We start from the raw sequence: 57,671 nt of genomic DNA on the forward strand, positions 1-57,671 counted from the left end.
AGCGCGTCGGTTTCCGCGAGCGCCTTGTCCATCAGCGCTTCCTTGTGGAACGCATAGGCGCGGGCAAGGTGTGCGGGCGCGTCCTGCATCCATTCGGGGTAGGCGGCCAGCGTGGCGGCAGGCTCCGCCAGATAGCCCACCAGCTTTGCTTTCACCCGCAGGAACCGCGCCTGCAGCGCGGGATCGGGCGGCGCATTCCATGCCGGATCCTGCGAGAAGCTGTCCTGCATCGTCGTCAGGCGGTCTGCCGTCATCGGGTGGGTCGAATAGAACTCCGCATCGGCATCGCGCTTGAAGCCATAGCGGAACTCCATGTTCTGCAGTTTCTTGAAGAAATCGACCGAGCCCTTGCCCGAAATCCCGGCCTTTGAGAGGAAGCCCACGCTTGCCGCGTCGGCCGAGGATTCCTGTGCGCGGCTGAAGGCGAGGTACTTGCCCAGCGCCGCCTGCTGGCCGGCCATCATGATGCCGATGCCCGCGTCCCCGGAACCGGCCGCCGCCGCCGCCGCGCCCAGCAGCAGGCTGAGGATGGTGATGCCCGTGGCAGGCTTGCCGCCCTCGTCGCCCCGGATCACGTGGCCGCCGGTGATGTGGCCGAGCTCGTGCGCGAAGACGCCTTGCACTTCCTGCGCGTTGTCCGCTGCGCTGATCAGTCCCGAATGGATGTAGACCGCCTGCCCGCCCGCCACGAAGGCGTTGATCGAGGGATCGTTGAGCAGCACGAGATCGATCGCACGCGGATTGAAGCCCGCCGCCGCCACGATCGGCGCGGCCATGTCCTGAAAGAAGGCCTCGGTCTCGGCATCGCGCAGCATCGATTGCGCGGCGGCTGGCGTCGGCGCGAGCAGGAGCGCGATGGAGGCCGCCAGGGCCTGCCCTAAACGGCGGGGGAGGGACCGTGTCACGATGCGCGCAGCTTATCCGCCATGCGCCTGAACCGCCGGTGAAGCGGTCACCTTGGCCAGGAACGGCAGCACGGCGTCAAGGCTTCGCGGATCGTGCGAGAAGGGCCGCGCGAACATCATGATCAGGCCCTCGTGGGTTACGCCGTCCAGCAGCACGGCCCGCGTCGGCGCGCCGGCGCGGGTCATCGTGCGGGCAAGCTCGACCGAATTGCGCGGGCGCACGCGGGTATCGGCGGTGCCATGGACAAGCAGCAGCGGCGGCCCTCCGGCGCGGGCGTGGACCACCGGCTGGGTCTCTTCGGGATCGGGTGCCTTGCCGAAGCTGAGCTTGGTGGCGTCGGAATCGAAGGGATAGAAATCATAGGGACCGGCAAGCCCGACCACCCCGCGCAGGGCATCCGCCGAAAGGCCGCGGGCCGCCAGCCAGCGCTTGTCGAGCCCGAGCATGACCGCGTTGTAGGCCCCGGCGGAGTGCCCCATCAGGACGAGGCGGGAAGGATCACCGCCAAGCTTTGCGGCATGGTCTGCCACCCAGCGCAACGCGGCAGCGCCATCCTCCAGCATCCCGGGATAGCGCGCCTTGGGATAGAGCCGGTAGCCGGCCAGCACCACGGCATAGCCTTGCGGTGCCAGCGCGCGGGCCATGAAGCGATAATCATGCGGATCGCCCGAGCGCCACCCACCGCCATGGATGAACACCACGATCGGCAGCGGTCCCTTCGCGGAGCCGGTATCGGCGGGCAGGAACATTTCCAGCTTCTGCGCCGGATCACTGCCATATCGTACCGATGCAACTTCGCGGATCATGCCGTCGCCCCCGCGCAGCACGCGGTCCGCGTTGTCGAGCATCGCCACGGCTTCCGTCGCAAGTGCTTGTCGATAAAGCAGAAACCCGCCCACGCCGAGCAGTGCGAGCACGGCCAGCGTCCACAGGAGCCAGCGGCGGCGCGGCTTGCCGGGTGCGCGTTTCAGGATCGTTAGGTCAGCCATGGCGCATGGCTAGACGGTTTTGTTCAGGCGGGAAAGCGGCCCTTCAGCCCAGCAGGCGGCGCGCGGCGCGCTCCAGAAGCGGCTGGTCATCGGCAATCTCGCCAAGCAGCACCGCGGGGCCGCTCGCCAGACGGCGCACCAGCACCAGCGCGAATTCGGCGCCGTCCGGTTCCAGCGCATAGAGCGGCTTGTGATCGAGCGTGCGCAGGTTCTCGACCAGCGATGCGCGCGGCGCGGGCGCGGTCTTGCCGGTTTCCTCGCGGCGCAGCTTGCGCTCCAGCGCAACGACGCCCTTGAGGCCGCCGGGCGCCTTGGCAAGGTAACCGCCAAGCTCGCCGTAGCCGAGCGCAAGGCGCTGCGCATGGGTCAGCGCGGTGGTGTATTCCGCGATGCGTGTCTTGTCGTAGTCCGCGCCGAACACAAGCTTGACCAGCGGGGTCAGCGGCGCGCGCGCCTGCATGGTGAGGCCGGCATCGGCGACCATTTCGGCATAGTCTTCGGGCGCATCCTCGGCCGCGAGTGCGAAGTCCCACGCCCGGCCGATCGCGGCATAGAGCGCGCCGCGCGTGCGGTCTTCGCTGGCGTGGGCGATGTACGCCAGATCGCGTGCCGAGGCGAGCCAGTCCGCCAGGCAGGCCGGTTCGGGCTCACCCGGCGCGAGGCCGTGCTCGGGCTCGGCCGCTTCGCCGGCGATGATTTCAGCGCCGAACTCGGCCAGATCGAGCGGCTGTTGGCCTTCGAACCCGGCGATTTCGCCGTCCGGCCCATCGGCCCAGCCGCCCAGCGGCACCGTTGCCCGGCGCGGCGCGAGCGTCGCGCTGCTCGGGCGCTGATCCAGCGACTGGTCGATCTCCAGCAGCAGCGCGTCGGTGGTCTGCTGGTCGGCCAATTCCTTCCAGTTGATCACGCCGTACAGGTAGTCAATCGTGGTGTTGTCGGTCGAAAAGGGCAGGAGAATGCCCCGGTACAGGATCGTGCGGCCGCGCTGGTTGACGAATTCGGCCTCGAAGCCGATCGGCGCCTGGTTGGCGATGATCTGCAGATAATGATCGGTGATGCGCGACAGCAGCGAGCGGCCCGGAATGTCGCTCAGGCGGCGCAGCGGGCTGCCGGCCTCGCATTCATCGGCAAGCACCTGGCCAAGGAACGGGATCGCCGGATCCTCGATGCCGTTGTCGAAGTGCAGCAGCACCGAATGGTCGGAAAAATCGGGCAAGTGCCCATCGAGCAGCGATTGCACAGGCGGGAACTGCCCTTGATCAAGCAGGCTCGCCCAGAAATTGTAGGCGCGCACCTGCATGCGGCGCTCGTCCTGCCCGATCGGCGGCGGCGGCGCGGCGACCGTGCCCTGCTCGTCGATCGAGTCCTCGTAAGCGGTATACTCGGCGGCATAGTCGAGAGGGTCCTGACCCTCTGAACCGTCCTTGCTGATGCCGCGATACGTATCCATGAACCAGTCCCCGTGGTCGTCCGATGGGGCCCGTCATGGCGCAACATGGTAAAGATGTGTTTAAGTTGCGCCGCGCCTCTGCACGCAATCGTTCGAATATGGTGGCGTTCGAATATGGTGGGTTCCCAATCCCGGTCCCGCGATCAATCAGCGCGCGGCGATTGCCGATGCCTTGGCCAGCAGCCGCACCGCCATGTCGCGGTGCAGCAGTTCGGCCATCTTGCCGCCCACCTTGAGCGCGCCCTTGCCCGCATTCGCAGGGTCCGCAAACGCGGCAACGATGGCTTTGGCTTCCACCACTTCGGTTTCGGCCGGTGCGAACACGCGGTTGGCGGTTTCGATCTGCGAGGGATGGATGAGCGTCTTTCCGTCGAGACCCAGCTCGCGCGCCTGCACGCATTCCGCTTCGAGCCGCGCGGGATCGTCGATCGCGTTGCACACCCCGTCGAGCAGGACGAGGCCATGCGCGCGCGCCGCCATCAACGATTGCACCATGACCGGCACGAACCCGGCGCGTCCTGGCAATTGCGCCATGCCGGTTTCCTTGGCGAGATCATTGAGCCCGAGCACAAACCCGGCGAGCCGCGAGAGCCGCGCCGTTTCCGCGATCCGCTCCAGCGCGAGCACCGCCCGGGGCGTTTCGATCATCACCCACAGGCGGACGGCGGGATCATAGCCTGCCCCGTCCATCGCCACCGAAAGCGCCACGACGTCGGCGGCATCGTCGACCTTGGGCGCCAGCAGGGCGTGGAGTGGGCAGCCCGCCAGCGCGGCGAGATCGGCCTTGCCCCAGGGCGAGCCGAGCGGGTTGATCCGTGCGATCATTTCCCGGTGCCCGAAACCGCCAGCCGTCAGTTCCTCTACCAGCGCGGTGCGGGCCTCGTCCTTCATCTCGGGCGCAACGGCATCTTCGAGATCGAGCGCGACGGCATCGCAGGGCAGCGCACGCGCCTTGTCGACAGCACGGCGGTTGCTGGCAGGCATATAGAGCAGCGAGCGCAGCGGCTGCGCTTGAATCAGGGCTTCCGGCACACACTTCTCCGAGAAAGTATGGGGCACTTGGGCATGAGGCGGTTGGCCCCCGCCCTTTCCCGATGCCGCGTCGCTGCGCAAGCGATTGTTACAGGATATAGCGCACCTTGATGGCGGTCCGCAGTTGCGCGGGGCCGACCTGGAACGAGGCCGCGCCGAAGCGGGGCGGGCCGAACTGCAGCGGCGCATCGCGCGAAAAGCCGAAGCCCTCGCGCGGGAGCATCATCATCTTGTCCATTCGGCCATTGCCGTTTTCGTCATGAAACAGCGCGATGGCATAGCGGCCTTGCGGCACGTCCTTGAACTGCACCGTTTCGCCATTCAGCGCCGGCACGGTCAGATGCCGCGCGTAGGGGTCCTTCTGGCAATCGGGGAATGTCTTCGGATTGGCGGTCATGCAGGCCATGATCTGGCCGCGATTGGACCGCAACCCGTCGATCTCCACGAGGATCGAGCTGGGCGCGGTCGGGCCTGCCTGCACCGGGCCTTGCGGACGCGGCTGGATCTGCGGCAGCGGCACCGCCGCCATGGCCAGCGGCGCAGTGAGCAGGGCGAGCCCCAGCGTAAACCCCTTTCGCTTCATGGCGCGGATATTCCCTTGTCGGTCCCGCAAACATGATCCCAGAAGCGGAAGTAGAGGCCAAAGTTGCATCGATAGAGCTCGTGATGACGGTGATGATGGCTGGCTGTTATCACCCATTGCCCTACAGTTGAGTGAACGAGGGCCTTGGGAAACAGTTCCCAGCCCATGTGATTGGTCACGCCCATCACGGTCATCACCATCAGCACGAGGCCAAGCACGCCGGCGTGGATCGGCACCACGAAGACCAGCGCGGGAATGAACAGGCCGACGATCGCGGCCTCGACCGGGTGGAAATTCATCGCCGCCCATGCCGTCGGCGGACGGCTGGCATGGTGCACCGCATGGACCGCCCGGAACACCTGCGGGCGGTGCATCCAGCGATGCGTCCAGTAGAACCAGGTATCGTGGAGCGCGAGGTAGACGAACAACGAGACCGGCAGCCACCACAGCGGCCAGTCGTTCACGTCGGTATAGACCCGCGTCCAGCCATAATGCTGCCAGCCCCAGGCGATGATCCCTGCCGGCACGCCGTAGATCGCGGCAGAGGCAAGGCTCCACGTGATCTCGCTGCGCATCTGGCGGGCAAGCCCGTTGTAGTGGCCGGGGCGCACCAGTTTGGTCAGCCAGGCGAACAGGCCGCTCACCGCCAGATAGCGCACCGCGACGATCACGGTCATCACCAGCGCAGAGAGCCACAGTTCGGTCATGCGCGGTCAGAAGGGCAAGGCTGGGTCACCCCACCCCTATGCCAAGCCCGCGCAGCCGTGGACAGCCCGCATTCGGGGTAGTCCACAAGCCGACGCGAGCTCGGTCCGGTCATCAGATGGCCCGACGAACCTTGTTGCGGTGCTGGCCGACACCCGGAGCGCCGCCACCCGCGCGCGGGCGGAAGCTGCGGGGCTTTTCGCCCTGCGGGCCATCGCCGCGTTCGGCGCGGGCCGGGTTGCCCACGGGGCCACGATCATCGACCTTGCGCGGATTGGGATCGCGGGGACGTCCATCGACCCCCTGCGCGCGGCCACCGGGCGAACGGTCGTCGCGCCGATTGGGGTTGGGGCCTGCACCCCGACCTTCGCCACCACGACCCTGGCCGCCTCGGCCCTGACCACCGCCACGGTTGCTGCCCCGATCACCGCCGCGCCCGCGTGCATCGCGGTCATCGCGGCGCGCATCGCGCTCGGCTTCCTCGGGCTTGCGGCTGACGGCAGGGAGCTTTGCGGCCTCGGCCAGGAAGCCTTCGGGCAGCGGCAGCGGCATGAGCTTGATGCCGGTCAGCTTCTCGATGTCCTTGAGGTAGGGCTTCTCGTCCGGCGCGCAGAAGCTGATCGCCTCGCCGTCCGCACCTGCACGCGCGGTGCGGCCGATGCGGTGGACATATTGCTCGGCCACGTTGGGAAGCTCGAAGTTGAACACGTGGCTCACCCCGGTCACGTCGATCCCGCGCGCGGCGATATCGGTGGCAACGAGGATCGGGCACGAACCCTGGCGGAACGCGTCCAGCGCGGCAGTGCGCTGCGCCTGGCTCTTGTTGCCGTGGATCGCGCGGGCGCTGATCGAAGCGGCGGAAAGATGGCGCACCACGCGGTCAGCGCCGTGCTTGGTGCGGGTAAACACCAGCGCGCGGTCAAGCTTGCCATCAGCCAGCAGGGCACGGATGCGCAGCGTGAGCAGCGCCTGCTTCTCGGCCTGGTTGACGAAGGTGACGAACTGCTCGACGCGCTCGGCCGTGCTCGCCTGCGGGGTCACTTCCACGCGCACCGGGTTATTGATGAACTGCTTGCCAAGGTCCGCGATCGCCTTGGGCATCGTCGCGGAGAAGAACAGGCTCTGGCGCTCCTTGGGCAGCAGGTTCGCCACACGCTTCAGCGCATGGATGAAGCCGAGGTCCATCATCTGGTCCGCTTCATCGAGCACGAAGATCTCGACGCGGCTGAGCGTCAGCGCGCGCTGGTCGATAAGGTCGAGCAGGCGGCCCGGCGTTGCCACCAGAATGTCGCAGCCCGGCACGAGGCGGCGGGCCTGCTTGCCCACCGGCACGCCGCCGAACACGCAGTCGACCGTCAGGCGCAGGTTCTTGGCATAAGCCGCAATGTTCTCGGCAATCTGCGCTGCGAGTTCACGCGTGGGCGAAAGCACCAGCATGCGGCACGAGGCTGGCTTGCGCGGCTTCATGTCCGCCGCAAGGCGGTGGAGCGAGGGCAGCGCGAAAGCGGCGGTCTTGCCGGTGCCGGTCTGCGCGATGCCGAGCAGGTCGCGGCCTTCGAGCAGCGCGGGGATCGACTGACGCTGGATCGGCGTCGGGTCGGTGTAGCCCTTGCTGGCAAGCGCGTGGAGAATCGGCTCGGCAAGGCCGAGATCGCTGAAGTATGACATGTAGAATCCAATCGGGTGTTTGGGCGCACGGCACGATGCGGCGCGCAGGCAGAAGGTCGACCATGCGACCCATGCGTGAAGGGGAAGCCAAGCGAAGCAGCCGTTCGACCGGGGCGAGTCTCGCCCTGAAACGGCGGACCTCACGCTTGCCCGGGCCTGCGGCGGAAAGTCCGCTCGCCAGTCCTGCTGGACGCGCACTTAAGCGCAATTGCGCGCAAAAGCAAGGAAATTGCGCGAGAGGGTTGCAGGCTTTCCAAGTGCCGGCCTGTCGTTCTATCACGGTGCGATGCACCACCGCCTTGCCTTCGCGCTGTTCGCCGCCTCGTCCCTGCTCCCCGTCAGCGCTTTTGCCGCGCCTGCACTGACTGCGCCGGACAAGCGCATGGTCGCCACGGTGGAAGCGAACGAGGCGCGCGATCTCGCCCTGCTCGAAAAGATGGTCAACCAGAACTCCGGCTCGCGCAATATCGCCGGGGTCAAGGCCGTGGCCGTGATGGTGCGGCCCGAATTCGAAGCGCTGGGCTTCACCGTGAAATGGCTGCCGATGGAACAGACCGGGCGCGCCGGGCATCTTGTCGCCACGCATACCGGCAAGCCGGGTGCCAAGCGTCTGCTGCTGATCGGCCATCTCGATACGGTGTTCGAGCCGGATTCGCCGTTCCAGACTTTCACCCGGCGGGGCGATTTCGCCAGCGGCCCCGGCGTGGCGGACAACAAGGGCGGCGTGGTCGCCATGCTCGCTGCGCTGCGGGCGATGGCAGCGGCGGGCACGCTCAAGCAGGCCAACATCGTCGCCTACCTGACGGGCGACGAGGAAGACGCCGGCGATCCGCAGTCTGCCGCGCGCGCCGATCTGATCGCCGAGGGCAAGAAGGCCGACGTCGCGCTCGATTTCGAAGGTCTTGCCCGCGATCTGGGGCCGGATGGCAAGCTTGTCGACATGGGCTCGATCGCCCGCCGCTCGGCCTATAGCTGGACGATTGATGTCACAGCTAAATCGGGCCATTCCAGTGGTGTGTTCGGCGCCGATGGTGACGGCGCGATCTATGCCCTCGCGCGCATGCTCGCCGCGATCCGGGCCGAAGTGCCCGAGCCCAACCTCACGCTCAACGTCGGCATGATCGCGGGCGGGGCCGAAGCTGCGCTTGCCGCCGATCAGGCCCACGTCAGCGCTACGGGGAAGACCAACATCATCCCGGCCAAGGCCGTCGCGCGCGGTGATTTGCGCACGCTCTCGCCTGAACAGAATACCCGTGCGCAGGAAAAGATGGCCGCAATCGTCGCTCGCGCCTTCCCCGGTGCCACGGCCCGGATCGTGTTCGAGGATGGCTACCCGCCGATGGCGCCGACTGACGCCAACCGCGCGCTGCTCGCCCGGCTCAACGATGTGAACGCCGCGCTCAGCCTCCCCGCAATGGCCCCGCTCGATCCGCTCAAGCGCGGCGCGGGGGATATCAGCTTCGTCGCCGCTGACGTGCCCGGCCTTGTCGGGCTTGGGCCCGCGAGCAAAGGGGATCACACCCCGGCGGAGACTGTCGATCTCATCAGCCTCACCCTCCAGGCCAAGCGCGCCGCGCTGCTGATGAGCCGGTTGGCGGCGGAAAAGCGCTGATGGACCATCCGCCAAGCCCCTGCACCGGCACCTGCACGCTCGATCCGTTCACGAAGCTGTGCCGCGGCTGCGCGCGCACGATCGAGGAAATCATGGTCTGGCCCAGTGCCAGCGCCGCGCAGAAGCACGCCATCCTCGGCGCGCTAGGTGATCGCCTTCAGAGCGTCAGCGTCAGGTCGAAATAGCCGTAGACGCTGTTGCCGCTGGCGGGCGCGTTGGGCGCATCGCGCAGGAACCCCTGCTTGAACAGCACCGCCCCGCCCGCCTCGGCCTGCAGCAGCGCAGGCACGAGCCAATGCCGCACCCGCGCCTCGGCCTGATGACCGGCAAAGCGCCCCGAAGCGCCCTTCGCATCGCGCACGCCCGTGGTCGCAAAAGCATCGCGCGGGTTTTCGAGCCACATCGCGCGGTAGGAGACCATCACATCGCTGCGCTTGTCCGGCTCCGCCTCGATGCGCAGCCCCGGTGAAAGGATGTTGGTCCGCTGCAAGGCGCCATAGAGCGCGGTCGGCCCGAAATCGAAGCGCCGCGCACCATAGAGCGTATCGAACCGGCCATAGTGCCCGGCCCGGCCGCCATCGCCGCTCGCGGCATCGAACAGCGCGGCGAGGCGCGGCGTCCACCTGGTCTTGAGCGTGTAGCCCGCCTCGGCATGGAGGAACCACGCCGAGACATCGAGGTCGGTCCTGTCCGTTACCGCCGTGCTGCGCCGCGCGGTGCCAAACTGGTAGGCGCCTTCAACGTCGTGGTCCCACTGGCCCGTCGCCGGCCGCACGAAGGTCCGGGCGCCGACGGTCCAGAGCCGGCGATTGCGCGTCAGCCGGGTGTCGCCGTCCTGCTCGGCCAGCCGGTAGCCATATGTCTCTAGCGTCCCGCCCAGCACATGCCGCAGCGTGGCATGCGCGCCGAAGAACTGGACGCGGGTGGTTTCCAGATCGACCTTCACGCGGTTGTCCCGCAGCCCTTGCGCATCGTCGGGCCGGCGGATCTGCGGCATGGTCCAGAACGCTTGCAGCCGCGTGCCGCCCTGCGTGGTCCATTCCAGGTTCGCGCCGGTAAAGCCGTTGGTGGTCTGGCGAAAGCGGTTGCGCGCGACCAGCCGCCGCGAGCCGATATCCATGGTCTGGCGGCCCAGCGTCAGCATGCCGTGTCCGCCTTTTGCACCCTTGCGCCCATCGCCCAGCTCGATCCTGGCATAGGCCTGCACGAGTTCGAGCGTGTTGACGTCCGATGTCGTGATGCTCGAAGTCGGCCCCTCGCCATAGGCGCGCGCATCCCACAGCTCGCCGCCGAAGCGGACGGGCCCCGCATCGTATTCGGCAGCCAGCGTCGTGCGCAGCGAAAAGAGCGAATCCGCAGCGGCAGGGCTGGGGCGGAACTGCCCGTCGATCCCCTCGACCCGCGCGCGCACTGTCGCGCTGATCGAAAGCTCCTCGGGCGCCCCCAGCGCTTCGGCGAGGGGGCCGGGCTTTGCCGAGGCAGGCACGGCAGCAGCAAGCGCGGCCAGCGCCGCGATGGAAAGGGCTCTCTTGGTCAAGGTCGCTTCCAAAGATCCAGGGCGCGTCCCCTCCCGGTGTCGGGTCGGTGCATGAATGCGCCGTGCCGCGCATAGAGCATCCGGCCGCGCCGTCCAACCGGGCTTGCCGCCTGTGCCAAACGGTCCTAGGGCCGCAGACAGTCACTTGGGGAGTAGCCGCTGCGCGTCCCGCGCGCAGTCCCCCCGTCCAGCGGACGGACGCGTCAACATGCTTGGCCGAGAGGTCATGGCGCAGGCGGCAGGCACGGAGCGTCGCCGTTCCACCTGCCGGGCGAGACCAATGGCACCGTATTTCCCTGTCCGGCCGGGCGGGGGAGGCCCGGTGCCGTTGTCTCGATTGCTCGCCCGGCCCTGGAAACCGCCCATGCTCGAAGCCCTTTTCACCTCCACTGCCATCGTCGCCCTCGCCGAGATCGGCGACAAGACGCAGCTCCTCGCCATCGTGCTTGCTGCAAGGTTCAAGCGGCCCGTGCCGATCGTGCTCGGCATTCTCGTCGCCACGCTGGCCAACCATTTCCTCGCCGCGATGGCGGGATCGCTGGCTGCCGGCTGGTTCGACGGCCCCGCCTTCCGCTACGCCGTCGCCGTCGGCTTCCTCGCCATGGCGGCCTGGACCCTGGTGCCGGACAAGTTCGATGATGACGAAGCACCCGCCGTCTCGCGCGGCGGCGCGTTTCTCACCACACTCGTCGCGTTCTTCCTCGTCGAGATGGGCGACAAGACGCAGGTCGCCACTATCGCGCTCGGCGCGCGCTTCCACGATGCGCTGGCGGTCACGGCGGGCACCACGCTTGGCATGATGCTCGCCAATGTGCCTGCGGTGCTGCTCGGCGGCGAACTGGTCAAGCGCGTGCCGCTGGGCGTCGTGCGCAAGGTCGCCGCGCTCCTGTTCGCGCTGCTGGGCCTTTGGCTCCTGCTCGCGACAGCGGGAGTCATCTAGCTTTCCTCACCCCAGCCGGCACATAGCGGATCGCCGCTGACCACCAGCCGCCGCAGCGCCGCGCGTGCCAGCCGCTCAGTCTCGGCCTTGCGGCGCGCGGCGGCGAGGGGGAGGCTGGGGGCAGGGCGCAGGATTTCGGCATCATAGCCATCCGCCACGATCACCCCGCACAGGTCCGGCCGGAACGCCGGTGTTTCGAGGCACGCCCGGTCGAGGTGCGGGGCAAGCCCCCAGTAGAACCGGTCGCAGTACTCCAGATAATCCGGCCACTTCGCATCACCGAGGAGATCGGCGCGCGCCACCTTGATCTCCACGATCACGATTCGGCCCTTGCCGTCGATCCCCATCAGGTCCGCTCGCCGGCCGGAGCGCAGCGGCATTTCGGGCAGGCACCAGATCCCGTTGCGCGCAAAGAGCCGGCCGATCCCGCGGGCGACGGCCTGTGCCTCCCGCTCGGCGGGAACAGGTGTGGCAGCAGGGAGGGCCGAATCGAACATGGCCCCAGTTTAAGAACAAAAATGGAACAAGGGAAGAGCGCCGAGCGCTACCGCTCGATCCCCAGCGGCGGGATCAGCGCGAGCAGGCCCGCGCGCGCCGTGTGGAATTCCTGCCACAGCGCCAGCGCCGCCGCGCTTGCGGGCGCGCCGCTGCCATGCAGTGCCAACAGCGCGGCAAGACCGGGTTCGAGAATCGCGGCCAGATCGTCCACACCCTGTTCGGCCAGCCGATATCGCCAGCCGCCCGTATCGCGCAACATCGCGGGAAAGTTGCGAATCTCGGGCGAGCGGTACTCGGGCGCAATCCCGGCAAGTTCGCCGATCGCCGCCGCCGCGTGCACCGCCTTCCACTTCATCGCCATCTGGCTCGCCGCCGCGTGGCCGCCAGCGCGATTCGCATCATGGGAGGGGGGGCGAGTGGCCATACGGGGGAGACTATCCCCGCGTCCGCTACCAAATCGCTAAACCGCAAACTTCTGGTTACGATCCGCTGGCCATAAACCACTGGCCATAAACCACTGGCCATAAACCACTGGAATGCCGCGCGCGGCGCTGCTAGGCGGTTCGCCAAGGCACCCGTAGCTCAGCTGGATAGAGCGCTGCCCTCCGAAGGCAGAGGCCACAGGTTCGAATCCTGTCGGGTGCACCACCTTTCAAATCCCTGGCGGCAACCGGTCTGCTCCGTACGAAGTGCGTATGGAGCATAGTGGCATGTGCATTCTTACGCGGGCCAGTGCACGGCAATTGAGCCCAGCGACGTTTGCTTGCAGCGGCTCTATCGGCCTCGACAAGCAGCCGACTGGCTATGGCGGAAATAGCGCAAAGTCCCCTTGAGCCGGAGAGGCTTGATCCCGCCCCTCATCTGCTGATCATCCGCGAACGGGAGGTGGGCGCCTTCGCGAGAACCTCGCCCGTTCGCTCACCTCGTGTCAGCGGGTGCATTTGCACTTTCACCGCTATCCGGGACCGACGTGCGGTAATCTCCGAAAGCCCCATCGCGCGCATCGAGCGCACCGCGGACGTTACCGGCGCGGAATCCGGCGAAGGTCTGCCGGGAGGCCTCTGTAGTCATCGCCAAGGCCTGCAGTTCCGTGCCCGCACGGATTGCAGACCGCAGCCCCATCGCCTCCATCGCCCGGTGCACCGACCGCTTGTTGATCTGCTGGACCTCGGGCGGAATCTTTGCGATTCGTTCCGCGATCTTGAGGACTTCGCCTTCAAGCGCCTCGTTGGGGAACGCCCGGTTGGCGAAACCTACGCGCACCGCTTCGTGGGCAGACAGCGCATCTCCGGTCAGCATCTGCTCCATCGCCGAGCGGAGGCCGCACAGCCAGGGATGGAACTGGGTATCGGGCGGGCTCATGCCGCGCACCGGCGGATAGCCGATCTGCGCATCGTCGCTCAGGTAAATGAGATCGCAGGCCGTCGCGAGCTCCGTCGCCCCGGCGAGGCACCAGCCGTGAACTTGCGCAACAACGGGTTTCGCCAGATCCCAGATCCGGAACACCCCTTCGACAACATGCCGCGGCCAGAACCCGGCGCCGCCTGCGGTGTGATAGGGCGGCTCCTGTTTGCCGGCCTCCGGCGAAAGGTCATAGCCGGCGGAAAAGCAGGAACCAGCGCCCCGCAAGATGATCACCCGAACCTCGGGGTCCTTGTCGGCCTCTTCAAGCGCCGCAAACAGCTCGGTCCTGAGGGCATTTGAAAGCGCGTTGCGCTTTTCCGGACGGTTCAGCGTGAGCCGGCGGATACCGGCACGCGGCGTGTCGCTCAGCACCAGAGACAGGGGCGCATCTTCCATCGGGGCAACTCCAGTTCGGTCAATAGATCGTGTACCCGCCATCGAGGACGATGCTGTCTCCGGTATGGAACCGTGATGCGTCGGAGGCGAGGTAGATCGCGATCCCGCCGAAATCCTCAGGCTCGATCCATTGCCGGAAGGGCACGCGCGAAATCACCTGCCGGTTGAACTTCTCGTTCGCTTGCGCGGCCTCGGTCATTTCGCTGACCGTCCAGCCCGGAAGCACCGCATTGGCGCGCACGCCGTAGCGAGCAAACTCGACAGCGGTTGCCCGAACCAGCGAACACAGCGCCCCCTTGGCCGCGCCATAGGCCTGGTTGCGTGCCGCGCCGTGGATGGCCGAAGTCGACGAAATCGCAATCAGCGATCCCCCTGGATCGCCCGCTTCGGCGCGCGCCTTCATATGCTTGCATGCCTCGCGCAGCGTGAAGAACACGCCGTCCAGATTGACCGCCATGACCTTGCGCCATTGCTCGGTCGGAAGCGTATCAAATTGACCGCCGCCGCCAACGCCGGCATTGGCCACGACCGTATCGACACGGCCGAATTCGACGACCGCCTTTTCCATCGCAACGCGCACCGCATGCTCGTCCGACACATCGACGATCTCGCTGGCGATGCGCGCCCCGGTTTCCTCCAGCCTGCTCTTTGCTGCAGCATTCTTTGCCGGGTTCGTTCCCCAGATGATAACGGACGCTCCGGCCTGCGCGAGGGCCTCTGCCATGCCGAGGCCGATGCCGCCGTTGCCCCCGGTCACGAGAGCTACCTTTCCGCTTAGGTCGAAGGGCTGGTAAGGCATTGCGATACTTCCTTAATTCGCACTCGGTTGCCGCATTGTGTGAGAGGGTCCTCCACAAGCGCGAGCTAGTCCACTTCTGCAAAGTGCTAGTGGAATCGCGGCCGCTGTCGAGACCGCAACCGGGCGCTGGCGAAGGGCCTATCTTGATTCTTGGTCGGAAATTGAACGCCGCAGGATTGGAAAAGTCCGACAAGGTAGCAAAAACGCCGGTCACGATGCACAAGATGTCGCCATGCCAGCGCCATCGATTCCCAGCAGCCTTCTCACAGGCCTTCTCGGATCAGGGCGTGCGGCTGCCTTGCTTGCAGCCGGGAACCTGCCGCTCGACACAGCCGAGATCGACCATCTCACGTTCTGGCGCCTGCTGCGCGACAACATCGTGCGCACTGGGGATGAGCACCATGCACTGGGCGCCAATGTGGTGCCCGAGGGCAGTTTCGAGCTCCTGCTTGCCGCCATGCGGCTTGGCACCAATCTCGCGGACGGGTTGGAACGCCTTGCCGGTGCCGCGCGCATTCTCCGGCCCGATCTGGGAATCGTCGTCAGCCGCCGACGCCATCTCGTCCTGCAGTTTGCGCCGGGCGCGGTCCGCAGTGTGCAGCAGGCGCTCTATGTCGAGCTTATCGTCGTTGTGATCCACGCCGCCATCTGCTGGATGACCGGCAGCGTCTTCCGGCCACGCGCGGTCATGGCAGCGCCTTGTGCCGAAGCCGGTTCGGGCGCTGTCTATGCGCTGCTGGGCACACCCATTCAGCGTCGCGGCAACGGCGTTGCCGTGCACTATGCTGCTGCGGATGGAGGCCGCGCCTTGTCCGCTGAAGCCTTCGATCTCTGGCCGACGCTGGTTTTCGAGGCCTATCGCCAACTGGCAAATTCGGCGACCGATGCATCTGCGGCAACGGCGGATCAGGTGAGAGCGCGATTGCTGATGGGCCGCGTCGATCAGACGACCGTAGCCCGGGAGATGGCCATCTCGGTCGCGTCGCTGCGCCGACGTCTCGCGGATGAAGGCCATCGGTTTCGTGATCTCGATCGCGAGGTGCGCCAGTCGCTTGCGCGGGACGGTATTGTGGCCGGGCGCAGGACCGAAGATATCGCCAGCGATCTGGGCTATTCGGAAGCCCGCAGCCTGCGCCGGGCCGCCAATCGCTGGTTCGGCAAACCTCCGACCGGCTTGCGGCAGATACCGATGGATTGAGCGAAATTGTCCGCCCCAACGGCAGCGCTGCCGTCCTTCCGCACCCGCTGATCCGCGATCTACACTCCTGAAAAACAACAGGGGAGGATCGTTCATGCGCAATCATCTGCTTATTGTGTCGACAGTGGCCACACTGGCTTTCGCGCCGGATCTGGCCGCACAGCCGGTGACCTCCGCGGCCCCGGCGGCGCAAGACAATGCCGCCGACATCGTCGTGACGGCCGAGCGACGTTCCTCACGCGTACAGGACGTTCCCATCGCAATCTCGGCCTTGTCCGGCGATACATTGCGCGCTGCTGGCAACAATGGTCTGTCCGATCTGGCCAAGCGTGTCCCCAGTCTGACCTTCGCGCAGAGTTTCGGCATTGCGCAGGTCTTCATCCGCGGCGTGGGCAACAACTTCTTCTCGCCCGGCGGCGATCCCGGGGTCGCGACCTATGCCGATGGGGTCTATCTGTCCGATCAGGAAGCCACTGCAGTCGCATTTCTCGATCTCGAACGGGTCGAGGTCCTGCGCGGCCCCCAAGGCGCGCTCTACGGGCGCAATGCCACGGGCGGTGCGGTCAATCTGGTTTCGGCAGAACCGGAAGCAGCCTTCGCCGGACGTGTCGGCTTGCGGGTTGGTGATTTTGGCCGGATCGAAGCGGACGGCTTCGTCACGGGCGACATCGGCGGCGGCGTTCTGGTGCGCGCAAGCGGACAGGTGCGCCGGCTGCGCGGCTATGCTCGCAACGAGCTTACCGGGCCGGGACTGCCTACGCGCCTTGATGGCGAGAAGAGCTTTGCCGGGCGGCTGCAGGTTCGCGTGCCGATCGGGGCGGGTTCGCTGCGGCTGATCGCGAACGGCTACACGCAGGATGACGTGGGCCCGGGGTTGAAGATCCTTGCCGATCCCTTCCCCCAGCCCGCGCAGTTCCTTTATGGCGTGCGCCCATCCGACAGCCCGCGCAATTTCAAGAGCCAGGTTTCGGCGAACAGGCGCGACGTATGGTCGGTAACGGCCGCACTCAAGCAGCCACTTTCGAACACCATCGATGTCAATCTGATTGCCGACTATCGCCATTCGAACCGCGCGATCACCTATGATCAGGATGGTACCGAGCGCGAGGTTTCGCGCACCACACTCGATACGCGCAGTCATCAATGGAGCATCGAGGGCTATCTTCAGGGGCGTTCTGGTGGGTTCGATTGGCTGGTCGGCGCCAACTACCTCGAATTCGAACAGACCCGGGTGACGACTGTGCCCGGCCTTCTGCCGGCAGCTTTTCTCGATCCGTCCCTGCCGCTCACGCTGCCATTTCCGTTCCGCTTCGATGGCGGCGGCACGATCCACACCAAGGCGTGGGCGGGCTATGCGGATGGTTCGCTGAAGCTGTCGGACACGATCAAGCTGCGGCTTGGCGGACGGTATAGCGACGATGCCAAGCGGGCGGATGAATTCCTGACGTTCCTCGCGCCGACTATCCGTGGCACGCAGGCCAAATCCTGGGGCCAGTGGTCGGGCAAGGCCGGGATCGACGTGACACCGGCCAAGGGTATCCTGCTCTACGGTTCGGTCGCGCGGGGCTTCAAGTCGGGGGCGCTCAACGTTGGTGCCTTTACGCCAGCGGTAAAGCCGGAAATCAACGTGACCTGGGAGATCGGGGCAAAGCTCGAAACGGCGGATCGCCGGGCCCGGTTCAACCTCGCCGCGTTTACCAGCAGCTACAAGGACCTCCAGATTGTCCAGATCGGCCCGATCAGCCAGATCCTGGCCAACGCGGCCGATTCCACCATCAAGGGCATCGAGGCGGAGGCAAGCTTTCGCCCGGTCAGCGGCCTGACGCTGGGCGCCACGCTTTCCTACCTCGACGCGCGCTTTGGCAGCTTCTCCGCAACCGATCAGCGGCGCGCCTTCCAGCGGTTCGATCTGACCGGGAACCGCTTGCCGCTGACGTCGCGCTGGCAGGGCAGCGTTTCGGCGGGGTATGTGCTGCCGCTTGCCTCCGGTGCCACCATCGGGATGGACGGCGCGGTGCAATTCCGTTCGGAATACTTCTTCACGGAGTTCAATACCGCCGATGCCCGGCAGGGCGGCTTTGCCCGCTTTGATCTCGCGGCCAACTGGACCAGCGCCGATCGGCGCTGGAAGGTTTCGGCGTTTGGCCGAAACCTTTCCAACGAGCGGGTGCTGGCTGGTCTGGCCGTTGTTTCGCCCCTGCTCGGATCGGTCAGGGTCGCCTCGCTCGAACCGCCGCGCACGTTCGGCGTTGCGCTTGATATCAGCTTCTAGGAAGTGATGCCCATGGCCGATCGCCCCGATCTTGACCGCATCTTTGCCCACCTCGCATCGCCGCCCGCTGCCGGGGACAGCCCGCTGGCGGCGATGCGCGCCATGGTCGAAGACTACGGCATGGGTGCCTCTGGTGAAGGATTGGCCGCGTGCCGCCGTCTGCCGATCATGATTGGTTCGCTCGAGGCCGAATGGCTGGTGCCGCCCGGCGCCTCGACCAGCCAGCGCATCGTACATCTGCATGGCGGTGGCTGGTCTGCCGGTTCGATTTCCAGCCACCGCGCGTTCGCGGCCGAAATCGCTTACCGAACGGGGCAGGCGGTGCTGCTGCCAGCATATCGCCTGGCACCCGAGCACCCGTTCCCAGCCGGGCTCGACGATGCGATGGCGGCGCTGGCCCATGCGCAGGTCATGGGGCCAGAGGGACAAGGCACCGCCCGAGTGGCGGTTTCGGGGGATTCTGCCGGCGGGAATCTCGCCGTTGCCGTCGCTGCCCGCTGCATCGAAGAAGGATTGCAGGTGCCACATGCGCTCTGGCTCGTGTCACCGTTTCTTGCGCCGGACCTGCCGGCTGATCGATTTGCCGCGCCGCTCAGGGATCCGGTGGTGGACCCCTCGTCCACGGCGGGCGTGGCGCAGATGTATGCTCCGGGGATGGACCTGCTCGACCCCAGAATCTCGGTTCTGAGGACCACTGCCAAAACGCTGGCAGGCTTTCCGCCAGTGCTGCTTCAGGCAAGCGGCGCAGAGGCACTGCGCGAACAGGCGGTGCGATTTGCCGATGCGGTCTGGCAGGCGGGTGCCTGGCTCAAACTGAGCCTGTGGCCGGGCATGCCGCATGCCTGGCCGGTCTTTGTCGGGATCCTGCCGGAAGCCGAACAGGCGATCATCGAGGCATCGGAGTTTCTGAAACAGCCGCAGCCGTAAGCCTGTTGGTTGCGAACATCACTTCGGCAAAAGTGGCGCGCGCTGGTAGGTCTTGATGGCCCCGCTTTCGACCGTCGCCGGGGTGTTTGCGTCGCGGGCTTCGTGCGCGCGCTTCCATACGCCGAACAAGCCCATGATATGGGGCGGATCGCCGTGGATCTCGGTGAAGCCGCCGTTGAGCGAGCGGGTGTCGAAATAGGCTGCATTCACTTGATCGGCGTAGAGTTCGGTCGCGAGCGCGTAGCCCATGTCGAGCCAGCGCTGGCGCTCTGCGGCGAAGTCGGAAACGAGATAGGCGATGTGGTGGAAGCCTTCCTCGCCGTCCCTGTACATGTCGCGGTAGATCGACGGCTGGTCGTCATGCTGTTCGATGAACTGGATCATCGTATCGCCGAGATAGCCGAACGCGTAGGAGACATCGGCCTCGACCGCAGTGCCGCGATAGGTGAATTCCTCGCACCGATGGTGGCGCGCCATGAAGAAGGGCCCGGCGCCGAACGCCTCCGCCCACTTCTCCGCCGCCGCGTCGATGCTCTTCACGAAATAGGCATGCTGAAACAGCTGGCAGGACCGGGTCATGCGATCACTCCTTGCAGAACGCGCCCCGGCTTTCCGAAGCGCCTTGATCGATATCCCCGGAACGGCGCGTCGTCTGCTGTCAGAAGCGCTTGGTCCGCCGGCTCAATTCGCAGGCATGCCGAGCGCCGCCGTCACGCTGGTCAGGGCATCGCGGTTCAGCGCGGCGGCGCGCGTTTCGCTGTCCGCCTCGGTGTAGCATCGCAGTTCGGGCGCGTTGCCCGATCCGCGCAAGTGGATGATCTCGCCGCTGCTGAACGTCGCGCGGACTCCGTCGGTCGCGTCGATGATGGTCGCCTCGCCGGCAAAGGCCCCGAATAACCGCGTCTGCAACGCCAGCTGCTCGGCCGCCGAACCCGCCTTGAGCATGGCGAAGAGCTGCTCGCTGAGCGCCGGGGGAAATGCCTGAAGCCGGTCGCTGAACGTGAAGCGCTGCGGCAGGCTCGCCAATTGCTGCGAAACGCTCCCGCCTGATGCGGTCAGCACCAGCAGGATCGGCAGCACCGCATCGCGCGTCGGCAGTGCCGTGGTCGTCCCGCCGCCCGCGCCGGTGATGTTTGAGCCGAGCAGGAAGCCGCCGTTCGCTTCATAGCCGCAGACCACATCGGATGGCGCGTGCTGCTCCTCGCTCATGGCGGCGATCACATAGGGCGAACCGATCCGCGTGCGCCGGCAACGAGGGAAGAGGTCCGAAAGTTCGAGCGCGGTGTTGCTGCTGACGGGCGTGACAACCGCCGTCGCGCCGACGCGGGCTGCCGAAAGGATGCCGAGCACATCGCCGCGCATCCAGGTGCCGGCTTCGTCTGCCAGCAGCGGGCGATCGGAATCGCCATCGGTCGAGACGATCGCATCGAGCGTCCCGCCGCGCGCCCAGTCCCGCGCGAGGACGACGTCTTCATCGCGGATCGCCTCGGTATCGACCGGGATGAACGTATCGGAGCGCCCGAGCAGCTCGATCTCCGCGCCAAGCTCGCGCACGATGCGGGCGAGAATGTCGCGCCCAACCGCCGAATGCTGGTAGATCCCGATGCGCTTGCCGCTGAGCGCGCCCGGCCCGAAATGATCGAGATAGCGCTGGACATAGGCGGTCTCCACATCGGTAACCGGCGGCAGCGTTTCCGCCTCTGTCAGCATGCCCTCCGCCGTGAAAGTGCCCTCCGGCAGCGGGACCAACTGGGCGGACATCCCGGCCTCGTCCGTCTTGAGCACTTCTCCGGCGGGCCGGTAGAACTTGATGCCGTTGCGGTCCGCCGGGATATGGCTGCCGGTGACCATCAGGCTGGGCATGCCTTCGGCGAACCCGTAGAGCGCCAGCGCCGGTGTCGGCACATAGCCGCAGAACATGGGCACGCCGCCGCAATCGCGGACAGCGCGGGCACAGGCCGCAAGGATGCGCGGCGTGCTGGGGCGCAGGTCTCCGGCAAGGGCCACACGGCCGCCGGGCTGGAACTCGCCAAGGCCGGAAAGGTACGACAGGAACCCGCGCGTATAGCCGTAGCAGACCCGGTCGGTCATCGCGACGACGGTGCCCCGCGCGCCGCTCGTCCCGAAAGCCACGCCGCTTTCGGCCATGAGGTCCTTCACCGTAATCTGCGCCATGCGATTGTCCCGATCCGTTTGCCTGCACCGGGTCGGTGCAGGTGCGTGCACGCAGCCCGATCGCAGGGGCGCAGATGCACGATGCTCTTCGCCTGCCGCGCGGCAAGGTTCAAGACCGAAGTCGTGCGGCTCGTCGCAGGTCATGCTCCAAGCGGTGTGCTCTGCGCGGTGTGCTTGGGCAAAATGGCGGGCGGGGCCGGTTTGTTCCTGCAGGGCCGCCTGCCGCCAGGTGCACGTCGCTGGCAGAGCGCCTTTAAAGCGGCTTGCCCATGCGAATGATCGGGACCTTCACGCCCTCGCGCGAGGTGGCCTCGACCGCCTCGATCTCGGCATAGCCGCAGGCCTTGTAGAGCGGCAGACCGGCCAGTGTTGCCATCAGTTCCGCACGGCTGAACCCGGCCGCGCGCGCCGCGTCCTCGCACAGGGCCATGATCCGTTTGCCGATGCCGCGCCGGGCGTGGGCGGGATCGACGTACATCGCGCGGATCTTCGCGGCGTCCTTCGCCGGATCGAGCGGCAGCGGTTCGCGTGCCACGATGCTGTCATCCCCGCCGAACAATGTCGCCCGCCAGCTCCACCCCCCGCAGCCGACGAGCGCGCCCCCATCGCGGATCATGAAGTAGGTGCGGTCCTTCACCAATTGGGTATCGAGCCCCATGATCTGGTGGCTCGCCTTGACCTGCTCGGGGGTGAGGAAGCCGTGCTGCAGCTCCTCGATGGCACGCGTCATCAGTGCACGCAGGGCGGGCAGGTCCTCCTCCTGCGCGAGGGCATGGGTGAACGCCATGACATCAGTACCCGGCCACGCTGCCCACCGGCAGGCGCGGATCGATTGCGCCGTAGAGCCGGTCACGGCCCACCGCGGGCTTGCCCAGCGCGGGGCTGCCGACGAGGATCGCCGCGACCTGGTTCCAGTAGTCCATTGCTTCCAGCTTGTGCCCCTTGGCCTCCAGCGCGGCGCGGGTTTCGGCGCTCAGCGCATTGGGTTCCATGAAGATCACATCAGGCAGCCACTGCGCATGGATGCGTGCGGCATCGGTCGCCTCGGTCACCGTCATGCCATGGTCGATCACGTTGAGCATCACTTGCAACACGCCCGTCGGGATATGGCTCCCGCCCGGGGTGCCGACGACCATGGCGAGCTTGCCGTCCTTCGTCACGATGGTCGGCGTCATCGAGGAGAGCGGCCGCTTTCCCGGGGCGATGGCATTGTTGGCACCTTCGACGAGCCCGTACATGTTGGGTACGCCGGGCTTCGACGAAAAATCGTCCATCTCGTCATTGAGCAGGATGCCGGTGCCGTCCGCCGTCACCCGCGCGCCGAACCAGTCGTTGAGCGTGTAGGTGAGCGATACGGCATTGCCCGCGGCATCCACGATCGAAAAATGCGTGGTGCTCGCGCCTTCATGGCTCGTGCCCGGCACGCCGAGCGAGACGGACGGTGTGGCCTTGTCCGCCGCGATGCCGGCGCGCAGTTGCGCCGCATAATCGGGCGAGATCAGCTTGGCGACATCGGCCTTCACGAAGCCGGGATCGCCGAGGTTGACGTTGCGATCGTGGAAAGCGCGGCGCAGCGCTTCGGTCAGGTAGTGGATGTTCTGCGCCGAATGCCAGCCCAGCTCGCCCATCGGGTAGGCGGAGAGGATGTTCAGCGTCTCGCACACCACGACCCCGCCTGAGCTCGGCGGCGGGGCAGAGATCACGTGATAGCCGCGGTAGTCGCATTCGAGCGGCGCGCGCTCGATGGCGCGGTAGGCGGCAAAATCGGCCTTGGTCAGGATGCCGCCGTGCGCCTTGCTCGATGCGGCGATCTTCTCGGCGATCTCGCTCTTGTAGAACACGTCCGCGCCCTTGTCGGCGATCAGCTGAAGCATGCGGCCAAGATCGGCCTGTACGAAGCGGTGGCCCTTCCCCCAGGGCTTGCCATTGTCGAGGAAGATGGCGGCGCTCGCCGGATCCTTGGCGAAATCCTCCGCCCCTTCGGCGAGGAACGTCGCATCGCCCTGATCCATCACGAAGCCATCGCGGGCGAGGCTGATGGCCGAGGCCATGAGGCGCGCGCGGGGCAGGGTGCCGAACTTCTCGCGCGCGAGTTCAAGGCCCGCGACCGTGCCGGGCACGCCGACGGCCTTGTGACCGCGCGTTGAAAGCAGCGGGATCACCTTGCCCGCCTTGTCCTGATACATCGTTGGCGTGGCCGCTGCGGGCGCAGTCTCGCGGAAGTCGATGAAGCTGGTGCGGCCATCGGCAAAGCGCAGGGTCATGAAGCCGCCGCCGCCGATGTTGCCGGCCTCCGGGAAGGTGACCGCCAGCGCATAAGCCACCGCGATGGCCGCATCGACGGCATTGCCGCCCTCCTTCAGCACCTCGACCCCGGCATCGCTCGCCAGCCGGTGGGCGGAGACGACCATGCCATGCTCTGCGCCTACCGGCACTTGCGAAGCGGCCATGAGCGGCGCGGGCAGGCTGGTGCCGGAAACAAGGGAAAGTGCCGCGAGGGCGGTGATTGCGGTCTTGCGCAGGGCCATGGTCGGTATCCTCTCGGCCCTTCCTCTGCCCCTGCCGGCAACAAAAGAAAAGGGGCGGGGAAGCCGAAACTTCCCCGCCCCCTTGCGTTAGGCCTGTTGGGCCAAACTCAGTACTTCACGCTCGCGCGGACGTACCAGAAGCCGCCGTTGAAGCCGAACGGACCGCCGTTACGCGGATAGATCTGGCCGTCGCCGGTGCTGTTGGTCAGCGTGTAGATCGGGTTCGAGGACGAAGCCTTGATCCGGTCGGGCTTGGTGTTGAAGATGTTGTTGCCACCCACGGTCAGCTTGAAGTTGTCCATGAACGTGTAGCTCACGTCCATGTCAGCCGTGACCTTGGCACCGAATTCCTGACCCGGATAGTCGCTCTCGACGCGCCACTTGCCGAAGTAACGCGCAGCCGCGCCGACCGAGAACGCGCCCATCGACCAGTTGCCCTGGAGGTTGAGGCGGTGCTTCGGAGCAAGGTTTTCCGCGTCGCTGCGCTGGGCATCGCCGAGCGTGTTGGCGTCGAACTTGGTCACCTTGTTGCGGTTGTGGTTGTAGGCGAGCGTCAGGTTCAGCTTGCCGCCGGCGAGGTCGGTCCGGTAGCTGCCCACCACGTCGATGCCGCGGGTGCGGATGTCGAGCGAGTTGGTGAAGAACTGGACGTTGCCTCCCACGCCCACCGAAGCGAGTTCAGGCAGTGCCGCGATGTTGGCCGCGCTCACCACGAATGCCTTCGAGATGAAGATGCGGTCGGTGACCTTGATCTGGTAGGCGTCCACCGTCAGCGTCAGCGCGCTGCTCGGCTGGAACACGAAGCCGAAACCGAAGTTCGTCGACTTTTCAGGCTTCAGCGCCTTGGCACCAAAGAACTGCGCCACGTCGCTGGTCACCGGGAAGGTACCGACTTGCACCGAGTTGCCCTGGAGGAAGTTGGTGGTCAGCACGGCGGTGTTGTTCTGGCCCGGGGTCGGGGCGTGGAAGCCCGAACCAACGGTGCCACGCAGCGCGAACTCGTCGGTCACGTGGTAGATGCCGTTGAACTTGTAGACGAAGCGGCCACCGAACGAATCGTAGTGCTCGTAGCGACCGGCTGCACCCAGCGTCAGCTGCTTGGTCACATCGGCTTCTGCGCCCACGTATACGCCGTAGCTCTTCTGGTGGCTGGTGCCGGCATACTTCGGCGAAGTGCCGCCGTAACCGCTGGCAGCCGGATCATACGATGCGGTCTGTTCACCAGCGGGGGCATACACGCCCGGTGCGGTCTGGATGTAGAGATCGTGCGCAATCGCGTAGGGGCCTGCGCCGTAGGACTGGAAATCGCCTTCGGTCGAGGTGTAGCTTTCGCGGCGGAATTCCGCGCCGCCCGAGAACGTGATCGGGCTGGCGAGGCCAGCATCGACCGCGTAGGTCAGGTCGAGGTTGGCGTCGAATTCCTTCTGGATCAGCTTGCCGAATTCGAAGCTTGTCTGCGAGGCACCGCCGAACGACGGGCTGATCGAGTTGTACATCGACAGGTCGAGCGAGTTGCGGCTCAGCGAGGCCGAAACGTCATAGGTGAAGCCGCCGTCGGTCTTGCCCTTGTAGCCCATCGTGCCGATGGCCTGATCGGTCTTGCCCACGAAGATCGGCGTGAAGCCGCCCGGGTAGATCGAGGTCAGGTTGAAGACATTGCTGTCCTTGACATAGCCGCCAGCCGGGCAGGTCGGGTTACCGGCCGGGCACTGCGTCTGGTAGTAGGGGACTTGGAAGAAGTTGCGGCCACCGATGGTGCCGGTCTTCAGCGTGCCGCTGCCATCGTCGTATTCGAAGCTGCTCGAGCCCTGATACGAGGAGCGGAAGTTGAAGCTCTGCTCGGCCCGGGCGTGTGCGAAGTTGCCGAAAGCATAGATCTTGCTGTTGTCGGTCACGTCATACGCGGCGTTGACGACGGCCTTCCAGCCTTCGCTCGGCGAGTTGCCCCAGATCTGCGCAGGCAGCGGAGCGAACGGCAGCTTGTCGGCCAGCGAGGGGTTCTCGGCGGCGAAGCGCGCGGCGATCGGACGGGTGACACCGCGGCTGGTGCGGCCGTCGTTGTTGTATTCAGCCGAAACGTTGATGAAGCCGCGGTCCGACTTGAGGCCGGCGTTGCCCGCGATCTGGTAGCTCTTGCCGTCGCCGGCATAGAACTGGCCGTAACGGGCGACGAGTTCGAAGCCGGCGTTGTCGCGCAGGCCGTAGTTCAGCACGCCAGCAATGGCGTCCGAACCATACTGGGCGGTCGCGCCGTCACGCAGCACTTCGAGACCCTTGATCGCGATGGCTGGGATCGCCGAAATGTCGGGACCCTGCGAGCCGAACGAAAGGCCGGTGTCACCGCCGTTGTAGACCTGCACGAGGGCCGAGCGGTTGTAGCGCTTGCCATTGAGCATGACGAGCAGCTGGTCGCCCGGCAGGCCGCGCAGCGAAGGCGCGCGAACGAAGGTCGAAGCGTCCGAAATCGAGTTCTGGCCGACGAAGAACGACGGTACGAGGTTGCGGACCGAGTCCAGCAGGTTCGCGGTCGGCTGCGAGCTGATGTCAGCTGCGCTGATCACGTCGATCGGCGAAGCCGAGTCAGCAACGGTGCGGTCGGTACGGCGGGTGCCGATGACGACGATGCTCTGCGCGGCGGCGGCATCGTCAGGAGCTGCAGCAGCTTCCTGCGCAAAGGCGGCCTGCGGAGCGGCCACGCCGGCAAAGGCGGCTGCCGAAGCAAGCAGCGCGCCGCGCAGGGCGAGATTGGAAAGGTTTCGCACGATAGGGTACCCCCTGAATTGAGCAGCCGGACATTATGGTGCCCCCCGGCCTGCCTCTGGATGAAGCGCGCCGTGGATATTCCTTCGATTGAAAGTGTAAACAGGTTTGCAGGGCAATCCGCATGCCGCAGATGCGAAACCAGACATTGTGTGACATTTTTGCTATTATTCGATGCGGCGCTGCCACAGACGTTTTTGCTAGGGTTTGAAGACCTTAAGCGTCATCGCGCCTATTCGCGCAGAGCCTCCTGCGAGATGCGGATGAGCGGGCCGAGTACGTAGTTCAGGATGGTCTGGCGGCCCGAACGGATAGCCACTTCGCCGGTCATCCCCGGGATCACCGGCATGCCCGCACCGAAGCTCGCGCGTCCCGCATCAAGCCGCACGCGGTAGTAGAGCCCGCCGCGCGGGTCCTGGATCGCATCGGGTGAGACATCGACCACCTTGGCCTCGAGCGAGCCGTAGACCGTGGAATCGTAGGCCGAGATCTTGATCCGGGCAGGCAGGCCTGGCCAGATGTTGCTGCGGTCCTTGGGGGCGATGCGCGCCTCGATGATGACCTGGCTGGCGGCGGGGACGATCTCCGCCACCGGTTCACCACCGCGGATCACCCCGCCTGCCGTGCGCACGTTGAGCCGGTTGATCACGCCATCGACCGGCGCGCGGATTTCCTCGCGCGCGACGCGGTCCTGCACTGCGCCGAATTGCTCGTCGGCCTTGGCAAGTTCCAGCCGCAATTGCGCCGCTTGCGCGCGCATCTGTTCCATGTCGCTCGCCCAGATCTCGCCCCGCCGCGCGGCGGATTCGCCAAGGCCTGCGGAGGATTGCGGAATCTGGTTGGCCACATCGGCGATGCGCGTGCGCAGCGAAAGCAGCGACGCGCGCTTGTCGAGCACGTCGCGCTCCGAAACCGCATCCTCGGCATAGGCGCGCTCCAGCCTGGAGAGCTGCTCCATCGCCAGCCGTTCCTCATTGCGCAAGTTGGCGAGCCGCGCCTGAAGCGAGCCGACTTCGGCCGACTTTGCCCGCGCCTGCTGGTTGATCACGCCCACCTGGCTCATCCGCTGCGCCCGGCGCGAGGCGAACAGCCCGGCCTCGCTTGCGGCCAGCTCGGGGGCCTGCGCGGCGAGCTCCGGCGGCGGGGTGAAGCTCCCTGCTCCGGCAATCTCGGCATCGAGCCGGGCGAGGATGATGCGCTTGGCGACCAGATCGGTCCGCGCGCTTTCGATCGCTGCGCCGGTCGAGGCATTGCTGATGCGCATCAGCACCTGCCCCTTGCGTACCCGCTGGCCCTCCAGAACAAGGATTTCCTTCACGATCCCGCCTTCAAGGTGCTGCACCAGCTGGTTCTGCGCCATCGGCAGCACGCGCCCCGCGCCGCGCGTCACCTTGTCCACGGTGAACAGCGCCATCCACAGCACGACGAGCACGAAGATGCTCGCCAGCGCCTTGAGCAGGCGCGAGGGCGCGCCGATCCCGATCCGCGCGCTCCATGGCAGCGCCGCGCCGATCGGCTGGCTGGCAAGCGCGAGCTTGCCGTCCAGCACGTCCTCCGCTTCACCGGGGCGCAAGTCGTCGAACAGGCTGCCCCCGCCGAGAAAGACGATAAGGGATTGGCGAAGGCGCGCTAAGCGCATGGCAGGACCTCGGTCAAAGCAAGAGTGTTGCCGAGAATTTACCGTTCATTATCCTCGTTTCGGCTTGCCGCCGGGCTACGCGCAGTCCCGTAGGTCCCGCTTTATCCGGCGTTTTCCATAAGCTGGCACTCCCGGCGCGAAAGCAGGGTAAACGCCATGATCGCACCGCCATCCGTCCGGCCTGAAGCCCGCCGCGCAGGATTCATTGGCCGAAAATTCCGCCGCAGCCCGCCGCCCGCCGCGCAAGGCCAGCCCCTGGTCACGCCGCTCGCGATGCTCGCCGCGCTCGAACTGCTGGCCGCCGCGCGGGGGACATCGCACGACTGCGGGGCGCTGGGCGCTGCACTGCCGATGGCGCAGGAAGCGCTGGCCGCCAAACTCGCCCCGCTCGCGCTCGCACGGATCGGCATCGAGGCGCACTGGCGCCCGATCGGCCCCTGCGTGCCCGAGGCTGCAGACCTGCCGCTGGTCCTGCCCTTGGTGGGCGGCGGCGCGGTGCTCATCACCAGCCGCGCCGAGGAGCATGTTATCGTGCGCGATGCGCAAGGCCTGCAGGTGCTGCCATTCGCGGCCCTGCGCCCGCTGCTGGCGGGTGAGGCGCTGCACAGCGGGCCGGTCGATCCGGTGAGCGGCGCCTCCGACGCACACGAGCGCGATCTCATCCGCCGCAATCCCCGGGCCTGGCTGCTCGGCGCCTATCTCGCCGAGCGCCGTCCGCTGGGGCAGATGCTGCTGGCCAGCGCGCTGCTCAATCTCTGCGCGCTTGCGATCCCGCTCTATATGCGCGCGATCTATGATCGGGTGGTGCCCAATCTCGCGATCGAAAGCCTCTGGGCGCTGTCGATCGGGGTCGTGCTCGTGCTGGTGTTCGAACTGCTGCTCAAGAAGATCAAAGCGCGCTTTGTCGAGGCGGTCGCCACGCGCGTGGGGCAGGCCGTGCAGCACCGCGCGGTCGTCACAGTGCTGCGCGCCCGCGCGCCGACGCCGGGCATGGGCTTCGGCGCGATGCTGACCGCCTTGCGCGATCTTGAGCAGCTTTCGCTGCTCGTGCCGGGTGCCATCGCCACGGTTTGCGTCGATCTGCCCTTCGTCGTCCTGCTCTTCGCGCTGATCGCGGCCATCGGCGGGTTCACCGTGCTCGGCCCCATCCTCGGCGCGCTGGGCCTCGTCCTCGCCGGCATGGTCTGCAACTATGCGCTGAAACTTGCCAGCCGCCGCGCCTCGAAGCTCGTCCAGGCGCGCAGCGACCTGACCGCCGAACTCACCAGCGGCTGGACCACGATCAAGGCCAACCACGCCGAAGGCCTGTTCGAAGGCCGCTGGGACTTGATTTCCGATCATCTTGCCATGGCGGGCAAGCAGGCGCGGCACTGGAGCGAACTGCCCGCCTCCACCTCGGGCCTGCTCGTCCAGTTGGTCACCGTGATGGTCGTCGTGATCGGCGTGCTGCAGATCAAGGCAGGGGTGATGACAACCGGCGCGCTCATCGCCGTCGTGCTCCTCACCGGCCGCGCGATGGTGCCCGTTGCCGCCACCGTCAGCATGTTCGCCCGCGCCTACCAGAGCATTGCGCAATTCCAGGCCTTGGCCGGCCTGCTCCAGACCGAGCCAGAGCGCGATGTTTCCGATCCCGCCGTCAACCTCGCCCCGGTGCGCGGCGCGCTCGCGGTCGCAGGCCTCTCGCACACGTTCAGCGGAAGCGGCGCGCCAAGCCTTTCAGGCCTCACGTTCTCCCTGCGCGAGGGTGAGCGCGTCGCGCTGATCGGCAAGTCGGGTTCGGGCAAGTCGACCCTCCTGCAACTGCTCGCCGGGCTCATCCCCGCCGAGCACGGGCTCATCACGCTCGACGGCCACGCGCTGGACCGTTTCGCCATCCCGCACTTGCGCCGGAACGTGATCTACAGCGCGCAGGATGCCATGATCTTCGAAGGCACTGTCTGGCACAACATCCTGCTCGGCATGCCCGAACCTTCGGCTGCCGTGGTAGACCGCGCGATCCGCTGTTCGGCGCTCGACAGTTTCGTCGCCCGCACTGCCGAAGGGTACATGCGCCAGGTCGGCCCGCGCGGCTCCGCGCTGTCCGGCGGGCAGCGCCAGTCGCTTCTGCTCGCCCGCGCGCTGGTGCGTGACCCCAAAGTTCTCCTGCTCGACGAGCCCACAGCCTCGCTCGATGTCGCCAGCGAACAGGCGGTGATCGCCGGGCTGGCCGAAGCGACGCGGCGCAAGACGCTGGTTGTCGCAACCCACCGCCTCGCCTTGCTCGAAATCGTCGACCGCGTGATCTGGCTAGAGGAAGGCCGCATCGTGGCAGACCGGCCCAAGGCCGAAGTGCTCGCCCAGCTGGCCAGTCAGAATGGAAGCCAGAATGGTAAACAGGCCCCTAGGGAAGCTGCCTGAGCAGCCCCGGCCAGACCCCTTAAACAGGCCACCTTATGGCCGGTTAAGCATGGCAGAGCGCCGTTCCGCGCGGCCACCCCAAGGAGCATGACGTGGCAGGCGCATCCGCCGACAGCGAAGTCAATCACTGGCCGGCTTTCGTGGACGTGCTCACCACCGTGATCATGGTGGTGACGTTCCTGCTCGTGATCATGAGCGCGGCGGTCATGCAGCTTTCGCAGCGCGTCATCGCCAATTTCAAGCAGCAGATGATCGAGCAGGAACAGCAGCAGAAGCGTACCGGCAAGGACGGCAAGCCCGTCGCCTGCGCGCCCGGTGCCGCGCCGGTGCTGTCTCCGCGCGATGCCGAAGCCGGCACTTCGGTCTCCGAACTCGGCGCCGTGCTGCGCTCCTCCTCGGCGGCAGGCGCCGAGCGTCTCTCGATCCGCACGCGCGACACGCCCGAGACGCTGAAGCTTCAAGTGAAGGCGCAAGAGCAGCCGGACGATGCCAGGGGCGTCGAGGTCACGACCGCCGATACCCTGCTCAAGGTCGGCTTCACGCCCAATGCCGCGACTTATGACGATGCCAATTCCGCCCGCGTCATCAGCTTCATCAAGAGCAAGGCCCGCGCCGGAATTAAGTACGAGATCTGGTCCTTTGCGCCCCAGACGCGCTCGGTCTCCGAAGCGCAGCGCGTAGCGTTCTACCGCGCGGCAATGACCCGCAATCTCCTCCTGCGCGCCGGCCTCGCCCCCGGCGATGTCACCACCCAGATCCGCGTTACCGATGCGGCCTCGCCTGATGGGCACATGGTCCGCGTGGTGATCAAGCCATGACCGCCACCGGAACCTCCGCCGTGGAAAGAAAGCTCCGCGCCGAACTGCTCAAGATGACCGTCATCATGGCGGTGCTCTCGGGGCTCGGCATCTATGCTCATCAGTTCGTCATCGACGGCGTCGAGGCCAAGCTGGCGCTCAACCTGTCGATCTTCGCGATCTTCGGGGTCGCAGCCGGGATCGCCTTCCGCAACGTGCTGTCGCTGCGCAACGAAGTCGTCGCGCTGCGCGCGCTCCAGGTCGATTACGGCGAGCGCGCCAAGCGCCCGCGCGATCCATATGCGCAGCCCGCCGTGGTCTTTTCCGAGCCTGAACTGCTCGGGCTGGGCTATCGCCTGATTGCGGAGGAGCTCGGCAAGCAGGACCATCTCGAGATCGGCGCGGACACCGTCCAGACGCTGCTCCACGATGTCGACCTGCGCATCAACGATCGCAAGTCGACCATCCTCTACTTCTCCGGCCTGATGGTGTTCCTCGGCCTGCTCGGCGCGTTCATGGGCCTGATGAAGACTGTGCACTCGGTCTCCGACCTGATCGGCGCAATGGACGTTTCGGGCAGCGCCGGAGCCGACAGCTTCGGCAAGATGATTGATGGCATGAAGGCCCCGCTCAACGGCATGTCGGTGGGCTTCTCCTCGTCGCTGTTCGGCTTGATGACCTCGATGGTCCTTGGCGCACTCGAGCGCTGCATGACCAGCGCGATGAAGACGCTGCGCAATGAATTCGAGCACTGGCTATCGAACCTCGCCCAGCTCGAAGCCGGTCAGACCGAGGCCTCCGCCAGCCCCTCGCGCGATTTCGGCGCAGTACGCCGCGCGATCGAGGCGGGTGCCGCCGAACTTGCCGAGTTGCGTGCTGCCATCATCGGCCTTGCTCACGGCGCGCAAGCGAACAAGCAGGAGATCGCGGGCCTTGCCGGCGCAATCGGCTCGCTGGGGGATGTCGTCGCCGCCCTCTCCGATCCGCGCCAGCTGCTGCGGCCGGTCTCCGATGCCGTGGCGCAGCTGGCGCACAACCAGTCCGACATGCTTGCCCAGATCACCGCGCTGCATGAAGATGCCGCGGCCGACCGCGCGCATATCCGCGCGACGCTTGCCGCGCTCGGCGTTCTGGCAGAGCGGTCCGCCGCGCTCGATGGCGACGAGATCCACCGTCAGCTCGATAGCCTGATCACCCTTTCCGGCGAAGCGCAGCACCGGCGGCACGCCGCGCCAGCGGCGGCAGAGCCACTGTCGCCGCCTTCCGCGCTGGCCCGCATCGGCGGCTGGCTCGGCCTCTCGCCGCGCCGCCAGCTCGGCGATGCGCGGGGGTTGCGCCATGACCTGCAAGCGGGTCTCGTCGCCAACCGCCGCGCGATGCGCGCGCTGGCCGCGCGGCTCGACCGGCGGCTCGAGCGGCTCGCCGTCGCCTCCGCGCACCACCGCGACGCGATCGCGCGGCTTGAACTGCGCAGCGCCGAACACCGCGCTGCGTTCGAGACTTTCGCCGCCGCCGCCGCGCTCCCGCCGGATGCCGATTCCGTCCAGCTGGGCGATGCGCGCCTTGAAATGGAGCGCTTGCGCCGCCGCCTCGGCATGCGTTTCGAGCATCCCGCGCCGAAGCTCCCGGCGGCCGGCGAAGCAATCCCCAACGCCCAGCGCGGAGCATGACGATGGCGCTGTATTTCAACCCGTTTGGCCGCCGCCCGGTGTTCTCGCGCGCCGATGTGCGCCATGCTTGCCGGATCGACGGCGAGATCGTGCTGACTGAAAAGATGGTGAGCTACGAGGGCCGCCTCATCAATCTCTCGCGCGGGGGGGCGATGTTTCGCCCGCGTCTTGCCTATCTGATGAACCGCCGCGGCGATGCCGTGCTGGTCCAGGCCGCTGGCCTCGCGCTTGTCGGCGAGATCGTCGCGACGACCCCGCAGGGTTTCGGTGTCCGGTTCGAGCAGCCGCTCGGCGATGGCGAACTGGCGCATCTGCTCGCCCACAACGCGGCTGCAAGCGCTACCCCCTAGGGTCTGCTTGCGCCGCAATTAACCACGCCGGTTCCACATTCAGGCGGGTTCCAGGAGGTCATGAAGGAAACTTGGTGCCGCATCGTCTTGCCAGACTGCCGCTGACGGCGCTCGTGACCGGCCTTGCCGCCGGCGCAGCGCTTGCGGTGTCTGCGGCCCGTGCTGCCGAACCTGCGCCGACCCTCCCTCCTGCACCAGGATTGGCCTATGTGCTGGAAGGTCTCGACGGACCCGATCTCGTCACCGTGCCCGGTACCGGTCCACGCCAGACCGCTCCCTCACCGCCCCCGCCGCTGCCGCAACCAGACCTCGCCGAAGTGAGCATGCCTGTCCTGCCGCAGGGCCCGATGCCCGATGGCTCGACTCTCGCCGCGCGCATGGTGGACGGAGCCGCGTCGCTCCCCGGCGGGGAGGCCGAGCTTCCCCGGCTCGATCACGCGCAGCCTGCCGCAGCAGACGCGCCGCCCCCGCCGCGCACTATCCTCTCGAAGCTTGATCTGCCCAGCCCGGTCCCTGCCCGGCGCCCGGTTGCGCCGCCATCCGCTCCGGCGGTCGCTGATACCGATGCGCCTGATCTGGCCCCTGCCGCACTTGCACCGGCCACACCTGAAGGCACCGAATCCCTCACCGAAGCGATCATTGCCTCGCTCAAGGGCAATCCCGAAATCCAGATCTCGCTCGCCCAGCAGGACGACGCGCGCTACGCCGTCAATGAAGCCCGCGCGAGCTACCTGCCGCGCATCGACTTGACCGGCGCCTGGGGCCGTGAGTTCGCCCGCACCATCCCGCAGGCGGCCACCCAGCGCTTCCGCAGCGAAGCCACGATCTCGCTCAACCAGAATCTCTGGGACTTCGGCGTCACCATCAACGACATCAAGCGCGCCCGCGCCAGCTACCGCGCCGCCCAATGGGGCACGCGCGAGCGGATCGAGGCGATTTCCTACGATATCGCCAATGCCTATCTCGGCGTGCTGCTCCAGCAGAACCTTGTCACGCTGGCGGAAGGCGAAATCGCCTCGGTCCGCAAGATCCTGCGCATCGTCACCGTGCAGAAGGACCTCGGCCTCACCACCCCCGCCGATGTCGAGCGCGCACAGACCCGGCTCGACAACGTGCGCTCGCAGCTGCTTGATCGGCAGAGCGCGCTCGAACAGGCCCGCAATGCCTACAAGCGCCTTACCGATCACATGCCGCTGCGCGCCGCCGAAGTGCCTGCCGCCGGGGCCGCGCTGCCCGAAAGCGCCGATATCGCGGTAGACCTCATCGACACGCGCAGCCCGCGCCTGGCGCAGGCGGTCGAGGATCGCCGCTCGCTCGACAAGCAGTACGACAGCCAGGCCGATACCGCGCTGCCGCGCCTTGGCCTCTCCATTGCCAGCGACTATCGGCAGGATGTGCTCGGCGCGACAGGCCGCGCCATCGACGCCCGGGCGATGGTGACGTTCTCCTATCGGCTCTACAACGGCGGGGCCGCCACCGCGACCAAGCGCCGCATCGCCGCGCGGCTGCGCCAGGCCGATTTCGAGCTCGACCGCCGCCGCCGCGAGGTGGAGCAGGACATCCGCATCGATTACGCCAGCCTTGGCGCCGCGCGCGAAAAGATCGCCACGATCGAGGCCGAAATCGCCTCCGCCCAGCGCGTTGCCGATCTCTACAAGCAGCAATTCCGGGGTGGGCGGCGCACGGTGTTCGATCTGCTCGATGCCGAACAGCTGCTCTTCGCCGCGAAGGCGAAGCAGACCGCCAACCAGATTGCGCTGCGTGCGGCGGAATACCGTGTGCTGCAGAAGCTGGGCGGGCTGTTCGATCTGGTCAGCGGCGGCCAGCCCCTTCCCGATCTCGAACAGCCCGCGCCCGGCGACGGGGACTGACTCCGGGTGCCGCAATACGTGAATCACCGGAGCCCGCTGCGGCCCAAGCCCTAAGCTCGCGGGCGCTAGAACCGGCCGCCCAGCATTCGAGGTCGTATGGTCAAGATCGTTCGCGCCAAATCGGGGTCCGCAGCCACGCCGCGCGGCGGCAAGGGCTCCCCCGAGCTCGCGCCCGATGCCGAGTCATCCGCCCAAAGTGCGGGTGCGGCTGGTTCGAAGCAGGACTACGGCGGGGCCAAGGTCGTCCAGCTCGATGCCGACGACAAGGCCCGGCTCGGTATCAAGTACGCGCCGTTCAAGGTCGAGATCGCCGACGTCGATGTCGTACTCGTCTTCACCGATGGTTCGCGCATCATCATCCCGGGCATGGCGCTGGCCGCGTTCTCCGGCCGCAAGCCGGTCATTCTCTTTGCCGACAAGGAGTTTTCGGCGGACGAGACCGTCGGCATGGTCGGCGAGATCAATCCGCAGAGCCCCAGCCTCGACCTCCACCTCAGCAGCGCCGATGCGGCCAAGCCGGTCGAGACACCCAAGGAGCCCACCGGCGCGGTGCAGCCCGAAGATGCGGCGCAGGCCCAGGCCGAGGCCGCCGCGAAAGAGCAGAAGCAGCACAAGTCCGATCTGACAGGCAAGGCGCTGACCGAGAAGATCAGCGATTCCCTGCCGCAGAGCCCTGCTTCGCCCGGTGTCATGTCCGCCCGGTCGGTTGAACCGGCACCCGGCGACGCCCTTGGCCCCGCCGGCATCGGCAAGCTCGTGCCCAAGCTCACGTTCGAGTTGTTCAATTCCGAAGGCGTCACCCGCAGCACCGAAAACGGCGAGACGGTGATCAAGGGCGATACCGGCGGCCCCGGCTCGTCGAAGGATTCCGCCTTTGCGGCCCAGTCCGCGCCGGAAAGCATCGACGGCACTTCGGGCAACGATGTGCTCTATGCCGATGATCCCGCAAAAGCGCCGCAGGGCAACAGCCTGCGCGTGCTGCACGTTGTTGCCGAAGTGCCCGCAAAGGGCCTCGATCTGCTGCAAGTGCTGATCCCCTCGCTGCCGGCGGGCTACGGCATCGTCAACGGCACGCTTACCGACAAGGGCTGGCTCGTCTCGATCGATCAGGGCAGGATCGAGAAGCTGACGACCACGACCGACGCTGCGGGCAAGGTCGTGCCGGTCCCCGCCAGCCAGTCGCACTTCGCGTTCGATCTGGAGTTGACCTACAAGCTTCCTCCGACCGCCGCACAGGCCGCCGGCAACGGCTTCAAGGACGAGTTCTTCTTCCCCGTGCTGCTCGGCCTTTCTGCCGATGGCAAGACCTCGACGTATTCGGTCTCGGTCTCCACGCCCTTCGGTATCAAGGACGTGACCGATCAGGCCGGGATGACGGTGAAGGATCCCGTCACCGGCGATCCGATCCAGGTCCTGTTCGCCAACCCTCCCGGCACGAACATCTCTGCGGGCGCAGGCGACGATCACATTCACGCCGGGGCAGGGGCGGACAAGATCGACGGCGGGACCGGCACCGATGTGGTCGACTATCGCCTCTCAGGCGAAGGCGTCGATGCGAACCTGGCCACCGGCACGGGCAAGGGCGGCGCGGCCGAAGGCGACAGCTACGTCAGTGTCGAAGGTCTCGCCGGCTCCGATTTCAACGACCGGCTGACCGGTGATGCTGGTGACAACACGCTGATCGGCGGCAGGGGTGCCGACGTGCTCGATGGCGGCGCGGGCCGCGATACGGCTGACTATACCCACGCGCTAGATGGCGCGCCCGCAGGCACAACCGGCATCGAAGTGTTCCTTGATGGCAGCCCTTCGCGCGGGGGGGAGGCCGAAGGCGACACGCTCGTCAGCATCGAGCACGTGATCGCAACGGGCCGAGGCGATGTGATCCATGGCGGCGACGCGGACGAATGGATCGAGGCGGGAGCGGGCGACGACCGCCTGACCGGCAGCGCCGGCGCAGACCGCTTCGATGGCGGTGCGGGAACCGATACGCTCGACTATAGCGGCTCCGCCACGGCGGTCGAGGCCCGCCTCGATGGCGCTGCGGGCAAGGGCGGCGATGCAGAGGGCGATAGCGCCACCGGTGTCGAAAACCTGGTCGGCTCCGCCTTCGATGATACGCTTACCGGCGATGGCGGCGGCAACGTGATCACCGGCGGCGCAGGTGCGGACCGGATCGACGGCGCGGGCGGGATCGACACGGTCGATTTCAGCGCCAGTGCGGTCGCCGTCGAAGTCTATCTCGATGGCCGGGCCAGCAACGGCGGCGATGCCGAGGGCGATACTTACGCCAATATCGAGTTCCTCAAGGGCAGCGCCTTCAACGATCGCCTCGTCGGCAGAAGGGGCGATGAAACCCTCTCGGGCGGGGCGGGCGATGATGTGCTCGAAGGCGGTTTCGGTGCGGATACGCTCGATGGCGGCGCGGGCTTCGATATCGCGAGCTATGCCGGTTCCGGCGTCGCCGTGCAGGTCGCGCTCGATGGCTCGCTGCGCGATGGCGGCGATGCGGTCGGCGATGTTTTTACCAGCATCGAGGGCCTCGAAGGCTCAGCCTTTGGCGACAGGCTGGGCGGCTCGGCCGGCAGCGATCTGCTGCGCGGCCTGGCCGGGGACGACGTGCTTGCCGGTCTCGGCGGGGCGGACACCATCGATGGCGGCGAAGGCTTCGACACCGCAGACTACAGCGCCTCGCGCTTGGGGGTGACCGTGCGGCTCGATGGCACGGCCTCCGAAGGCGGCGATGCCGATGGCGACCGGCTTATCGGCATCGAAAGGGTGATCGGCAGCGCGCGCGACGATAGCCTGATCGGCGCGGGCGCGGACGAAACGCTCGTCGGCGGCGAAGGCAACGACATCCTCACCGGCGGCGCGGGGGCGGATACGCTGATCGGCGGCGACGGCATCGATACGGCGGACTATGCGGGCTCCGGCACCGGCGTCACCGTCACGCTCGATGGCGCACCGGGACTGGGCGGCGATGCTGCCGGCGATGTGCTGCGCGGGATCGAGACACTCGGCGGCTCCGCCTTCGCCGACCGCCTGGGCGGCGATGCGGGCAGCAACACGCTGATGGGCAAGGGGGGCGACGATACGCTCACCGGCGATCTGGGAGCGGACACGCTGATCGGCGGCGACGGCTTCGATACTGCGGACTATTCCTCCGCTGGCGGCGCGGTCATCGTGCGGCTCGATGGCAATGCCTCGTCCGGCGATATTGCCGGGGGTGACCGGCTCTCCGGTATCGAGCGCCTCGTGGGCGGCGCTTATGCCGATACCCTGATCGGTGACAGCGGCGACAACACCCTCGAAGGCGGCGCGGGCGACGATACCCTGCGCGGCGGCCTCGGCGCGGATGCCCTCATCGGCGGTACTGGCGCTGATACTGCCGACTACAGCGATTCGGCTACTGCGGTTCAGGTCGATCTCGCCGCAAACGCGGGTGCCGGTGGCAGCGCTGCGGGCGATACCTTCAGCCGGATCGAGAACCTCTCCGGCTCGAACTACGCCGATCGCCTCGTCGGCGATGCTGCGGCCAACCGCCTCTCTGGCGGGGGCGGTGATGATATCCTCAGCGGCGGCGGCGGGGCGGACCTGCTGCAGGGCGGCGAAGGCTTCGATACTGCGGACTACAGCGCCTCGGGCGAAGCCGTCACCGTCGCGCTCGATGGCTCGTCGGGCAGCGGCGGCGATGCTGCGGGTGACCAGCTTGAAGGCATTGAGGCGCTTACCGGCTCGGCCTTTGCCGATCGCCTTTCCGGCAACGACAGCGCCAACACGCTCAGCGGCGGTGCGGGCGATGATGTCCTCGCCGGCCTCGGCGGGGCGGACCGGCTGATCGGCGGCACCGGGTTCGATACCGCAGACTACAGCCAGAGCGCGACCGGCGTGGTCGTCGGCACCGATGGCTCGGTCGGTATTGGCGGCGATGCGCAGGGCGATACGCTCAGCGGGGTCGAGCGCGTGCTGGGTTCCGGCTTCGACGACCGCCTCACCGGCGGTGCGGGCGCCGATACACTCGATGGCGGCGCGGGCAACGACCGGCTCGACGGCGGCGCGGGTGCCGATACGCTGATCGGCGGACTCGGCATCGATCTGGCCGACTACGCGCGCTCTGGCGCGGGTGTGAACGCCGGTCTCGACGGCGGCGCCAACACCGGCAGCGATGCCGAGGGTGACACCTACCGCGGGATCGAAGGCTTCTCCGGCTCGGCCTTCGGCGATAGTCTGCGCGGTTCCCTCGATGCCGATATTCTGCTCGGCCAGGGCGGCAACGACATTCTTTACGGCAGCGCCGGGGCCGATGTGCTCGATGGCGGCGCGGGTGCGGACGTCGCCGATTACAGCGCCAGCAGCGCTGGTGTGCGCATCGATCTCTCGCTCGGCAGTGCCAGTGGCGGCGATGCCGAGGGCGATACGCTCACCGGCATCGAAGGCCTGATCGGCACGCAGTTTGCCGATACGCTCGGCGGGTCGGCGGGGAACGATACGCTGATCGGCGCGGCTGGTGACGACGTGATCGAAGGGCGCGGCGGGGCAGACGTGCTGGATGGCGGCACCGGCATCGATACCGCGAGCTACGAGAACAGCCGCAGCGGCGTGACCCTGACGCTCGACGGCTCGGCGGGCAAAGGCGGCGATGCCGAAGGCGATTCGGTCACCGGTTTCGAACGCATCCTCGGTTCTGCCTACAACGACACCATCACCGGCGTGGGCGCCGCGGAGATTCTCGAAGGCGGCGGCGGGGATGATCGCCTCTCCGGCGCAGGCGGCGATGATACGTTGATCGGCGATGCGGGCGACGACATCCTCAATGGCGGCGCGGGGGCGGACACGCTCGATGGCGGCACAGGCTTTGATACGGCGGACTACCGCGCTTCATCCGCCGCGGTCACCGTCGATCTCGGCGCGGGCAGCGGCACGGGCGGCGATGCTGAAGGCGACCGGCTGTCAGGCATCGAAAGCGTGCTCGGCTCGGGCTTCGATGATCGGCTGACTGGCGGCGCTGCGGCGGAACGGCTGAGCGGCGGCGATGGCAACGATGTGCTGAGCGGCGCGGCTGGCGACGATACCCTGCTCGGCGGCGTGGGCGATGATGTGCTCGACGGCGGCACCGGCGCGGATGCCATCGATGGCGGCGCCGGGTACGACCGCGCCGACTACAGCCTCTCCGGCGCGGGCGTCTCCGTCTATCTCGATGGCACCACCGGCTTCGGCGGCACGGCCACTGGCGATACGCTCGCGGGCATCGAGGAAGTCACCGGCAGCGGTCATGACGACCGGCTGACCGGCGCGGGCGCAGACGAAACCCTGCGCGGCGGCGGCGGCAACGATGTGCTCACCGGGCGCGGCGGTGCGGACGTGCTCGATGGCGGCGCGGGCATCGATACCGCCGACTACAGCACCTCGGCTGTCGGCGTGACGGTCGATCTCGCCCTCGGCACCGGCACGGGCGGCGATGCCGAAGGCGATACGCTGATTTCGATCGAGCAGCTGGTCGGCTCATCCGGCGCGGACAGGCTTTCCGGCGCAGCCAGTGACGACACCATCGCGGGCGGCGCCGGTGACGATGTCCTTTCCGGCGGTGGCGGGGCGGACGTGCTCCTTGGCGGCGCGGGCAACGATAGCCTTGATGGCGGCGCGGGCGCGGACACGCTCGACGGCGGCATCGGGCTCGATACGGTCGATTATTCGGCTTCCAGCGAGGGCATCGTGGCCGGGCTGGGCGGCAGCATCGGCATCGGCGGCGATGCGCAGGGCGATACCTTGAGCGGGATCGAGCGCCTCGTCGGCTCGGCCTTTGGCGATCGCCTGCTCGGCAGCCTCAACGACGATGCGCTCGATGGCGGCGCGGGTGACGACATCCTTGTCGGCGGCGATGGCAACGACGACCTGCGCGGGGGCGCCGGGGACGATGTGCTCGATGGCGGAGCCGGCGCAGACCGCATCGATGGCGGCGACGGGATCGACACCGTTAGCTACGGCAGTTCCGCCCAGGCCGTCACCGTCCGGCTGGATGGCACGATCAGCAGCGGCGGCGATGCCGAAGGCGATCAGCTCATCGGCATCGAGAACCTCAGCGGCTCGGCCTATGACGATACGCTGATCGGCGATGCGGCGGCCGAGACCATTGCGGGCGGCGCGGGCGACGATGTGATTGTGGGCGGCGCAGATGACGACCGCCTGCTCGGGGGTAGCGGCGACGACGTGCTCACCGGCGGGCTCGGTGCGGATCTCATCGTCGGCGGATCGGGCATCAACACGGCCAGCTATGCCGATGCGGCTTCGGGCGTCGCCATCGATCTTTCCGGCGCGGCGGGCAGCGGGGGCGAGGCCGCCGGCGATATGCTCAGCGATATCCAGCGGCTCGTCGGTTCGGCCTTTGCCGATACGCTCGGCGGCGGAGCGGGTAGCGAGACGATCCTTGGCGGCGCGGGCGATGATACCTTGCAGGGTAGTGCCGGTGCCGACGTGCTCGATGGCGGCAGCGGCACCGACCTGGCGGACTACAGCGCCAGCGACGGCGCCGTTACCGTCGCGCTCGATGGTTCGATCGGCGTGGGCGGCGAAGCAGCGGGCGATCAGCTCGTCAGCATCGAAGGCGTGATCGGCTCTTCGCTAGACGACCGCCTGACCGGCAACAGCGAGGCCAACCTGCTCGATGGCGGGGCCGGCAACGATGTGCTGGTGGGCGGCGGCGGCGATGATACGCTGCGCGGCGGCGCGGGCAACGATCTCCTCGATGGCGGCGCGGGTTCAGACCTCATCGATGGCGGTGACGGGTCCGACACTGTCGACTATTCGGGTTCGAGCTCGGGCGTTTCCGTCTCGGTCGATGGCTCTGTTTCCACCGGCGGCGCGGCGGAAGGCGACCGCCTGCTCCGTATCGAGAACCTTGTCGGCTCGGCCTTTGCCGATACCCTGCGCGGCACCGCAGCGGATGACAGCCTCGTTGGCGGCGCGGGCGACGACGTACTCACCGGGCGCGGCGGCGCGGACGAACTTGTCGGCGGAACCGGTTTCGATACGGCGGACTACAGCGATGCCGCATCCGGGGTTGCGGTCTCGCTCGCCACCGGGCGCGGCACCCTGGGCGATGCGGCGGGCGACCGGCTCGACAGCATCGAACGCCTTGTCGGTTCGGCCTTCGCCGACCAGCTCACCGGCTCATCCCAGGCCGATACCCTCGAAGGCGGAGCGGGAGACGACGCGATCGACGGCGGCGCCGGGGCCGATTTGATCGACGGCGGGCTTGGGCATGATACGGTCGATTATTCGGCCTCGCTGGTGGGCGTCAACGTCACGCTTGCCGGCGGCGCCAGCGCTGGCGGCCTTGCCGAAGGCGATTTGCTGACCGGCATCGAGGAAGTGCTTGGCTCGGCCGATGGCGACATCATCACCGGCGGCGCGGCGGACGAAACGCTGCGCGGCGGCGGCGGGGACGATACCTTGCGCGGCGGCGCAGGTGCAGACGTGCTCGATGGCGGCGCAGGCACCGATACGGCGGACTACTCGCGCGCGGCGGCAGGCGTCGCGCTCGGCCTCGCCACCGGGGGCACCGGCGGTGAGGCGGCGGGCGACAGCTTCATCTCCATCGAGATCGTCGAGGGCAGCGAGTTTGCCGATACCATCGCGGGCGCGGCGGCCGATGATGAGCTGCGCGGGCGCGCCGGAGACGACCTGCTCGATGGCGGGGCCGGGGCCGATCTGCTCGATGGCGGCACCGGCAACGATGTGCTGCGCGGCGGTGCGGGGGCGGACATGCTGCTCGGCGGCGCAGGTTCTGATACCGCCGACTACTCGACGTCTTCCGCCGGGATCGCGATCAACCTCGATGGCTCGCTCTCGGCCGGCGGCGATGCGCAGGGCGATACGCTGTCCTCGATCGAGAATGCGATCGGTTCGGCGTTCGACGATACGATCACCGGCACCTCGCAGGGCGAAGTGCTCGATGGCGGCGCGGGCACCGATGTGCTTTCCGGCCAGGGCGGCAGCGATACGCTGCGCGGCGGCGCGGGCGATGACATCCTCACCGGCGGCGTCGGGGCGGACCTGCTCGATGGCGGCACCGGCTTCGATACCGCGAGCTATGCCGATTCGGCTGCGGGCGTCATCGTCCGGCTCGATGGTGGTCCTGCTAGCGGCGGCGATGCCGAAGGCGATGTGCTCACCGGTATCGAAGGCGTGATCGGCTCGGCGCAGAACGACACGATCATCGGCGGCGGGGCGGACGACCGGCTGGATGGCGGGGCGGGTGACGACATCCTCACCGGCGGCGCGGGCAACGATATCCTGCTGGGCGGCGGCGGCGATGACGTGCTCACCGGCGGGCTCGGGGCCGATGTGATCGACGGCGGCACGGGCGACAATACCGCCAGCTACGCCGGGGCAGCGAACGGCGTCGCGGTCGATCTCTCGGGCGCGGCGGGCACCGGCGGCGAGGCCACTGGCGATGTCCTCACTGGCATATCGCGCCTGATCGGCTCGGCCTTCGCCGACCAGCTCGGCGGCGGCAGCGGCGCGGAGACGATCCTCGGCGGCGCGGGCGACGATAACCTGCTTGGCAGCACCGGCAACGACCTGCTCGATGGCGGCAGCGGCTTCGACACCGTGAGCTACGCCGGATCGGGCGCGGCGGTCACCGCCTATCTCGATGGCCGCGCCGGCAGCGGCGGCGACGGCGCGGGCGATGTCCTGCTCGGCATCGAGGGCCTGATCGGTTCCGCCTTCGATGATACGCTTGACGGCAGCGACAATGCCGACCGGATCGAGGGTGGTGCCGGCAACGACACGATCCTCGGCGGCGGCGGCAACGACTTGCTGCTGGGCGGCGCGGGCAATGATCACATCGTGGGCGGCGACGGCGCCGATGCGATCGACGGCGGGCTCGGCAGCGACACTGCGAGTTATGCCAATTCGACCAGCGCCGTCACCGTCGCGCTCGATGGCACTGTCGGCAGCGGCGGCGCGGCGGGCGATACGCTGACGAGCATCGAAGTCCTGATCGGCTCCGGCTTCGACGACCGGCTCGGCGGCGGCGCGGGCAGCGAGACTATCCGTGCGGGCGATGGCGATGATAGTCTGGTCGGCAGCCTCGGTGCCGATGCGCTGGTGGGTGGCGATGGCACCGACACCGCCGACTATTCAGGCTCCACCGGCGCGATCAATACCGGGCTCGACGGGCGCACCGGCAGCGGCGGCTTTGCCGAGGGAGACGTCCTTTCGGGCATCGAACGGCTCGTCGGCTCGGGCTTCGGCGATATCCTTGCGGGCGGTATCGGGAGCGAGACGCTGGGCGGCGGCGGCGGGGACGACACGCTCACCGGCTCGATCGGCGCAGATGCGCTGATCGGCGGCACGGGCTTTGACACGGCGGACTATTCGGCATCGGCCAGCGGGGTCACCATAGCCACCGATGGCAGCGTGGGCAGCAGCGGCGATGCGGCGGGCGATACGCTCGCCGGGATCGAGCGCGTGGTGGGCTCGGCGTTTGCCGATACACTCGGCGGCAGCGCGGGCGCGGATGCCTTGGAAGGCGGTGCGGGCAATGATGTGCTCTCCGGCGGGGCGGGCAATGATACCCTGCTCGGCGGGAGCGGAGACGATACGATCACCGGCGGCAGCGGCGCGGACGTGATCGACGGCGGCAGCGGGTTCGACCGGCTGAGCTATGCGGCGTCCGGCGCGGCGATCTGGCTCGATCTTCCCAGCGGGCTTGGCTCCGGCGGCGATGCGGCGGGCGATCAGGTCAGCGGGATCGAGCAGGTCGAAGGTTCCGACTTCGACGATACCATCACCGGCAGCGGGGCGGACGAGGTTCTGTCCGGCGGCGCGGGGAACGATACGCTGTCCGGCGGCGCGGGCAGCGATGCCCTGTCCGGCGGCCTCGGCAACGATGTGCTCAGCGGCGGTGCCGGGGCCGATGCGCTCGATGGCGGCAGCGGTTTCGATACGGCCGACTACAGCGCCAGCACGGCGGCAGTGCAGATCACACTCGATGGTTCGACCGCGACGGGCGGTGATGCCGAGGGCGACAGCCTGACCGGGATCGAGCGCGTCGTCGGTTCGGCCTTTGGTGATACCATCCTCGGCGGCTCTGCCGCGGAGACGCTGGAAGGCGGCGGTGGAGGCGACACGCTTTCGGGTGGCGGCGGCGGCGATACCCTGCTCGGCGGTGCGGGCGACGACTTGCTGCGCGGCGGCGGGGGCGCAGACGTGCTGTCCGGCGGCGAGGGGTTCGATACGGCCGATTACGGCGCGTCTGATGCTGCGGTGCAGGTCGTGCTCGATGGCTCACCGGCGCAGGGCGGCGACGCCGCAGGCGATGTGCTCACCGGGATTGAGCGCGTCAACGGCTCGGCGTTCGATGATGCTCTGACCGGCAGCGAAGGTGCGGATACGCTGTCTGGCGGGGCGGGTGACGATAGGCTTGTCGGTCTGGGCGGCGACGACACGCTGCTGGGCGGATCGGGTGACGACACGCTTGAGGGCGGTGCCGGGGCCGATCGCATCGATGGCGGCACCGGCTTCGACACCGTGACCTATGCGGCGTCATCCGCAGGCGTCACCGCTTCGCTGGGCGGCACGGTCGGCACCGGCGATGATGCGGCGGGCGATACGATCACGAATGTCGAAGTGCTCCAGGGGTCGGCTTTTGCCGATACGCTGACCGGCCGCAGCGGTGCGGATACGCTGCTGGGCGATGCGGGCGATGATACGCTCGTCGGCACCGCAGGCTCCGATACGCTCGATGGCGGTGATGGCTTCGATACGGCCGATTATTCTGCTTCTGCCGCAGGGGTCGCAGTCAATCTCGATGGCACGGCGTCCGCAGGGGGCGATGCGGCGGGCGACAGCCTCACCGCGATCGAGCGCGTGGTCGGCTCGGCCCAGGCCGATACTTTGCGCGGCGCGGACGGCAACGATACGCTTGAAGGCGGCGGCGGCAACGATACCCTGCTCGGCGGCGCAGGTGCAGACACGCTGCTCGGGCAGGCGGGCGATGATATGCTCGTCGGCGGGCTTGGTGCCGATGTGCTTGATGGCGGGCTGGGCACCGATACGGTGGACTATTCGGCTTCGGCCTCGGGCGTGAATGCCGGTCTCGATGGCGGGGCCAACGCGGGCGGCGATGCGGCGGGCGATACGATTGCCAATGCCGAAGTGCTCATCGGCACGGCTTTCAGCGACACGCTGCGCGGCGGGACTGGCGCAGAGACGCTGCTTGGCGGCACGGGCGACGATATCCTCAAGGCGAGCGCCGGGGCCGATGTGCTGGACGGCGGCACCGGCTTCGACATGGCCGATTATGCGGCCAGCAGCGCCGGGGTTACCGTCAATCTCGCCACCGGCAGCGGTATGGGCGGCGATGCGCAGGGCGATACGCTGATCGGCATCGAGCGGGTCGCCGGCTCGGCGCAGGCCGACCGGCTCACCGGTTCCGGCAATGCCGACGTGCTCGAGGGCGGCGGCGGCAACGATACGCTGACGGGCGGTGCGGGCAGCGATGTCCTCGATGGCGGCGCAGGCACCGACACGGCGGACTATTCGGGCTCGATCCAGGCCGTGCGCGTCGCGCTGGATGGCAGCGTGGGCACGGGCGGCGATGCCGAAGGCGATACGCTGATCGGCATCGAGATCGTGATCGGCTCGGCGCAAGGCGATACGCTGATCGGCGCCGATGCGGACGAGACGCTGCAAGGCGGTGCGGGCGACGATGCGCTCGTCGGAGGCGGCGGGGCCGATGCGCTCGTGGGCGGCGATGGCATTGATACGGCAGACTATTCCGCCGCCGCCGCGCGTGTCGCCGTCGCGCTCGATGGCAGCGCCGGTACGGCGGGCGATGCCACTGGCGATACGCTCACGACGATCGAGCGGCTGATCGGCTCCTCCTTCGACGATACGCTGGGCGGATCGGCGGGCGATGACATAATCCTCGGTGGCGCCGGGGCCGATACGATCAGCGGCGATGCTGGGAATGATACGCTCTCCGGGGGTGCGGGCGATGATACGCTGATCGGCGGCGCGGGGGCCGATGCCATGGACGGTGGCATCGGCTTCGATACCGCGAGCTACGCCGCCTCCGCCAGCGCGGTCACCGTCACGCTCGGCGGCGCGGCAGGCAGCCGCGGCGATGCGGCGGGCGATACGCTCGTCAGTATCGAGCAACTGATCGGCTCGGCCTTCGACGACCGCCTCACCGGTTCTGCCGCGAACGAGACCTTGCGGGCCGGCGCCGGCAATGACGTCGTGAGCGGCGGCGATGGTGACGACCAGCTGTTCGGCGATGCGGGCGACGATACGCTCGTCGGCGGCACCGGCGCAGATGCGCTCGATGGCGGCGCCGGCTTCGATACCGTGTCCTACGCCACATCGCTCGGTGCGGTCACGATCAACCTCGATGGCAGCGCTTCGGGCGGCGGCGATGCGGACGGCGATGCGATCACCAATGTCGAGCGGGTCATCGGCTCGGACTTCAACGATGTGTTCAATGGCTCCGCCACTGCCGATCAGATCGAAGGCGGCGCGGGCGATGACGTGTTCAATGCAAGCGCCGGGGCCGATGTGCTCACCGGTGGCGGCGGGTTCGATACCGCCGATTACAGCGCAAGCAGCGCCGGCATCACCGTGCGCATGGATGGCACGGCCTCGGCGGGCGGGCTCGCCGAAGGTGATGTGCTGGCGGGCATCGAGAAGGTTATCGGTACGGCCCTTGCCGATACCGTGACAGGCTCCGCCGCAGCCGACACGATCCTTGGGCAGGACGGCAACGATACGCTGTCCGGCGGCGCGGGGGCAGACACTCTGCTCGGCGGTACCGGCGATGATATCCTGATCGGCGGTGCCGGTGCCGACGTGCTCGATGGCGGTGCAGGCTTCGATACCGCCGACTATTCCGGCGCGACCTCCGCCGTCGCCGCGCGCATGGACCGCGTTACCGGCACGCTTGGCGATGGCCTCGGCGATGTCCTTGACGGCATCGAACGTCTGGTCGGTTCGGCCCTCGCCGATAGCCTGCTGGGCTCGGCAGACGCCGATGCCATCGAGGGCGGCGCGGGTGACGACCTGATCCAGGGCGCGGCGGGCGATGATGCGCTGCTGGGCGGTAGCGGCAACGATGTGATCGAAGGCGGCCTTGGTGCAGACCGCATCGACGGCGGCGCCGACACCGATATCGCGGACTACGCGAAATCCGCAGCAGGCGTCACGGTCGCCAGCGATGGCAGCGCGGGCAGTGGCGGCGATGCGGCGGGCGATGTGCTCACCGGCATCGAGACCATCCGCGGCTCGGCCTTTGCCGATACGCTTGGCGGCAGTGCAGGCGCGGATACGCTGTTCGGCCAGTTGGGCGACGATGTGCTCGCCGGGCTCGGCGGGGCGGACGTCCTCACTGGCGGCGAAGGCTTCGATACCGCCGATTACTCGGCCTCGGCCAGCGCGGTTGTCGTCGATCTTGGCGCGGGCACCGGCAGCGCGGGCGATGCGGCGGGCGATCTGCTCAGCGGGATCGAGCGCGTGGTCGGCTCGGCGCTGGCCGACAGCCTGACCGGCTCCGGCAATGCCGACACTCTCGAAGGTGGCAGCGGCGATGATCAGCTGAACGGCGGCGCCGGGGCAGACACGCTGCTGGGCAGCGCGGGCAACGATACGCTGATCGGCGGCAGCGGCGGTGACATTCTCGACGGCGGCGACGGTTTCGATACTGCAGACTATAGCGCCAACACGCAGGGTATCTCGGTCTACAACAATGGCGTGGATCAGGGCTCTGGCGGCGCGGCAACTGGCGATCTGCTGATCGGCATCGAACGTGTGCTCGGCTCCGCATTCGCCGATACCCTCGTGGGCGGCACGGCGGATGAAACGCTTGTCGGCAACGATGGCAACGATGTGATCGAAGGCGGGTCCGGCGCCGATGTGATCGATGGCGGCGCGGGCTTTGATACCGCATCCTATGCCCATGCCGCAGCAGCGGTCACTGTCAGCATCGGGGCTGGCGGGGCCAGCGGAAGTGGCAGCGCGGGCGAAGCGGCGGGCGATGTCCTCATCGGCATCGATCGGCTGGTCGGATCGGACCATGCCGATACGCTGATCGGCGGCGCGGCGGTCGATACCCTCGAAGGTGGGGAGGGCGATGACACGCTCGTCGCGGGCGCGGGCATCGATACCATGATCGGCGGGAGCGGCAACGATACGGCCGACTATTCGGGCGCGGGCGGCGGGATCGCCATCGCGCTCGACGGCAGCGCCGGCATCGGCGATATCGCTGCGGGCGATCGGCTCACCGAGATCGAAGGCGTGCTCGGCTCGGCCTTTGCCGATACGATCACAGGCGCTTTCTCCAACGATACGCTGAGCGGCGGCGGAGGTGACGATACCCTCTCCGGCGGCAACGGGGCCGACCGGATCCTTGGCGGCGCGGGCAACGATCTCCTTTCGGGCGACGGCGGTGCCGACGTGCTCGATGGCGGCACGGGCATCGATACCGTGAGCTACGCAGGTTCGGTCGGCGCGGTCATTGTCGATCTTGCCGCGGGCACCGCGACCGGCGGCGATGCGGCGGGGGATACCTTCATCGCAATCGAGCGCTTCACCGGCTCGCGCGGCGGCGATACCTTCGTCGGCGCGGGCGGGGACGACTGGTTCGACGGCTTCGACGGCAACGACACGCTGTCCGGCGGCGGCGGCAACGATACGCTGCTCGGCGGGATCGGGGATGATACCATCGCGGGCGGTGCCGGGGCCGATACCATTGACGGCGGGGCAGGCTTCGATACGGCCGATTATTCCGCCTCCGCCGCTGGGGTCACGATCCAAACCGGCGGGACATCGAGCGGCGGCGATGCCGAAGGCGATACGCTGGCCAATATCGAGCGCGTCACCGGCTCGGCCTTTGCCGATCGCTTCGAGGGCCGCAGCGCGGACGAGGCATTCGTCGGCGGCGCGGGTGATGATGTGTTCGTCGCCTCGGGCGGGGCGGACATCTATCGCGGCGATGCCGGCAATGACGCGGCCGATTATTCCGCGTCCACCAGCAGCGGCATGGTCATCTACATGGATGGCGGCTTCGGCGCGATCGGCGATGCGGCAGGCGACCGCCTGTTCGATATCGAAACGGTCATCGGCTCGGCGCAAAACGACACGATCTACGCCGGCGCCTCCGGCTCGACCATCCAGGCAGGTGGCGGCAATGACACGCTGATCGGCGCAGACGGGGCGGACCTGCTCGACGGTGGTGCGGGCGACGACACCATCATCACCGGGCTCGGCGCCGATCAGGTCACCGGCGGGCTCGGCACCGACATTGCCGACTACCGCAACTCGAATGCTGCGGTCACCGTCGCCAACAACGGCTCGGCAGGTGTTGGCGGCTGGGCGGCGGGGGATGTCCTCTCCGGTATCGAGGTGATCTACGGCTCGGCCAACTATGGCGATACGCTGCGCGGTGGCACCACCGCGGCATCCGCTCTCTACGGCTGGGGCGGCAACGATACCTTCGTCTCGTTCAGCCAGGCCGATGCCATCGACGGCGGTACCGGCGCCGACGCCGTCGACTATTCGGCCAGCCTAGCAGGCGTGACTGTTCGCCTTGATGGCACCGCCTCGAGCGGCGGCGATGCGGAAGGCGATACAGTCATCGGCGTCGAGCGGGTGATCGGCTCGGTCCTCGCCGATACGCTGATCGGCGCCGGCTTCAACGAGACGCTGCTGGGCGGTGATGGCGACGATACTCTGATTGGCGGCGCCGGAGCGGATACGCTCGATGGCGGGGCGGGCTTCGATACGGCGGACTATTCCTCCGCCGGGGGCGTGGTCGCACGCATGGATGGTACGCCGGGCAGTGCGGGCGAGGCCAACGGCGATGTCCTGATCGGCATCGAGCGGGTGATCGGTTCGGCGCTGGCCGACGTGATCTACGGTTCGGCAGGTGCCGATACCATCCTCGGCGGCGGCGGGGACGACGTACTCGCCCCCGGCCTCGGCGCAGATTCGCTGGATGGCGGTGCCGGGACCGATATGGTGGATTACGCCAGCTCGGCCAGCGCGCTCACCGTCAACCTGAGCGATGCCTCGCTCTCCACCGGGCTCGCCCAGGGCGATACTTACGCCAATATCGAAGTCTGGTCGCTCTCCGCGTTCAATGACACTTTCATCGGCTCGGCCGGGGCCGAAACCGTCTACGGAAACGATGGCAACGATACGCTCGATGCCGGCGAGGGGAACGATAGCCTCTATGGCGGCAACGGCAATGATACGTTGACCGGCGGTGTGGGCGCCGATTCTATCGACGGCGGCGCCGGGATCGACACGGTCGATTACTCGGCCTCCGTGGCGGGCATCACCATCAATCTCGGCACTGGCACAAACAACACCGGCGGCGATGCCGAAGGCGATTTCTTTGAGCCCGGCACGATAGAGAACGCGATCGGCTCAGCCAATGACGATACGATTGTCGGCACCACCGGCGCGAACAACCTCAAGGGCGGAGCCGGGAACGATGTGATCCTCGGCGGCGCCGGCGCCGATGTCATGGACGGCGGCGCGGGCATCGATACCGTGAGCTATCTTGGTGCGACTGTCGCCGTCACCGTCAGTCTCCAGTCCGGCTCCGGCAGCGGCGGCGATGCGGCAGGCGATACGCTGACGGGTTTCGAAAACATCCAGGGCGGCAACGCCGCCGACAGGCTTACCGGCGATGGCAATGCCAACACGATCTGGGGCAGCTTCGGCGCCGACATCATCCAAGGCGGCGCCGGGAACGACACGCTCTTCGGCGACGACGGGGACGACACGGTCGAAGGCGGAGCCGGGGCCGACGTCATGGACGGCGGGTCTGGGACCAACACGCTGAGCTACGCATCGGCCGGATCGGCCGTGGCATTCAACCTCGGGGCCGGGACCGGCACACTCGGCGATGCCCTTGGCGATACGTTCACAAGCTTCGTCCATGCCATCGGCTCCGGCTTCAACGACACTATTGTCGGCAATCTCGCCCAGAATAATATCCGCGGCGGCAATGGCGATGATCTGATCGACGGCGCTGCCGCCAACGACGTGCTGTTCGGCGATGCGGGCAATGACACGTTTCTCGGCGGCGCCGGCACCGATTCCATGGATGGCGGCGCGGGGACCGATACGGTCGACTATTCCGCGGCAAGCGTTGCCGTGATCGCCGACCTCACCGCCGCAATCGGCTCGGCAGGCGATGCTCTGGGCGACGTCTACGTCAGTATCGAGAACCTCACCGGCACGGCCTTTGGCGACACGCTCTACGGCAACAGCAGCAACAATGTGCTGACCGGCGGTGATGGCGATGATGCCCTGATCGGGCTTGCCGGCAACGACACCATCCTTGGCGGCAACGGCAACGATCGCATCTCGGGCGGTACCGGGGCCGATGTGCTGGACGGCGGCGCGGGCACCAATACGCTGTTTTACGGCACCAACCCCCTCAACCCGGAAAGCGTCTCGGTCACCACCGGCGTTACCATCAATCTCGACGGCGTCACGCTCGGCGTGGGCGGGGATGCCGCTGGCGATACCTACAAGAACTTCCAGTTCATCTATCTCACCAACCAGAACGACAGCGTGACCGGCACGGCCGCCGCTGAATGGTTCCGCGGCCTTGGCGGGGCAGATGCGATCAACGGCGGCGGCGGCATCGATACAGCGAGTTATTACGGTTCGACCTTGGGGGTCACTGTAGGGCTCGATGGCAGCGCCGGCAGCAGCGGCGAAGCGCAGGGCGATGTCCTCACCAATGTCGAGATCCTGCAAGGCACCGCCTTCGACGACACGCTTTGGGGCAGCAGCGGCAACGACACGCTTTACGGCATGGAAGGCAACGACACCTTGCGCGGCGATGCCGGCAGCGATGCGCTCGATGGCGGCAACGGGTCAGACACCGTCAGCTATGCCGCTTCGACATCGAGCGTGGTCGCCAGCCTCCTTGCCGGCAGCGGCAGCGCGGGCGATGCAGCGGGCGATAGCTACGTCAGCATCGAGAACCTCACCGGCTCGAACAGCAGCGACACGCTTTATGGTGATGCCAACGCCAACACGCTGATGGGCGGCAGCGGCGATGATTTCCTGCGCGGCGGCGGCGGCGCAGACGCGCTCAACGGCGGCTCGGGTTTCGATACCGCCGACTATTCGGATTCGACCGCGGCGGTCTCGGTCTACCTCGATGGCACTTCGGCCAATGGCGGCTTTGCCCAGGGCGATGTGCTTACCTCGATCGAGGCGCTCGTCGGCTCGGCCTTTGGCGATATCCTCATCGGCTCGAACTCCAACGAGACCATCAGCGGCGGCAATGGCGACGATTTCATCAACGGCGGGACCGGCGCCGACACCATCGATGGCGGCGCAGACACCGATACCTTCACGTATGCCAATTCGGCCGGCGGCGTGACCGCCTATCTCGATGGCACCGCCGGCGTGGCTAACGAGGCTACCGGCGATCGCATCACCGACGTCGAGATCCTCGTCGGCTCCGCCTTCGACGATGCGCTGTGGGGCACCTCGGGCGCCGATACCCTGCAGGGCGGCAACGGCAACGATGTGCTGGTCGGCGGCGCGGGCGCGGATGTCCTCGATGGCGGCGCGGGGGCCGACAGCGCCTCCTTTGCCAATTCCGCCGCCGCGATCACCGCCAGCTTCGCCACCGGCAGCCTCGTCGTCACCGCCGCCGATGCGGTGGGCGACAGCTACATCTCGATCGAGGGCGTGGTCGGCTCCGCCTTCGGCGATACCCTGCGCGGCGGCAGCGCCGCCGAACTGCTCGACGGCGGCCTCGGCGATGACATGATCTTTGGCAGCGCGGGGGCAGACACGATCACCGGCGGCGGCGGGTTCGACACGATCGACTACTCCGCCTCGAGCGCTGCGATCACCGCGCGGCTCGATGGCACGGCCTCCAGCGGCGGCGATGCTGCGGGGGACATTCTCTCCGGCATCGAGCAAGTCATCGGCACCGCGCTCGCCGATACCTTCCTCGGCACTGGCGCCGATGAGACCTTCCGCGCCGGCGGCGGGGATGACACGCTGACCGGCGGCGCCGGCAGCGACACGCTCTACGGCGAAGCGGGCGACGATCTGCTGAACGGCGGCCTCGGCAGCGATGTGCTCGATGGCGGCACTGGCACCGATACGGCGACTTATGCCAATTCGGCGCTCGGCCTTGCTGCCAACCTCGCAGACACCTCGTTCAACACCAATGAAGCTGCGGGTGATACGTATGCCAGCATCGAAAACCTCATCGGCTCGGCCTTCAACGATCGCCTTACTGGCCATGGCGGGGCCAACGTGCTCGATGGCGGCGCGGGCAATGATCGCCTCGTGGGCGGCGCGGGCGCGGATAGCCTGATCGGCGGCACTGGCACTGATATCGCCGATTATGCCCAGTCGGGCAGCGCCGTTGCGCTTTCGCTCGGTGGCGGAGGGGCGGGTACCGGCACCGGCAGCGCGGGCGATGCCGCAGGCGATACTTTGTCCGGCATCGAAAGCGTGATCGGCTCCGGCTTTGGTGACAGCTTCACGCTCACGCTCGGTGCGGGCTTCGCGGTCGATGGCGGCGCGGGCAGCGATACGGTCGCGCTTGCCACCAATGCCGGTTCGGTCACCTCGGCGCAGCTGGCCAGCGTGCTCAGCCGGGTCGAGACGATCGATTTCACCGCGAGCGGCACAAACGCCAGCCTCACGGTCGATGCCAGCTTCATCCAGACCGTGGCGGGGGCCGGCAATGCCTCGCACCTCACGGTCGATTTCAATGCGGGCGATACGCTGCAGATCGCCAACGGCGCGTTCTACACCCAGAGCGGGAATGACTACACGTTCTACAGCGACAGCAATCAGACGACGACCGTGGCGCAGCTCTCAGTGATCTGAGGGGCCGGGCCATCCGTTTTCCGCAAGGGTGACTTGCGCGGCGCGCGGCTGGTGGCCGGGCGCAGCAGCGGTACAACGGGGCCGACGCCGCTAGAAGGTTCCGCCCCGATGTCCGATATCTCAGACCCCACCGATCACGCCTTCTCGCCCTCGGTCAAGGCCGCGCAGATCCGCAAGGGCTCGCGCCACCACTATGCCGGGATGATCATGGCCGACCGCATCGATGCCCGCCTTGCCGCCTTCGTCGCCGATGTGCGCAGCTTCTATCTCGGCACCGCCAGCGCCGATGGCCAGCCCTATATCCAGCATCGCGGCGGGCCGAAGGGTTTCCTCAAGGTGCTCGACGACCAGCGCCTCGCCTTCGCCGACTATCGCGGCAACCGGCAGTACATCACCACCGGCAACGCGGCGGAAAACGGCAAGGCCTTCATCTTCCTGATGGACTACGCCAATCGCCGCCGCATCAAGGTCTGGGGCGAACTCGCGGTGATCGAGGGCGATGCCGATCTCAACGAAGCGCTCGCCATGCCCGGCTATCGCGGCGTTCCCGAACAGGCGATGGTCTTCACGATCACCGCGTGGGACATCAATTGCCCCCAGCACATTCCCCAGCTTCTTCCCGCTGAAGACGTGGCCGAAGCGCTCGCGGCACGCGACGCGCGGATCGCCGCGCTCGAAGCACAACTCGCCGCCCTTTCAAAAAATGGAACGTAGTGTTGCAGTTTATCCCCCTACCGAAGCCACATCCGCATTCCTACATAGAGTAAGCAGCCGCCGGTTCCCCCCTCCCTTCCCGGCGGCCACCAGCGCTCTGGCGGCACATCCCTGGCCGCACAGAGCCCCAGCACCCGGGCGGGTCTCATCCCCCCGCACTCCCGCCCGGGTGCCACCCTTTCCCCGATTGTCCCGCTCCCCCAGCCTCACGAAAGGCCCGTCATGTCGCGTCCGCCGCTCCCGCCCTTCACCGCCGAAACCGCCGCGCAGAAGGTGCGCCTCGCCGAAGATGCGTGGAACACCCGCGATCCCCAGCGCGTCGCGCTCGCCTATACCGAGGACACCGAGTGGCGGAACCGCGCCGAGTTCGTGCAGGGCCGCGCTGCGGTCGAAGCCCTGCTCACCCGCAAGTGGGCGCGCGAGCTCGACTACCGCCTCGTCAAGGAACTCTGGGCGCATGATGGCAACCGCATCGCGGTGCGCTTCGCCTATGAATACCACGACGACAGCGGCCAGTGGTTTCGTGCCTACGGTAACGAGAACTGGGAGTTCGACGAACACGGCCTCATGCGCCGCCGCATCGCCAGCATCAACGAGCATCCCATCCGCGCCGACGAGCGCAAGCTCGATTGGCCGCTCAGCCGCCGCCCCGACAATTACCCCAGCCTCACCGCGCTGGGCTTCTGAAAGCCAGACCGATGAAACCCGCCCGCACCCGCCTGCCCGTCCTGCACCTCTGCTTCGAACGCCTCAGCGCCAAGCCGGAATGGCTGGAAAGCTGGCTGCTCGGCTGGGCCCTCCTCCTCGCCTGGGGCGCGTTCGCGTTCCTCGTCATCCCCGCAAGCCTCACCGCAACCGCCGCGCAGACGGTGTTCTTCGCGGGCCTCTTCCCGTGGATATTGCTGCCGGTCGTGGCGGCCTCCGGCTCGAAGCCCTGCGGGAAGGGCTAGGCGCTAATAACCTTACGCCCATCCTTTCCCGTCACCCCGTGCTTGACACGGGGTCAGGCTGCTCTTCCGGCGCAGCGCCGAAAAAGAAAAGCCAAGGCCCGGATCAAGTCCGGGCCGACGATTTCATGTGACGTCATCCTGTTCTGGGCGGTGCAGGCAAGTTCGGCGGATGGCGAAGCGACCGAGATTGGGTGGTTAGGCGATGGTCCGCTTTTGGCCCGACTTAGGGCTTAACCGCCGCCACTTCCTCCCGAACCACGCGCCAGCAAAGCCAAAAGACGCGCTCAGGCCAGCAAAAGTCATCATGGCCGACCATCCGCCGCCGTCAGACATAACGGATTGCCAGGAGGTCAGCAGCGTCGTTCGCCCGGAAGGATATGCAAAACAATCGAAGAAGTCGCCGTTCCAATAGGAGAGCACGAACCGGTCTGTCGCCGCCGGGTGGAATGAGGTTTCTTGGGCACACCCTACGCGAAAGACATTGCCCGACTGATCTCCGTCGATGCCGATGGACGCGGCGACGTCCGACCTTCCTTCTGTCGCAGCCCAGCGCCGCATGGCATCGTCCGGAGGGTTTGTTCCAATTCTTGCACGAAAGCTGTTTGCGAAGATTGCGGCTGACTTCAAATCAGCGAGCGCGATTTGATGAGCTTCAACGCTGCGCTGAGCAGTGAAAGGAACGGATGCCGCAATTAAGGCGAAGCCCAGCGCTAAGGCCACCGCCAACAAAGACGCTGTTGCAGAAACGATTTTCGCCACGAGTACATGATAGCCAATCATGCGGCGGTGGCAACGGGACCGGCTGCTTGATGGGCTTCGACCAGCTCCTTACGACCGACATTGGGCGCCAACGGTCGTTCGAACTTGTCTACCCGGTCTGTCTTCCCGCGCCAGCATCATGCCTGAAGCGCACCTCACCTCGTCATTGCGAGCGTAGCGAAGCAATCCAGAGCGCAATGCACATCGGCTCTGGATTGCTTCGCTACGCTCGCAATGACGAGGCGGAAGAAACGGCGACACGAA

General features: G+C 67.3%; 34 protein-coding genes and 1 tRNA gene (1 of these 35 running past the window's edge). 16 read left to right on the forward strand and 19 right to left on the reverse strand.

Annotated elements, in window-relative coordinates:
• The 7 genes from Q0071_RS17045 to Q0071_RS17075 form a co-directional block, all read right to left on the reverse strand.
• Positions 1-815, reverse strand: partial view of a M48 family metalloprotease gene (locus Q0071_RS17045; RefSeq protein WP_298172376.1) — the 5' portion only. Its footprint begins 466 nt before the window's first position; the window shows 815 of its 1,281 coding nt (coding positions 1-815); the start codon lies at positions 813-815; its stop codon lies beyond the left edge, outside the window.
• 102 nt (positions 816-917) lie between these two features.
• Entirely contained in the window at positions 918-1,895 is a 978-nt protein-coding gene (locus tag Q0071_RS17050; protein ID WP_298172230.1) for an alpha/beta hydrolase, read from the reverse strand.
• A gap of 43 nt (positions 1,896-1,938) precedes the next feature.
• Positions 1,939-3,345: a hypothetical protein gene (locus Q0071_RS17055; RefSeq protein WP_298172233.1), complete on the reverse strand. Its 1,407-nt coding sequence runs from the start codon at positions 3,343-3,345 to the stop codon at positions 1,939-1,941.
• 147 nt (positions 3,346-3,492) lie between these two features.
• Positions 3,493-4,377: a CoA ester lyase gene (locus Q0071_RS17060; RefSeq protein ID WP_298172236.1), complete on the reverse strand. Its 885-nt coding sequence runs from the start codon at positions 4,375-4,377 to the stop codon at positions 3,493-3,495.
• Positions 4,378-4,465: 88 nt separating this feature from the next.
• On the reverse strand, positions 4,466-4,960 hold the full coding sequence (locus tag Q0071_RS17065) for a DUF2141 domain-containing protein (protein WP_298172239.1): 495 nt from the start codon (positions 4,958-4,960) through the stop codon (positions 4,466-4,468).
• Complete coding sequence (locus Q0071_RS17070) at positions 4,957-5,667, reverse strand: sterol desaturase family protein (RefSeq protein WP_298172242.1); 711 nt, start codon at positions 5,665-5,667, stop codon at positions 4,957-4,959. The genes Q0071_RS17065 and Q0071_RS17070 overlap by 4 nt, the downstream gene beginning before the upstream one ends.
• A 112-nt stretch (positions 5,668-5,779) precedes the next feature.
• Positions 5,780-7,333, reverse strand: a complete 1,554-nt coding sequence (locus Q0071_RS17075; RefSeq protein WP_298172245.1) for a DEAD/DEAH box helicase — start codon at positions 7,331-7,333, stop codon at positions 5,780-5,782.
• Positions 7,334-7,619: 286 nt separating this feature from the next.
• Here Q0071_RS17075 and Q0071_RS17080 point away from each other — a divergent pair, with 286 nt between their 5' ends.
• Positions 7,620-8,945: a M20/M25/M40 family metallo-hydrolase gene (locus Q0071_RS17080; RefSeq protein ID WP_298172248.1), complete on the forward strand. Its 1,326-nt coding sequence runs from the start codon at positions 7,620-7,622 to the stop codon at positions 8,943-8,945.
• Positions 8,945-9,130, forward strand: coding sequence for a DUF1289 domain-containing protein (locus Q0071_RS17085; RefSeq protein ID WP_298172251.1), 186 nt, complete (start codon positions 8,945-8,947; stop codon positions 9,128-9,130). Before Q0071_RS17080 ends, Q0071_RS17085 begins: the two co-directional genes overlap by 1 nt.
• Here Q0071_RS17085 and Q0071_RS17090 read toward each other — a convergent pair.
• Complete coding sequence (locus Q0071_RS17090; protein ID WP_298172255.1) at positions 9,103-10,482, reverse strand: alginate export family protein; 1,380 nt, start codon at positions 10,480-10,482, stop codon at positions 9,103-9,105. The two genes, Q0071_RS17085 and Q0071_RS17090, sit on opposite strands and share 28 nt — an antisense overlap.
• A gap of 364 nt (positions 10,483-10,846) precedes the next feature.
• Between Q0071_RS17090 and Q0071_RS17095 the strand changes: the two genes are divergently transcribed.
• Positions 10,847-11,422 (forward strand): TMEM165/GDT1 family protein, encoded by a 576-nt coding sequence (locus tag Q0071_RS17095; protein WP_298172257.1) that lies wholly within the window; start codon positions 10,847-10,849, stop codon positions 11,420-11,422.
• Here Q0071_RS17095 and Q0071_RS17100 read toward each other — a convergent pair.
• Both Q0071_RS17100 and Q0071_RS17105 read right to left on the reverse strand, forming a co-directional pair.
• Positions 11,419-11,919 (reverse strand): MmcB family DNA repair protein, encoded by a 501-nt coding sequence (locus Q0071_RS17100; RefSeq protein ID WP_298172260.1) that lies wholly within the window; start codon positions 11,917-11,919, stop codon positions 11,419-11,421. The genes Q0071_RS17095 and Q0071_RS17100 overlap by 4 nt on opposite strands.
• Before the next feature lie 47 nt (positions 11,920-11,966).
• On the reverse strand, positions 11,967-12,344 hold the full coding sequence (locus Q0071_RS17105; RefSeq protein WP_298172263.1) for a hypothetical protein: 378 nt from the start codon (positions 12,342-12,344) through the stop codon (positions 11,967-11,969).
• Between the two features lie 147 nt (positions 12,345-12,491).
• Here Q0071_RS17105 and Q0071_RS17110 point away from each other — a divergent pair.
• A tRNA-Arg gene (locus Q0071_RS17110) sits at positions 12,492-12,568 on the forward strand.
• A 270-nt stretch (positions 12,569-12,838) separates the two neighbouring features.
• Here the strand turns inward: Q0071_RS17110 and Q0071_RS17115 are convergent.
• Together Q0071_RS17115 and Q0071_RS17120 are read right to left on the reverse strand one after the other, a co-directional pair.
• On the reverse strand, positions 12,839-13,720 hold the full coding sequence (locus Q0071_RS17115) for an enoyl-CoA hydratase-related protein (RefSeq protein ID WP_298172266.1): 882 nt from the start codon (positions 13,718-13,720) through the stop codon (positions 12,839-12,841).
• A 19-nt stretch (positions 13,721-13,739) separates the two neighbouring features.
• Complete coding sequence (locus tag Q0071_RS17120; RefSeq protein ID WP_298172270.1) at positions 13,740-14,519, reverse strand: SDR family oxidoreductase; 780 nt, start codon at positions 14,517-14,519, stop codon at positions 13,740-13,742.
• Positions 14,520-14,817: 298 nt separating this feature from the next.
• On the opposite strand from Q0071_RS17120, the gene Q0071_RS17125 reads away from it, so the two are divergent.
• The 3 genes from Q0071_RS17125 to Q0071_RS17135 all read left to right on the forward strand — a co-directional run bounded on the left by Q0071_RS17125 (position 14,818) and on the right by Q0071_RS17135 (position 18,916).
• A complete protein-coding gene (locus Q0071_RS17125; protein WP_298172275.1) occupies positions 14,818-15,717 on the forward strand; it encodes a helix-turn-helix domain-containing protein in 900 nt (299 codons plus the stop codon).
• Positions 15,718-15,811: 94 nt separating this feature from the next.
• A complete protein-coding gene (locus Q0071_RS17130) occupies positions 15,812-17,989 on the forward strand; it encodes a TonB-dependent receptor (protein ID WP_298172278.1) in 2,178 nt (725 codons plus the stop codon).
• 12 nt (positions 17,990-18,001) lie between these two features.
• On the forward strand, positions 18,002-18,916 hold the full coding sequence (locus Q0071_RS17135) for an alpha/beta hydrolase (RefSeq protein WP_298172281.1): 915 nt from the start codon (positions 18,002-18,004) through the stop codon (positions 18,914-18,916).
• A gap of 18 nt (positions 18,917-18,934) precedes the next feature.
• Here the strand turns inward: Q0071_RS17135 and Q0071_RS17140 are convergent, their stop codons facing one another.
• The 6 genes from Q0071_RS17140 to Q0071_RS17165 all read right to left on the reverse strand — a co-directional run bounded on the left by Q0071_RS17140 (position 18,935) and on the right by Q0071_RS17165 (position 28,018).
• Entirely contained in the window at positions 18,935-19,495 is a 561-nt protein-coding gene (locus Q0071_RS17140; RefSeq protein WP_298172284.1) for a VOC family protein, read from the reverse strand.
• A 102-nt stretch (positions 19,496-19,597) separates the two neighbouring features.
• On the reverse strand, positions 19,598-21,091 hold the full coding sequence (locus Q0071_RS17145; RefSeq protein ID WP_298172287.1) for a phosphomannomutase: 1,494 nt from the start codon (positions 21,089-21,091) through the stop codon (positions 19,598-19,600).
• Positions 21,092-21,344: 253 nt separating this feature from the next.
• Positions 21,345-21,878, reverse strand: a complete 534-nt coding sequence (locus tag Q0071_RS17150) for a GNAT family N-acetyltransferase (protein WP_298172289.1) — start codon at positions 21,876-21,878, stop codon at positions 21,345-21,347.
• 4 nt (positions 21,879-21,882) lie between these two features.
• The gene (gene ggt, locus Q0071_RS17155; RefSeq protein ID WP_298172291.1) at positions 21,883-23,619 is read right to left on the reverse strand and encodes a gamma-glutamyltransferase; all 1,737 of its coding nucleotides are present in this window, start codon (positions 23,617-23,619) and stop codon (positions 21,883-21,885) included.
• Between the two features lie 107 nt (positions 23,620-23,726).
• Complete coding sequence (locus tag Q0071_RS17160; protein ID WP_298172294.1) at positions 23,727-26,381, reverse strand: TonB-dependent receptor; 2,655 nt, start codon at positions 26,379-26,381, stop codon at positions 23,727-23,729.
• A 230-nt stretch (positions 26,382-26,611) separates the two neighbouring features.
• A complete protein-coding gene (locus tag Q0071_RS17165) occupies positions 26,612-28,018 on the reverse strand; it encodes an HlyD family type I secretion periplasmic adaptor subunit (protein WP_298172296.1) in 1,407 nt (468 codons plus the stop codon).
• A gap of 156 nt (positions 28,019-28,174) precedes the next feature.
• Here Q0071_RS17165 and Q0071_RS17170 point away from each other — a divergent pair, with 156 nt between their 5' ends.
• From Q0071_RS17170 to Q0071_RS17210, 9 genes are all read left to right on the forward strand, one after another.
• A complete protein-coding gene (locus Q0071_RS17170; RefSeq protein WP_298172298.1) occupies positions 28,175-30,415 on the forward strand; it encodes an ATP-binding cassette domain-containing protein in 2,241 nt (746 codons plus the stop codon).
• A gap of 92 nt (positions 30,416-30,507) precedes the next feature.
• Positions 30,508-31,233 carry a hypothetical protein gene (locus tag Q0071_RS17175; protein ID WP_298172301.1) on the forward strand — a complete coding sequence of 242 codons (726 nt, stop codon included), beginning with the start codon at positions 30,508-30,510 and terminating at the stop codon, positions 31,231-31,233.
• Between the two features lie 20 nt (positions 31,234-31,253).
• Positions 31,254-32,882, forward strand: a complete 1,629-nt coding sequence (locus Q0071_RS17180; RefSeq protein ID WP_298172304.1) for a hypothetical protein — start codon at positions 31,254-31,256, stop codon at positions 32,880-32,882.
• Between the two features lie 2 nt (positions 32,883-32,884).
• Positions 32,885-33,232 carry a PilZ domain-containing protein gene (locus Q0071_RS17185; RefSeq protein ID WP_298172307.1) on the forward strand — a complete coding sequence of 116 codons (348 nt, stop codon included), beginning with the start codon at positions 32,885-32,887 and terminating at the stop codon, positions 33,230-33,232.
• A 74-nt stretch (positions 33,233-33,306) separates the two neighbouring features.
• A complete protein-coding gene (locus Q0071_RS17190; RefSeq protein ID WP_298172309.1) occupies positions 33,307-35,103 on the forward strand; it encodes a TolC family outer membrane protein in 1,797 nt (598 codons plus the stop codon).
• A gap of 96 nt (positions 35,104-35,199) precedes the next feature.
• Positions 35,200-54,984 carry a hypothetical protein gene (locus Q0071_RS17195; protein WP_298172312.1) on the forward strand — a complete coding sequence of 6,595 codons (19,785 nt, stop codon included), beginning with the start codon at positions 35,200-35,202 and terminating at the stop codon, positions 54,982-54,984.
• Positions 54,985-55,092: 108 nt separating this feature from the next.
• A complete protein-coding gene (locus tag Q0071_RS17200) occupies positions 55,093-55,698 on the forward strand; it encodes a pyridoxamine 5'-phosphate oxidase family protein (RefSeq protein ID WP_298172315.1) in 606 nt (201 codons plus the stop codon).
• 222 nt (positions 55,699-55,920) lie between these two features.
• Positions 55,921-56,385 carry a nuclear transport factor 2 family protein gene (locus Q0071_RS17205; RefSeq protein ID WP_298172318.1) on the forward strand — a complete coding sequence of 155 codons (465 nt, stop codon included), beginning with the start codon at positions 55,921-55,923 and terminating at the stop codon, positions 56,383-56,385.
• A gap of 11 nt (positions 56,386-56,396) precedes the next feature.
• The gene (locus tag Q0071_RS17210; RefSeq protein WP_298172320.1) at positions 56,397-56,648 is read left to right on the forward strand and encodes a hypothetical protein; all 252 of its coding nucleotides are present in this window, start codon (positions 56,397-56,399) and stop codon (positions 56,646-56,648) included.
• Positions 56,649-56,843: 195 nt separating this feature from the next.
• Here the strand turns inward: Q0071_RS17210 and Q0071_RS17215 are convergent, their stop codons facing one another.
• A complete protein-coding gene (locus tag Q0071_RS17215) occupies positions 56,844-57,428 on the reverse strand; it encodes a hypothetical protein (protein WP_298172323.1) in 585 nt (194 codons plus the stop codon).
• Between the last annotated feature and the right edge of the window lie 243 nt (positions 57,429-57,671).

It is taken from the genome of Novosphingobium sp. (assembly GCF_027486195.1).
In the GTDB taxonomy this organism is placed as follows: Bacteria; Pseudomonadota; Alphaproteobacteria; order Sphingomonadales; family Sphingomonadaceae; genus Novosphingobium.

Excerpts from the sequence above, each read along its gene's own strand:
- Q0071_RS17050 (WP_298172230.1), bottom strand. The coding sequence starts at position 1,895 with ATGGCTGACCTAACGATCCTGAAACGCGCACCCGGCAAGCCGCGCCGC.
- Q0071_RS17055 (WP_298172233.1), bottom strand. The coding sequence starts at position 3,345 with ATGGATACGTATCGCGGCATCAGCAAGGACGGTTCAGAGGGTCAGGAC.
- Q0071_RS17065 (WP_298172239.1), bottom strand. The coding sequence starts at position 4,960 with ATGAAGCGAAAGGGGTTTACGCTGGGGCTCGCCCTGCTCACTGCGCCG.
- Q0071_RS17070 (WP_298172242.1), bottom strand. The coding sequence starts at position 5,667 with ATGACCGAACTGTGGCTCTCTGCGCTGGTGATGACCGTGATCGTCGCG.
- Q0071_RS17075 (WP_298172245.1), bottom strand. The coding sequence starts at position 7,333 with ATGTCATACTTCAGCGATCTCGGCCTTGCCGAGCCGATTCTCCACGCG.
- Q0071_RS17080 (WP_298172248.1), top strand. The coding sequence starts at position 7,620 with ATGCACCACCGCCTTGCCTTCGCGCTGTTCGCCGCCTCGTCCCTGCTC.
- Q0071_RS17085 (WP_298172251.1), top strand. The coding sequence starts at position 8,945 with ATGGACCATCCGCCAAGCCCCTGCACCGGCACCTGCACGCTCGATCCG.
- Q0071_RS17095 (WP_298172257.1), top strand. The coding sequence starts at position 10,847 with ATGCTCGAAGCCCTTTTCACCTCCACTGCCATCGTCGCCCTCGCCGAG.
- Q0071_RS17100 (WP_298172260.1), bottom strand. The coding sequence starts at position 11,919 with ATGTTCGATTCGGCCCTCCCTGCTGCCACACCTGTTCCCGCCGAGCGG.
- Q0071_RS17105 (WP_298172263.1), bottom strand. The coding sequence starts at position 12,344 with ATGGCCACTCGCCCCCCCTCCCATGATGCGAATCGCGCTGGCGGCCAC.
- Q0071_RS17115 (WP_298172266.1), bottom strand. The coding sequence starts at position 13,720 with ATGGAAGATGCGCCCCTGTCTCTGGTGCTGAGCGACACGCCGCGTGCC.
- Q0071_RS17120 (WP_298172270.1), bottom strand. The coding sequence starts at position 14,519 with ATGCCTTACCAGCCCTTCGACCTAAGCGGAAAGGTAGCTCTCGTGACC.
- Q0071_RS17130 (WP_298172278.1), top strand. The coding sequence starts at position 15,812 with ATGCGCAATCATCTGCTTATTGTGTCGACAGTGGCCACACTGGCTTTC.
- Q0071_RS17135 (WP_298172281.1), top strand. The coding sequence starts at position 18,002 with ATGGCCGATCGCCCCGATCTTGACCGCATCTTTGCCCACCTCGCATCG.
- Q0071_RS17140 (WP_298172284.1), bottom strand. The coding sequence starts at position 19,495 with ATGACCCGGTCCTGCCAGCTGTTTCAGCATGCCTATTTCGTGAAGAGC.
- Q0071_RS17145 (WP_298172287.1), bottom strand. The coding sequence starts at position 21,091 with ATGGCGCAGATTACGGTGAAGGACCTCATGGCCGAAAGCGGCGTGGCT.
- Q0071_RS17150 (WP_298172289.1), bottom strand. The coding sequence starts at position 21,878 with ATGGCGTTCACCCATGCCCTCGCGCAGGAGGAGGACCTGCCCGCCCTG.
- ggt (WP_298172291.1), bottom strand. The coding sequence starts at position 23,619 with ATGGCCCTGCGCAAGACCGCAATCACCGCCCTCGCGGCACTTTCCCTT.
- Q0071_RS17165 (WP_298172296.1), bottom strand. The coding sequence starts at position 28,018 with ATGCGCTTAGCGCGCCTTCGCCAATCCCTTATCGTCTTTCTCGGCGGG.
- Q0071_RS17170 (WP_298172298.1), top strand. The coding sequence starts at position 28,175 with ATGATCGCACCGCCATCCGTCCGGCCTGAAGCCCGCCGCGCAGGATTC.
- Q0071_RS17185 (WP_298172307.1), top strand. The coding sequence starts at position 32,885 with ATGGCGCTGTATTTCAACCCGTTTGGCCGCCGCCCGGTGTTCTCGCGC.
- Q0071_RS17195 (WP_298172312.1), top strand. The coding sequence starts at position 35,200 with ATGGTCAAGATCGTTCGCGCCAAATCGGGGTCCGCAGCCACGCCGCGC.
- Q0071_RS17200 (WP_298172315.1), top strand. The coding sequence starts at position 55,093 with ATGTCCGATATCTCAGACCCCACCGATCACGCCTTCTCGCCCTCGGTC.
- Q0071_RS17205 (WP_298172318.1), top strand. The coding sequence starts at position 55,921 with ATGTCGCGTCCGCCGCTCCCGCCCTTCACCGCCGAAACCGCCGCGCAG.
- Q0071_RS17210 (WP_298172320.1), top strand. The coding sequence starts at position 56,397 with ATGAAACCCGCCCGCACCCGCCTGCCCGTCCTGCACCTCTGCTTCGAA.
- Q0071_RS17215 (WP_298172323.1), bottom strand. The coding sequence starts at position 57,428 with ATGATTGGCTATCATGTACTCGTGGCGAAAATCGTTTCTGCAACAGCG.